This is a genomic window from Sphingopyxis sp. EU05-FHT14B03, assembly GCF_058790875.1.
This window is the reverse complement of sequence record NZ_JBYTDC010000002.1, coordinates 710,977-767,035: the sequence shown is the minus strand read 5'-3', so window position 1 is coordinate 767,035 and position 56,059 is coordinate 710,977. Positions and strand designations below refer to the sequence as shown.

55 protein-coding genes are annotated in these 56,059 nt (G+C 65.5%); 27 read left to right on the top strand and 28 right to left on the bottom strand.

Translation table 11 applies throughout. The annotated features are described in order from the left end of the window. Window positions 1-29: 29 nt before the first annotated feature. On the bottom strand, window positions 30-1,115 hold the full coding sequence (locus AC3WS4_RS12810; RefSeq protein WP_492738167.1) for a glycosyltransferase family 4 protein: 1,086 nt from the start codon (window positions 1,113-1,115) through the stop codon (window positions 30-32). A 46-nt stretch (window positions 1,116-1,161) separates the two neighbouring features. Between AC3WS4_RS12810 and AC3WS4_RS12805 the strand changes: the two genes are divergently transcribed. Next, complete coding sequence (locus tag AC3WS4_RS12805; RefSeq protein WP_056347418.1) at window positions 1,162-1,812, top strand: ABC transporter ATP-binding protein; 651 nt, start codon at window positions 1,162-1,164, stop codon at window positions 1,810-1,812. 12 nt (window positions 1,813-1,824) lie between these two features. Here AC3WS4_RS12805 and AC3WS4_RS12800 read toward each other — a convergent pair whose 3' ends face one another. The 7 genes from AC3WS4_RS12800 to AC3WS4_RS12770 form a co-directional block, all read right to left on the bottom strand. Next, window positions 1,825-2,997: a KpsE/RkpR family capsule polysaccharide export protein gene (locus AC3WS4_RS12800; RefSeq protein ID WP_492738170.1), complete on the bottom strand. Its 1,173-nt coding sequence runs from the start codon at window positions 2,995-2,997 to the stop codon at window positions 1,825-1,827. Further along, window positions 2,994-3,794 (bottom strand): ABC transporter permease, encoded by an 801-nt coding sequence (locus AC3WS4_RS12795; RefSeq protein ID WP_162248573.1) that lies wholly within the window; start codon window positions 3,792-3,794, stop codon window positions 2,994-2,996. The genes AC3WS4_RS12800 and AC3WS4_RS12795 overlap by 4 nt, the downstream gene beginning before the upstream one ends. Continuing rightward, window positions 3,791-4,963, bottom strand: coding sequence for a glycosyltransferase family 4 protein (locus AC3WS4_RS12790; RefSeq protein WP_492738172.1), 1,173 nt, complete (start codon window positions 4,961-4,963; stop codon window positions 3,791-3,793). The genes AC3WS4_RS12795 and AC3WS4_RS12790 overlap by 4 nt, the downstream gene beginning before the upstream one ends. A 7-nt stretch (window positions 4,964-4,970) precedes the next feature. Continuing rightward, window positions 4,971-6,236: a capsular polysaccharide export protein, LipB/KpsS family gene (locus AC3WS4_RS12785; RefSeq protein ID WP_492738174.1), complete on the bottom strand. Its 1,266-nt coding sequence runs from the start codon at window positions 6,234-6,236 to the stop codon at window positions 4,971-4,973. Window positions 6,237-6,305: 69 nt separating this feature from the next. Beyond that, window positions 6,306-7,169: a 3-deoxy-8-phosphooctulonate synthase gene (kdsA, locus tag AC3WS4_RS12780; RefSeq protein WP_492738176.1), complete on the bottom strand. Its 864-nt coding sequence runs from the start codon at window positions 7,167-7,169 to the stop codon at window positions 6,306-6,308. Window positions 7,170-7,191: 22 nt separating this feature from the next. Beyond that, window positions 7,192-7,596, bottom strand: a complete 405-nt coding sequence (locus AC3WS4_RS12775) for a hypothetical protein (protein ID WP_492738178.1) — start codon at window positions 7,594-7,596, stop codon at window positions 7,192-7,194. Window positions 7,597-7,666: 70 nt separating this feature from the next. Next, window positions 7,667-8,569 carry a hydroxymethylglutaryl-CoA lyase gene (locus tag AC3WS4_RS12770; protein WP_492738179.1) on the bottom strand — a complete coding sequence of 301 codons (903 nt, stop codon included), beginning with the start codon at window positions 8,567-8,569 and terminating at the stop codon, window positions 7,667-7,669. A 142-nt stretch (window positions 8,570-8,711) separates the two neighbouring features. On the opposite strand from AC3WS4_RS12770, the gene AC3WS4_RS12765 reads away from it, so the two are divergent. Both AC3WS4_RS12765 and AC3WS4_RS12760 read left to right on the top strand, forming a co-directional pair. After that, window positions 8,712-9,875, top strand: coding sequence for a CaiB/BaiF CoA transferase family protein (locus tag AC3WS4_RS12765; protein ID WP_492738181.1), 1,164 nt, complete (start codon window positions 8,712-8,714; stop codon window positions 9,873-9,875). A gap of 4 nt (window positions 9,876-9,879) precedes the next feature. After that, window positions 9,880-10,584, top strand: coding sequence for a glutathione S-transferase family protein (locus AC3WS4_RS12760; protein ID WP_492738183.1), 705 nt, complete (start codon window positions 9,880-9,882; stop codon window positions 10,582-10,584). Between the two features lie 88 nt (window positions 10,585-10,672). Here AC3WS4_RS12760 and AC3WS4_RS12755 read toward each other — a convergent pair whose 3' ends face one another. The 6 genes from AC3WS4_RS12755 to AC3WS4_RS12730 all read right to left on the bottom strand — a co-directional run bounded on the left by AC3WS4_RS12755 (window position 10,673) and on the right by AC3WS4_RS12730 (window position 15,294). Beyond that, entirely contained in the window at window positions 10,673-11,896 is a 1,224-nt protein-coding gene (locus tag AC3WS4_RS12755; protein ID WP_492742811.1) for a serine hydrolase domain-containing protein, read from the bottom strand. A gap of 111 nt (window positions 11,897-12,007) precedes the next feature. Next, on the bottom strand, window positions 12,008-12,367 hold the full coding sequence (locus AC3WS4_RS12750; protein WP_492738187.1) for a hypothetical protein: 360 nt from the start codon (window positions 12,365-12,367) through the stop codon (window positions 12,008-12,010). A gap of 94 nt (window positions 12,368-12,461) precedes the next feature. Beyond that, window positions 12,462-13,310, bottom strand: a complete 849-nt coding sequence (gene ygiD / locus AC3WS4_RS12745) for a 4,5-DOPA-extradiol-dioxygenase (protein WP_492738189.1) — start codon at window positions 13,308-13,310, stop codon at window positions 12,462-12,464. An 11-nt stretch (window positions 13,311-13,321) separates the two neighbouring features. Beyond that, on the bottom strand, window positions 13,322-13,879 hold the full coding sequence (locus AC3WS4_RS12740) for an ester cyclase (RefSeq protein ID WP_492738190.1): 558 nt from the start codon (window positions 13,877-13,879) through the stop codon (window positions 13,322-13,324). 183 nt (window positions 13,880-14,062) lie between these two features. After that, the gene (locus AC3WS4_RS12735; RefSeq protein WP_492742809.1) at window positions 14,063-14,788 is read right to left on the bottom strand and encodes a glutathione S-transferase N-terminal domain-containing protein; all 726 of its coding nucleotides are present in this window, start codon (window positions 14,786-14,788) and stop codon (window positions 14,063-14,065) included. Beyond that, window positions 14,788-15,294: a DUF3237 domain-containing protein gene (locus AC3WS4_RS12730; RefSeq protein ID WP_492742807.1), complete on the bottom strand. Its 507-nt coding sequence runs from the start codon at window positions 15,292-15,294 to the stop codon at window positions 14,788-14,790. The genes AC3WS4_RS12735 and AC3WS4_RS12730 overlap by 1 nt, the downstream gene beginning before the upstream one ends. 126 nt (window positions 15,295-15,420) lie before the next feature. On the opposite strand from AC3WS4_RS12730, the gene AC3WS4_RS12725 reads away from it, so the two are divergent. The 7 genes from AC3WS4_RS12725 to AC3WS4_RS12695 all read left to right on the top strand — a co-directional run bounded on the left by AC3WS4_RS12725 (window position 15,421) and on the right by AC3WS4_RS12695 (window position 22,009). Beyond that, window positions 15,421-17,790, top strand: coding sequence for a TonB-dependent receptor (locus AC3WS4_RS12725; protein WP_492738196.1), 2,370 nt, complete (start codon window positions 15,421-15,423; stop codon window positions 17,788-17,790). Between the two features lie 104 nt (window positions 17,791-17,894). Further along, window positions 17,895-19,187 carry a spinster family MFS transporter gene (locus AC3WS4_RS12720; protein WP_187139964.1) on the top strand — a complete coding sequence of 431 codons (1,293 nt, stop codon included), beginning with the start codon at window positions 17,895-17,897 and terminating at the stop codon, window positions 19,185-19,187. Between the two features lie 16 nt (window positions 19,188-19,203). Beyond that, the gene (locus tag AC3WS4_RS12715; protein ID WP_162248575.1) at window positions 19,204-19,599 is read left to right on the top strand and encodes a nuclear transport factor 2 family protein; all 396 of its coding nucleotides are present in this window, start codon (window positions 19,204-19,206) and stop codon (window positions 19,597-19,599) included. A gap of 139 nt (window positions 19,600-19,738) precedes the next feature. Next, complete coding sequence (locus tag AC3WS4_RS12710) at window positions 19,739-20,386, top strand: carboxymuconolactone decarboxylase family protein (protein ID WP_056347445.1); 648 nt, start codon at window positions 19,739-19,741, stop codon at window positions 20,384-20,386. A gap of 125 nt (window positions 20,387-20,511) precedes the next feature. Beyond that, entirely contained in the window at window positions 20,512-21,129 is a 618-nt protein-coding gene (locus AC3WS4_RS12705) for a glutathione S-transferase family protein (RefSeq protein ID WP_492738199.1), read from the top strand. A gap of 17 nt (window positions 21,130-21,146) precedes the next feature. Further along, on the top strand, window positions 21,147-21,740 hold the full coding sequence (locus tag AC3WS4_RS12700) for a VOC family protein (RefSeq protein WP_056347450.1): 594 nt from the start codon (window positions 21,147-21,149) through the stop codon (window positions 21,738-21,740). Between the two features lie 119 nt (window positions 21,741-21,859). Then, complete coding sequence (locus tag AC3WS4_RS12695) at window positions 21,860-22,009, top strand: hypothetical protein (RefSeq protein ID WP_187669037.1); 150 nt, start codon at window positions 21,860-21,862, stop codon at window positions 22,007-22,009. Window positions 22,010-22,058: 49 nt separating this feature from the next. On the opposite strand, the gene AC3WS4_RS12690 is transcribed toward AC3WS4_RS12695, so the two are convergent. Further along, entirely contained in the window at window positions 22,059-23,621 is a 1,563-nt protein-coding gene (locus AC3WS4_RS12690; protein ID WP_492738201.1) for a long-chain-fatty-acid--CoA ligase, read from the bottom strand. Between AC3WS4_RS12690 and AC3WS4_RS12685 the strand changes: the two genes are divergently transcribed. Further along, window positions 23,584-24,759, top strand: coding sequence for a 5-methyltetrahydropteroyltriglutamate--homocysteine methyltransferase (locus tag AC3WS4_RS12685; RefSeq protein WP_492742804.1), 1,176 nt, complete (start codon window positions 23,584-23,586; stop codon window positions 24,757-24,759). The genes AC3WS4_RS12690 and AC3WS4_RS12685 overlap by 38 nt on opposite strands. Window positions 24,760-24,847: 88 nt before the next feature. On the opposite strand, the gene AC3WS4_RS12680 is transcribed toward AC3WS4_RS12685, so the two are convergent. The 6 genes from AC3WS4_RS12680 to AC3WS4_RS12655 all read right to left on the bottom strand — a co-directional run bounded on the left by AC3WS4_RS12680 (window position 24,848) and on the right by AC3WS4_RS12655 (window position 31,623). Next, the gene (locus tag AC3WS4_RS12680; protein ID WP_492738204.1) at window positions 24,848-25,540 is read right to left on the bottom strand and encodes an alpha/beta fold hydrolase; all 693 of its coding nucleotides are present in this window, start codon (window positions 25,538-25,540) and stop codon (window positions 24,848-24,850) included. A 103-nt stretch (window positions 25,541-25,643) separates the two neighbouring features. Continuing rightward, complete coding sequence (locus AC3WS4_RS12675; protein ID WP_492738206.1) at window positions 25,644-26,564, bottom strand: NAD(P)-dependent oxidoreductase; 921 nt, start codon at window positions 26,562-26,564, stop codon at window positions 25,644-25,646. Next, a complete protein-coding gene (gene eno / locus AC3WS4_RS12670) occupies window positions 26,561-27,859 on the bottom strand; it encodes a phosphopyruvate hydratase (RefSeq protein WP_492738208.1) in 1,299 nt (432 codons plus the stop codon). Before eno ends, AC3WS4_RS12675 begins: the two co-directional genes overlap by 4 nt. A gap of 1 nt (window position 27,860) precedes the next feature. Then, window positions 27,861-28,832 carry a phosphotransferase family protein gene (locus AC3WS4_RS12665; protein ID WP_492738210.1) on the bottom strand — a complete coding sequence of 324 codons (972 nt, stop codon included), beginning with the start codon at window positions 28,830-28,832 and terminating at the stop codon, window positions 27,861-27,863. A gap of 1 nt (window position 28,833) precedes the next feature. Next, the gene (locus AC3WS4_RS12660; RefSeq protein WP_492738212.1) at window positions 28,834-29,961 is read right to left on the bottom strand and encodes an alpha/beta hydrolase; all 1,128 of its coding nucleotides are present in this window, start codon (window positions 29,959-29,961) and stop codon (window positions 28,834-28,836) included. Window positions 29,962-29,988: 27 nt separating this feature from the next. Next, window positions 29,989-31,623, bottom strand: coding sequence for a long-chain-fatty-acid--CoA ligase (locus AC3WS4_RS12655; protein ID WP_492738214.1), 1,635 nt, complete (start codon window positions 31,621-31,623; stop codon window positions 29,989-29,991). A 152-nt stretch (window positions 31,624-31,775) separates the two neighbouring features. Between AC3WS4_RS12655 and AC3WS4_RS12650 the strand changes: the two genes are divergently transcribed. Then, window positions 31,776-32,234: a MarR family winged helix-turn-helix transcriptional regulator gene (locus tag AC3WS4_RS12650; RefSeq protein WP_492738216.1), complete on the top strand. Its 459-nt coding sequence runs from the start codon at window positions 31,776-31,778 to the stop codon at window positions 32,232-32,234. Here AC3WS4_RS12650 and AC3WS4_RS12645 read toward each other — a convergent pair. Together AC3WS4_RS12645 and AC3WS4_RS12640 are read right to left on the bottom strand one after the other, a co-directional pair. Then, window positions 32,231-32,806: an NADPH-dependent FMN reductase gene (locus AC3WS4_RS12645; RefSeq protein WP_492738218.1), complete on the bottom strand. Its 576-nt coding sequence runs from the start codon at window positions 32,804-32,806 to the stop codon at window positions 32,231-32,233. The two genes, AC3WS4_RS12650 and AC3WS4_RS12645, sit on opposite strands and share 4 nt — an antisense overlap. Before the next feature lie 71 nt (window positions 32,807-32,877). Further along, the gene (locus tag AC3WS4_RS12640; protein WP_056347472.1) at window positions 32,878-33,384 is read right to left on the bottom strand and encodes a MarR family winged helix-turn-helix transcriptional regulator; all 507 of its coding nucleotides are present in this window, start codon (window positions 33,382-33,384) and stop codon (window positions 32,878-32,880) included. Between the two features lie 175 nt (window positions 33,385-33,559). Here AC3WS4_RS12640 and leuD point away from each other — a divergent pair, with 175 nt between their 5' ends. Continuing rightward, window positions 33,560-34,141, top strand: a complete 582-nt coding sequence (gene leuD / locus AC3WS4_RS12635; protein WP_492738220.1) for a 3-isopropylmalate dehydratase small subunit — start codon at window positions 33,560-33,562, stop codon at window positions 34,139-34,141. Here the strand turns inward: leuD and leuC are convergent. Next, entirely contained in the window at window positions 34,138-35,559 is a 1,422-nt protein-coding gene (gene leuC, locus AC3WS4_RS12630) for a 3-isopropylmalate dehydratase large subunit (protein ID WP_492738222.1), read from the bottom strand. The genes leuD and leuC overlap by 4 nt on opposite strands. A 347-nt stretch (window positions 35,560-35,906) precedes the next feature. Here leuC and AC3WS4_RS12625 point away from each other — a divergent pair, with 347 nt between their 5' ends. Beyond that, entirely contained in the window at window positions 35,907-38,171 is a 2,265-nt protein-coding gene (locus AC3WS4_RS12625; RefSeq protein WP_187139949.1) for a TonB-dependent receptor, read from the top strand. A 59-nt stretch (window positions 38,172-38,230) separates the two neighbouring features. Continuing rightward, a complete protein-coding gene (locus AC3WS4_RS12620; RefSeq protein ID WP_492738225.1) occupies window positions 38,231-39,946 on the top strand; it encodes a sulfatase family protein in 1,716 nt (571 codons plus the stop codon). 95 nt (window positions 39,947-40,041) lie between these two features. Here the strand turns inward: AC3WS4_RS12620 and AC3WS4_RS12615 are convergent, their stop codons facing one another. Continuing rightward, window positions 40,042-40,959 (bottom strand): cation diffusion facilitator family transporter, encoded by a 918-nt coding sequence (locus AC3WS4_RS12615; RefSeq protein WP_492738227.1) that lies wholly within the window; start codon window positions 40,957-40,959, stop codon window positions 40,042-40,044. A 12-nt stretch (window positions 40,960-40,971) separates the two neighbouring features. After that, window positions 40,972-41,607, bottom strand: a complete 636-nt coding sequence (locus AC3WS4_RS12610) for a cation efflux transmembrane domain-containing protein (protein ID WP_492738229.1) — start codon at window positions 41,605-41,607, stop codon at window positions 40,972-40,974. Between the two features lie 69 nt (window positions 41,608-41,676). Here AC3WS4_RS12610 and AC3WS4_RS12605 point away from each other — a divergent pair, with 69 nt between their 5' ends. From AC3WS4_RS12605 to AC3WS4_RS12575, 7 genes are all read left to right on the top strand, one after another. Next, window positions 41,677-42,090 (top strand): MerR family transcriptional regulator, encoded by a 414-nt coding sequence (locus AC3WS4_RS12605; protein ID WP_056347484.1) that lies wholly within the window; start codon window positions 41,677-41,679, stop codon window positions 42,088-42,090. After that, complete coding sequence (locus AC3WS4_RS12600; protein WP_492738231.1) at window positions 42,087-42,425, top strand: YnfA family protein; 339 nt, start codon at window positions 42,087-42,089, stop codon at window positions 42,423-42,425. The genes AC3WS4_RS12605 and AC3WS4_RS12600 overlap by 4 nt, the downstream gene beginning before the upstream one ends. Window positions 42,426-42,555: 130 nt before the next feature. After that, window positions 42,556-42,864 (top strand): hypothetical protein, encoded by a 309-nt coding sequence (locus AC3WS4_RS12595; RefSeq protein ID WP_492738234.1) that lies wholly within the window; start codon window positions 42,556-42,558, stop codon window positions 42,862-42,864. A 5-nt stretch (window positions 42,865-42,869) separates the two neighbouring features. Then, window positions 42,870-44,375, top strand: a complete 1,506-nt coding sequence (locus AC3WS4_RS12590; RefSeq protein WP_492738236.1) for a class I adenylate-forming enzyme family protein — start codon at window positions 42,870-42,872, stop codon at window positions 44,373-44,375. A 9-nt stretch (window positions 44,376-44,384) separates the two neighbouring features. Further along, window positions 44,385-45,404 carry an enoyl-CoA hydratase/isomerase family protein gene (locus AC3WS4_RS12585; RefSeq protein WP_492738239.1) on the top strand — a complete coding sequence of 340 codons (1,020 nt, stop codon included), beginning with the start codon at window positions 44,385-44,387 and terminating at the stop codon, window positions 45,402-45,404. Continuing rightward, window positions 45,401-46,366 carry a CoA transferase gene (locus AC3WS4_RS12580; protein ID WP_492738241.1) on the top strand — a complete coding sequence of 322 codons (966 nt, stop codon included), beginning with the start codon at window positions 45,401-45,403 and terminating at the stop codon, window positions 46,364-46,366. Before AC3WS4_RS12585 ends, AC3WS4_RS12580 begins: the two co-directional genes overlap by 4 nt. Continuing rightward, window positions 46,363-47,697, top strand: a complete 1,335-nt coding sequence (locus tag AC3WS4_RS12575; protein WP_492738243.1) for an amidohydrolase family protein — start codon at window positions 46,363-46,365, stop codon at window positions 47,695-47,697. Before AC3WS4_RS12580 ends, AC3WS4_RS12575 begins: the two co-directional genes overlap by 4 nt. Window positions 47,698-47,826: 129 nt before the next feature. Here AC3WS4_RS12575 and AC3WS4_RS12570 read toward each other — a convergent pair whose 3' ends face one another. Further along, window positions 47,827-49,011, bottom strand: a complete 1,185-nt coding sequence (locus AC3WS4_RS12570; protein ID WP_492738245.1) for a thiolase family protein — start codon at window positions 49,009-49,011, stop codon at window positions 47,827-47,829. Beyond that, entirely contained in the window at window positions 49,008-49,412 is a 405-nt protein-coding gene (locus AC3WS4_RS12565) for a Zn-ribbon domain-containing OB-fold protein (RefSeq protein ID WP_492738247.1), read from the bottom strand. The genes AC3WS4_RS12570 and AC3WS4_RS12565 overlap by 4 nt, the downstream gene beginning before the upstream one ends. 106 nt (window positions 49,413-49,518) lie before the next feature. Here AC3WS4_RS12565 and AC3WS4_RS12560 point away from each other — a divergent pair, with 106 nt between their 5' ends. The 5 genes from AC3WS4_RS12560 to AC3WS4_RS12540 are packed head-to-tail and all read left to right on the top strand — an operon-like array spanning window position 49,519 to window position 55,991. Then, window positions 49,519-50,832, top strand: a complete 1,314-nt coding sequence (locus AC3WS4_RS12560; RefSeq protein WP_492738249.1) for an amidohydrolase family protein — start codon at window positions 49,519-49,521, stop codon at window positions 50,830-50,832. Window positions 50,833-50,844: 12 nt separating this feature from the next. Further along, a complete protein-coding gene (locus AC3WS4_RS12555; protein WP_492738251.1) occupies window positions 50,845-52,122 on the top strand; it encodes a cytochrome P450 in 1,278 nt (425 codons plus the stop codon). 13 nt (window positions 52,123-52,135) lie between these two features. Then, the gene (locus tag AC3WS4_RS12550) at window positions 52,136-53,611 is read left to right on the top strand and encodes an aldehyde dehydrogenase family protein (protein WP_492738253.1); all 1,476 of its coding nucleotides are present in this window, start codon (window positions 52,136-52,138) and stop codon (window positions 53,609-53,611) included. An 11-nt stretch (window positions 53,612-53,622) separates the two neighbouring features. Beyond that, window positions 53,623-54,855 (top strand): CaiB/BaiF CoA transferase family protein, encoded by a 1,233-nt coding sequence (locus AC3WS4_RS12545; protein WP_492738255.1) that lies wholly within the window; start codon window positions 53,623-53,625, stop codon window positions 54,853-54,855. A 14-nt stretch (window positions 54,856-54,869) separates the two neighbouring features. Beyond that, window positions 54,870-55,991: a Gfo/Idh/MocA family protein gene (locus tag AC3WS4_RS12540; protein WP_492738257.1), complete on the top strand. Its 1,122-nt coding sequence runs from the start codon at window positions 54,870-54,872 to the stop codon at window positions 55,989-55,991. The last annotated feature ends 68 nt before the right edge of the window (window positions 55,992-56,059 follow it).

Below are 56,059 nucleotides of genomic sequence, written 5' to 3'. Positions count from 1 at the left end.
GGAGTGGATCGTCGATTCGAAATTCCGCTTTAATTGCGTTCACCTAGCTGGAGAAACCGGTCATAGGCAAGGCGCAAGCGCGCGGCGAAGGCGGCTTCGCCATACCGTTCGAACTTCGCCGGCAGCGGCGTTCGCATCCCTTGTGCGGCCGCGTTCACCCGAACAATCGCGCCGGTGATCGACGCGGCGTCGCGCGGATCGACGAGCGCCGCAGCCGCGCCCAGAACCTCACGCGAGACGGGGCTATCCGACGCGATCACCGGAACCCCCGCCATCAGCGCCTCGACCGGCGGCAAACCGAAGCCTTCGGCGAGCGACGGCATCAGCAACGCACGGCAATCGACGGTCAGGCGTTCGACGACCGCATCGCCAAGCCAAGGCAACCGGACAATGTCGGGCGAAGCGATGTCGCGTTCGAAGGCGGCCCGGTCGCGGCGATCGGTCCAATGCCCGTCGGGCCCGGCAATCACCAGTTTCACGCCGGTTTTCGCCGCGCGCCACGCTTCCACTGCGCGACGGACATTTTTGCGGGGTTCGACGCTGCCGAGCAGGAGGAAATAGCGTCCGCGCTCAAGCCCGGCGGGCAAGGACGCCACGGCGCGCGGCGCCTCCACGGGCTGCCAGGTGCATATCGCGCGCCGCGCATCAATGCCGGTGAAGGCGAGCAGTTCATCGCGCACTCCTTCCGACACGCAGGTGAAACAGGCGCCCCGTTCGGCCAATGCCGTCAAAAGGCGGCGGAAACGGCCCGATGGGATGGCCGAATATTCGGGCTGACGGATCGGGATCAGGTCGTGGACCGTCACCACGTTCAGCGCCCCTTTCGCCCACATCGGCATCGGATGCGACCAATGGAAAAGATCGACCGGCCGATCCAGCCTGACGCCGCGCAGCCGGCCGGTCAGCGTGAACCATTTCTGGGCATCGGCAAAATAGCGCGCGTTTACCCGCATCGTTTCGCCGTCGGACCCGATTTCGTCGGTCAGCGATTGCGGCGGCGCGAACAAATCATCGTGACGTTCGATGCACTGCCGCAGCCGGTCGCGATAGCGGCGGACCCCCGTCCCCTGCCCCCAACCGACGCTCCGCTTGTCAAGTGCGACCCGAACCGTCATCTAGAGGGCCACGCAGCCCGCCGGCTTGCGACGCGAGCCTTTATCGATGATCGTCTTCAATCGGGTTTCCAAATCCTATGCGACCCGCAACGGGCGCCATTACGTCCTCGATAACGTCAGTTTCGCGATCGAAAAAGGCCAATCGGTCGGCGTATGCGGGCACAATGGCGCGGGCAAGTCGACCTTGCTGCGCCTGATCGCCGGCGTCGAACAGCCGAGCAGCGGCACGATCCGACGCGGCATGTCGGTGTCCTGGCCGCTCGGCCTGTCGAGCAGTTTCCAGAGCAGCCTGAGCGGGGCCGACAATGCGCGCTTCATCGCCCGCATCTATGGCCGTCCGGTCGACGACACGCTCGCTTTCGTCGAGGATTTCGCCGAGCTGGGCAATTATCTGCGCATGCCACTGCGCACCTATTCGGCCGGTATGATGGCGCGCCTCGCTTTCGCGGTGTCGCTCGCCGTCTCGTTCGACTGTTATCTGATCGACGAGATCACGGCGGTCGGCGACGAGCGGTTCCAGGATCGCTGCCGCGAAGCGCTGCTGCAACGCAGGCAGGAACGCAGCCTGATCATGGTGTCGCACGACCCCGCCACGCTCCGCGAATATTGCGATCGGGGCATGGCCGTGCGAGCCAGCGAAGTGCTGCAGTTCGACAGCATCGACGAGGCGATCGCGAGCCATTTCGCGCACGCCTGAACCCGCGGCCGTTTACGCGCGGTGTTCGCGAATGCCGGCGGTGACGATCATGAAAAAGGCATAGACCAACAGCGCACCGAGCAGGATGGTCGCCAGCGCGCGAAGCGGTTTGGGATAGACCGGCTTTTCCGGCGCGGTGGGCCGGACCACGGGGATCACGAACAATTGTTCCTTTTCGACGCGGTCGTTGGCGGACTGCAGCCCGAGCCGCGAAGCTTCGTAACGCTTGGCCGCAAGCTCCTGTTTCAGGCTGAGTTCTTCATATTCACCGAGCCGCTGCGATACCGCGCCGGGGGAGCCGGTCAGTCGGCCGCGATTGCGCGATGCCGCCGCTTCGAGGCTGCTGACATAGCCCTGCATAGCCACGACCTGCGGGCTGGCGGGGCTGAGATAGCGGCGCATGTCGGCGAGCCGGGCCCGCTGACGATCGATTTCGGCCTGTTGGGTGAGCGCCTGTTCCTGCTCGCCCTTGCCGCTGCTTTGCGGGTCGATGTCGCCGCTGCGGTTGCGGAACAGCGACATCGCCTTCTGTGCCCCCGACAGTTCGTCAGCCGCCTGCTGGAATTCGTCGCGCGCGATCTTGACCGTATTGTCGAACAGCCGGCGGTTGAGCGCGTTGATCCGGGCTTCTCCGAGCCTGATCACCGCCTCACCGATCGTGCGGGCATCGTCGGGGCGAAAGGCGGTGACCGTCACACGGGTGATCCCGGTGTCGCTGTCGAGACTGATCTGGACCTTGTCGCGATAATATTTGAGCAGATCTTCCATCGCCGGGTCGGATTCCGACAGCCGCGCGACGAAATCGGCTTCGGGCCGACGAAAGACGGCGGCGAGGTCGATCTTTTCGGATTTGAGCGCCCGGATCGCTTCAGGCGAACGGAGATATTCGATCAGGATGTAGCTGGCCTTGGCGCTCGGATCGAGGACCGGCGACACACCGAGAAGCTGCCCGAAACCATTCGCTTCGCTGCGCGGCGCGTCGAGACCGCGAATGACGAATTGCGCCTCCGAGCGATATTGCGGCGCGGCGATGAGAAACAGGTAGATGGCCGCCACCAACGTGGGAACCACGACGATCCAGAACAGCGCGCTGCGAACCAGCCGTCGCGGCCAGTGGCGTGGTGTCGCCGTGGCGTTTTCCGCCGTGTCGCCGGCCGTTTCGGTGATGTTGGTGTGGCGGTTCATTGCAACTCGATCCTGGGCCGGACGAACCTGATGGCGGCATAGCCAACCAACATCAATAGCGCCGAACAGACAATGGGATAGACGAGGTCCAGGCGGTCCGACGCGAAGTCGCGGAACTGCCCTTCGCGCAGCAATTCGAAGATATGCACGGTCGGGACCCACATAGCGACGCGCTGAACATTCTCGGGTAGCCAGGCCAGAAGATAGAAAGCCCCGGATATCGGAAGCGAGAGGTAAAGCAGCGGATGGATGATCCGCCCGAAAAACGAACTCTCGTGCGATGCGACCATGATGATCATCGCCAGCCCGAAGCAGAACCAGCTCATCAACACGAGTGCGAGGATGACCAGCAACGGATCGTGGATCGGCTCGGCAAGACCCAGATACTGGGCCACGAACAGCAGGAAAAAGAGCACCGCGCCGGTACTCACCATTTCGAGCAAAGACCGCGCGAGCAGCATGTCGAACAGGGTGACCGGGCGATGATAGAGCAAGGGCCGATTGGCCTCGAGCAGGGTTTCCGCGCGCGACAGTACCGAGCGGAACATGATGAAGAGGATGTAGCCGCCAAGCGCGAAAGGGACCGGCTGCACATTGCCGCTGATCGGCAATTTGTAATTGCCATGCAGCGCCGCGACGGCGACCGCGAGCAGCACCGGTTCCATGAAGATCCAAAGAAACCCAAGGTTTTCGCGGCCAAAACGCGTGTGCAGTTCCCGAATGACGAGCGCACCGATGACCCGCCTCCGGGTGTCGAGGCGCTGGAACAAGGCGTCGGTGTCGGCGGCTCGGGTCAAAGCGGTTCCAGAAATTCGGTCAGCTGCGAAAAATGATCGTCCCAGCTCGCCGGGCGCCAGGCGCGCGCCGCCTGGAGATGATGCTTCCTTAGCGGCGAATCGGCCGCCGCAAAATCCCGAACCGCCGCCATCCATCCCGTGGCGTCGAGCGGATGCAGAAACAATGGCGCATCGCCGCCCACTTCGCGGTGCGCCGCGATATCGCTGGCGATCACGGGGCAACCCATGTTCAAGGCTTCTGCCACGGGCAAGTCGAAACCCTCGGCGAAGGAGGGGGCGAGGAGCGCCCTCGCCCCGCGCATCAGGCCCTGCAGCGCGTCGTCGCCGGGAGTCCGCATCTCGACCAACACGTCGCGGAGCGCGGGCGAGCGTTCGATCATCGCGAGAATCTGGCCATTCTCCCAGCCCCGGCGGCCCGCGATCACCAGATGCGCCGCAGCCGCGCCGTCCTGCCGCGCCATCTCGCGCCACAATTTGAGCAGCAGCAGATGGTTCTTGCGCGGTTCGATCGTCCCGACGACGAGGAAATAGGGATGATCGCCGTTAGCTCCGGTCGACGCAGCGCGGGCCTCGGCAACCTCGGGCAAGGTGATCCCGAAGGGGAGCTTAGCGATCGGAGCGACGGGCAGGTCGCCGTAGAAGCGCGCGATCGAACGCGCCGTGTAATCCGAATTGACGAGCAGACCGTCGGCCAAACTCGTCGCCGCCGCGATCCGCGCCTGATTGGCCTTGGCATGTTTGGCCAGCGCATATTCGGGATATTCGATCGGAATCAGGTCGTGGACGAAATAGCAGATCTTGCCGCCGCACCGGTCGGCCCGGCGGCGCCATTGCCCCATCGCGCGGGCGCCGGGATGCGACACGGTGAGGAAGCGCGTACCGGCGTGAAGCTGCGAACGGACCGGGCGGAAGTGCCGCACCACCGACAATGGCGAGGTCCTGCCCACGGCGCCGCTCCAGCGGAGACGCTGCGCCTGGAGCAGCCTGGCCACGGCGGCGCGCGAAAGTGCGACCCAATGCCCCGGCGGGACAAAGGCTTCGAAGCTCGGTTCGATCGCGTCCGCCGCCATCAGGAAGGACAGATAGGCCTGTTCGACGCGATCGATTCCCGTCGGCGCCGCCAGATGGCCGCGTCGAACGAGCCGCGTCACATCGAAAATCAGATGCATGTGGGCTTCAAGCGGTCGGCGACGCGAAGGCTTGGCCGGTCAGACGTCGGGCGGCGCCCGCGACGAGCATGTCAAGCGCCCTCGGGTCATGGAAGCCACCGTTCACCAAGGCCGTCGCCCGCATCGCGCGGCACATCAGTTCAAAATTGTCGGCGTCGACCGGCGGTGGCTCGTCCCAGAAGCGCTCGAGGCCGCACTGCGCGGTGACGCCCGGAATGTCATAGGCCGCGCGGCCGAGACAAAAGACCGGGCACGCCTGTTCGAGCGCCAGTGGCCCGACCGTGCTGTTGATCGTGACGACGCCGGCCGCCTTTTGCAGCAACGGCGCGAGGTCGAAGCGTTCGATGAAATATACCCGGTCGGCGATCCCGTAACGCGACGCCCGATCCATCACATCGGCGCGCCAGCCGTCGAGGTCGGGATCGAAGGGATGCATCTTGACGAGCAGCTTCGTGGCGCGCGGCGCGTGGACGGCAAAGCTGTGAAAGACGCAGTCGATCGCGCTCGCCATGTCGGGGAAGTCCGAGTGGGAATCGATCTGGTGATCGCCGTCGAGTTGCATGGGAAAAAGAAAAAAACGCGAGTCGATGACCGCCGAAACCGCCGCAGAGCTGGCGGCATCCTCGCGACCCCGCCCCGCACGGCGACGAATCCATGCCCACATCTCCCCGACCGGCCCATTGCGGCGGTGCGAACGATAATGAGGAAAGAAGGGGATCGTCAGCGTCTGGACGACATAATAGCCAACCGCTTCGACGATCCGACGGCGAACATTGCTGGTGACGGGGTCGACGGGTTCGTCTTCATGATCGTCGGCAATCCGGCGCAGTTGATCGAGGTCGCGCGGCAGGGACGACCAATAATTGGTGCCGCCTTGTTCGAACGAGACGAAATTGGGGCGGAGCATCCCTTCTTCGACGACGAACACGCGAATTGCGCGCTGCCGGCAAATGGCGATCGCCTGAAGATGGAGCGGCCGATTGTCCCCGAACAACACGACATCGCTGATGTCGCTGCCCGACAGATAGTCGTCAAACCAGGCCGGGAATGCCGCGATATCGCCGCGAAAACCGGTGGCGCCCGATCCGCGCCAGTCCCACATATCGCCGCCGTTGAAATTGATCCGCGAGGTCCGATGGCCGCCCGCACGTAAAGCGTCGGCCAGCTTACGGAAAAACGGGCCCGGAAGCCCCTGGAGAAACAAGAAATGCCGCACAGGATAGGGCTGCGCGGCGGCCAGAGAGGTATCGGCATATTGGCTCATCTGGAGCATCGGAGACCCGTAACACCCTGAAACACAATAGCTGTCGACACCCAGCCAGTAAAAACCCCTTGTTCGGCGCTAGATTAGGCTGTCATCGAGGTCAAGCATTTGCCCGTCGCGAACCAGCCGGTGAAGCGCGACGCATTGTCCGACCAATGCGAGCAAATGGCGAAGCGGCAACGAGGTCGCCGGATCGGACGATGCCGACGCCGGGTCGGGGTGGACCTCGATAAACAGGCCGTCGCAGCCCGCAGCGACCGCAGCGCGCGCCAGCAACGGCGAAAATTGCGGCTGCCCGCCCGACATCGCCCCCTGCGACGACGGCAGTTGCACGGTGTGCGCGGCATCGAAAGCGACGGCGACGCCCGGCGCCCGCATGATCGCGAGGTTTCGCATGTCGGCGACGATATTCTGGTAGCCGAAGATGTTGCCGCGTTCGCAGACGATCGTCGGAAGCGACGGCACCCCGGCCTGCATCCTCGCGCGATCGATCTTCGCCAGCACCTGCGCCATGTCGGAACCGGCCATGAACTGGCCCTTTTTGACAAGCATCCGCTTGCCGGTCAGCGCGGCCGCTTCGACGAGCGCGGTCTGGCGCGAAAGCAGCGCGGGAATCTGGACGATATCGATGACCGCCGCGGCTTCGGCGGCCTCGGCGGTTTCGTGAATGTCGGTGAGGACCGGGAGTCCGGTGCGTTCGCGTATCGCGGCGAGCTGCGCGAGTCCGTTTGTCCAGCCCGGTCCGCGATAGGATTCGGACGAACTGCGATTGGCCTTGAGCGCCGACGCCTTGAAGACGACGGGAATCCCGAACCGATCACGGATCGCGACCAGCATATCGGCGATCTCGTCCATGATCGCTGGCGTTTCGACGACGCAGGGTCCGGCGACCAGGAAAAACCCGTCGGCCATAGCGGCGAGCGATTCTTCGGGGCGGGTCATGTCCTGCTTTCCAGCGAGCGTATCAGTCACGGCAAACCCATGGTGCCGCGACGCGGCCATTTTCTACGGTGGCACGGCAGCCGAAGGGGCTGGCGGTGGCCTGGCAACGGCCCACGGCCTTTTGTCCCGGCTGCAGGATGCGCGAAGCGCGGTCGCTCGGGACGAGGCAATCGCCGGCGCACTCGCTGCCGCTCGTGCAGGCCTTGCCGGCGTCGGCATAACAGGCAAAGCGCGCACCGGGTTCCGCCTTGCCGCCCGCTGCCCGCTTGCCGTCGGGCGGGCAAGCCGCAGCGGCAGCCGAATTCGGGGTTTCGGCCGCAGCGGCGACGGTCTGGCTTTTGTCGAGCCCCTGACAGCCCGCCATTCCCAGCAGGAGCAGCGGCGCCGTCAGGCGCAGAAAGCGGGGGATATCGAAGATTTGACCCATGCCCCCTGTTAGACCGGAAGACCCGGACAGACAACGGCGCCGCGCTGGCCGCTGCCCGCCGACGACAGGATCAACCCGGGAAAGCGGGCGCCTTGCTGACCATTGCCGGCAACGCGCGGCCCATGACGCCGGTAAACCAGGTCGCAGCGTCGACGATGGCGGGCAGGTCCAGTCCCGTGGCCACGCCGCCGCGTTCGAGCATGTAGACGACGTCCTCGGTCGGAACATTGCCCGCCGCGCCCGGCGCGAAGGGGCAGCCGCCGAGGCCGCCGAGCGCGGCGTCGACCGTCGCCGCGCCCTCAGCGACGGCCGCCCAGACATTGGCGAGACCGCTGCCCCGGGTGTTGTGGAAATGGACGCGAACGGGCAGCCCGCCTACCGCTTCGCGCACGCGGCCGACCATGTCGGCGACCTGCGACGGCACCCCGACGCCGATCGTGTCGGCGAGCGCGATCTCGCGCGGCGCCGCATCGGCGGCGCGCTTGGCCATTTCGACGACGCGGTCGATCGCGATCTCGCCCTCGAACGGGCAGCCGAAGGCGGTGGCGATGGTGATCTGAGCGCTGCGGCCCGCCGATTTCGCCAGCGCGACGATCTCGATCGCGGCGGCGAGCGATTCGTCGGACGTCTGCCCCTGGTTGCGGATGCCGAAACTGTCGCTGGTCACGCACACCGCACCGAGTTCGTCGATCCGGCCGGTCGCGATGGCGCGCTCGGCACCGCGGCGGTTGAGGACGAGGCCGATGTAGGTGACATCGTCACGGTCGGGGAGCTGCGCCACCAATTCCTCCGCATCGGCCAGTTGCGGCACCTTCTTGGGATTGACGAAGCTCGTCACTTCGATGCGGCGCGCGCCGTAACCGATCGCGCGGTAGATCAGCGCGAGCTTGTCGGCGGTGGCGACGGCAAGTGCTTCATTTTGCAGGCCGTCGCGGGGGCCGACTTCGACGATTTCGATGCTGGTTTGCTTCACGATTTTGCCTATCTTCGCGCATATCCGAGATTGCAGTTGATAATTGCATAGCATTCTAAGTATATCATGGCCACAGGGATTGAGGATGTCGGGCCGCGCGCGGTCCCCTTCCTAGGCTAAAGAGACGCCCGAAGGGAATGATATGACGGAAGCGAACAGCGGGGGAGCGCTGGAAGGGTTGAAGGTCGTCGAGATGGGCCAGCTGATCGCCGGCCCCTTTTGCGGCCAGTTGCTCGGCGACATGGGCGCCGAGATCGTCAAGCTCGAGCCGCCGGGCGGCGGCGACCAGATGCGCAACTGGGGCCAGGGTGACAAACCGAGCTGGTGGCGCGTCATCGCGCGCAACAAATATTCGGTCGCGGTCGACCTGCGCAGCGAAGAAGGCCAGGCCCTCGCCCGCGACCTGATCGCCAAGGCCGACATCCTCATCGAGAATTTCCGCCCCGGTACGCTCGAGAAATGGAACCTCGATCCCGCCGAGCTGCGCAAGACCAACCCCGGGCTGATCGTCGTGCGCGTGTCGGGTTATGGCCAGACCGGCCCCTATTCGTCGCGCGCCGGCTTCGGCGGCATCGGCGAGGCGATGGGCGGGTGGCGCGGCATCGTCGGCTATCCCGACCTGCCCCCCGCGCGCATGGGGGTGTCGATCGGCGACACCCTCGCCGCCACTTACGGTTGCATGGGCGCGCTCGCCGCGCTGCATCATCGCAGCAAGACCGGCGAAGGCCAGATCGTCGATTCCGCGCTGTATGAGGCGGTGCTGCAGGTGATGGAATCGACGGTATCGGACTATTCGGCGAGCGGCACCAAGCGCCGCCGCACCGGTTCGACGCTGCCCGGGATCGCGCCATCGAACGTCTATCCGTGCAGCGATGGCGAATATCTGATCGGCGCCAATCAGGACGGCGTCTTCGCGCGGCTCGCCGCGGCGATGGGCCGCCCCGAACTCGCTGCCGACGAACGCTATGCGACGCACCGCGCGCGCGGGGTGCGGCAGGAGGAGCTCGACGCGCTGATCGGCGAATGGACGGCCACGCTGACGATCGAGCAGCTCGAGGCGAAGATGGTCGAGGCGAGCGTTCCCGCCGGACGCGTATTCGATGCCGAGGACATGCTGGCCGACCCGCATTTCGCCGCGCGCGACGCGCTGGTCACGGTGCCCGACGCCGAGCTCGGCGAAATCCGCATGCAGGGAGTCTTCCCCAAGCTGTCGGACACGCCGGGCAGCGTCCGCAGGCCTGCCCCGCTGGTCGTCGGACAGGATACGGACGATGTGCTGAAGCGCTGGCTCGGACGCGAGGGTTGAGACGATGATCACCCTCTATGGCGGCGCCACCCCCAATGCGCGCAAGATCGCGATCGCACTGCTGGAGATGGAGCTGCCCTGGCGGCTCGAATATATCGATATCCTCGCGGGCGACCAGCTGACCCCCGAATTCCTCGCGCTCAACCCGAACAACAAGACGCCGGTGATCGTCGACGAGGACAGCCCCGGCGGCGAGCGCTTCGTGCTGTGGGAGACCGGCGCGATCCTGCTCTATCTCGCCGAAAAGACTGGCCGCTTCGTGCCGACCGATCCGGTCAAGCGCGCGACCTGCTGGCAGTGGCTGATGTTCCAGGTCTCCGGCGTCGGGCCGATGTTCGGGCAGGAAGTGCATTTCACCCACTATGCCAAGGACCGGCACGATTATGCCATCGCGCGCTACAGCCGCGAGGTCGACCGGTTGATGATGGTGCTCGACAAAAGGCTGGGCGAAGCGACCTGGCTGGCCGGCGAGGATTATACGATCGCCGACATGGCCACCCTGCCCTATCTGCGTCGTCAGCTGATCGACAAGGCGGGGCGTTTCCCTCATGTCGAGCGCTGGAGCGCGGCGATGCTCGAACGGGCCGCGGTCGCCGAGGGCATGACCGTCGGTGTCGCCCGCGCCGAAACGATCGAGGGCGGGCTGACCGGATTTACCGACGAGCACCGCGCGATCCTGTGGGGCGACCGGCAGCATCAGGCGCGGTAGCGCCGCCGCCGGCGGATGGATCGCGATGCCGGACGGAGCGCGGAAGACGACCTGGTCGCTCACGCTCTCGATCCGGTCGCCGCACCGATCAGATCAGCGACTTCAACCGGTCGATTCCCGTCGCCTGCCGAAGGATTCGGGCCGCGAGCGCATTTCCGTTCACGGCATTGGTGAAGACGACGATCGCGCGTCCGCTACGGGGATCGCCGACGCCCATGGTTTTGAAGATCCCGTAGTTGCTGCCACTGTGCTGGAACAGCAGGCCCGCCGGGGATTGTTCGAGTTCCCAGCCCAGCCCCCGCGAAATGTCGCGCCCGCGCACGTCGAGCCGGGGGGTGAGCATCGCCCGCCGCGTCGTGTCGCGGATCTCCCACGCCGCCCGCGTCGGCCGGTCCATCATGAGCGCCATGAACGTCGCATAGTCGGACGCGGTCATCAGCAGCCCGCCCGCCGAATTGACCAGCAGGTCGTGGGTCGATGGCGGCGTCTTGGGATCGCTCTCTCGCATCGCGGCGACCGAATCCTCATAGGTCCAGGTTGCGATCGGCTTGCCGCGCTTTTTCGCGACCCGTAGCAGCCGGTCGCCCAGTTCGCGGGTGGGCTGGGGCGGAAGCACCTGCTCGCCTTCCGGCGGTTCGGAATGGCCGAAGACCGCCGACTTTGCGATGCCTTCGTCCCAGCCGAAGCTGCTGTGGGACATCCCGGCCGGGTCGAACAGTTTCGCCCGCATCACGCTGCCGAGACCCATTCCCATGATGGTCTCGACAACCAGCTGGAGCCAGATGAAGGCTTCGCCGGAATAGGTGTAAATCGATCCGGGCGCGCTGCTCGTGACCAGCGGCTCGGAGGCCCAGTTGGGCAAGCCCGTCGAATGTTCCAGCACATGCCGGGCCGTGATGCGCTCGAGATTCGGGTCATCGCCCAAATTCTCCGGCCGGCGATAGGCGACGAGCGGCGTATCGAGATCGAGGCGCTTTTCATCGACCAGCCGCATCACGACATAGGCGAAGACAGGCTTGGTCATCGACGCGGCTTCGAACAGCGTATCCTCGCGCACCGGGTCGCGGGTGAGGATGTTTTTGACGCCGAAGCTGTGGCTCCAAGCGAGCGTACCGCGGTCTACGACCGCGATGGCGGCGCCGGGCACCCCGGCGATCCGCATGAGACGCGGAAGGTCCGCGACCAGTTCCTCGGGCGGGATCCAGGCGGCGTTGCCGTCCGGGCATTGCCCGCGCGTTCCGGCGCGGGCGGGCGTCGCGCCGCCGGCGATCAGCGCCGCCGATCCGACCAGCACCGCCCGCCGTCCGGGCATCGTTCCGCCACTCATCTTTGTTCGCCGCCCAGCCAGCGCATCAGGTGAGCGCCACGGCGAAGAGACAGGACAAGAGCTTCATCGGTTTCCACTTCCAATCGATCATCTCGCTTATTGATAGCGCAGCGTCTTTTCGAACCCCTCATTCGCCTTGGTCATCTTTGCCAGTTTCCTGAGTTGACCGCGAACATGGCGCTGGAACCGCGCGTCGTCATAGATGCCCGTCGCCCGATAGTCTTCCTGCCCGACCAGTTTCTTGATCTGCGCAGCGAAGGCGCTCTGCTCATCGGTGCAATGCGCGGCGATCAGGGCACGGCAGACCCATTCCTCGGCGGCCGCCTTGTCATAGTCGTCCTGTGCCTCATACCCGCGCCGGTCCGCTGCCGCCTGATCGAGCCTCGAAGCCTCAAACCGCCGGTCCAGCCATTTCCGGACCTGCTCGCCATTCCACGCTTTTGACGGATCGTTCATCGCTTACTCCAAGCCTTGTCGGCGCCAATCTCCGTGCTTTGGCGACGCACGAGCCTTTGCCCGCGGTCCAAATCGACAGCAGCATGGCGCCTGCCTAAATATTGGTCTGGTCGGCCGGAACCCCTTCGGGCATCGTCGCGCTCCCCGCGGCCTCTTCGCACGGCAGGCTCTCCGTGCCAACGCCGTAACAGGTCATGGATAGCGATCCCATCGCATAGCCGCGCAGGAGCGGCGCGGCCCCGCCCCCCGCTGCGGCGAGGCCGGCGATATGGAGGAGCGGAATGAAATGATCGGGCGTGGGGACCGCAAGGTCGTAATCCGGATGCTGGAGGACATTCAAGATGCCGCCCGGATCGCGCAACATCTGGTCGACGACGGCATCGTCGAACCGCTGCGCCCAATCGGTTCCGCCATCCGGATTGTGCCGATCGATCTTGCGGAGGTTGTGAACGACATTGCCGCTCGAAACGATCAGGACGCCCTGCCCGCGCAACGCCGATAGCCGGCTGCCCAATTCCAGATGATAGTCCATCGGCTGGAGCGCGTTGATCGACAGTTGCACGACCGGAACGTCGGCATCCGGGAAAAGATGCGCGAGGACGCTCCATGTCCCGTGGTCGAGCCCCCATTGATCCTGATCGGCGCCGACCCAATGGGGTTTGACGACCTCCGCAATCTCGCCCGCCAGTTCGGGCAGGCCGGGCGCCGGATATTGAAACGCGAACAGTTCGTCGGGGAAGCCGTAAAAATCATGGATGGTGCGAGGGCGTGCCATCGCGGTGACGGCAGTCGCCCCGATGAACCAATGCGCCGAGACGACCAATAGCGCGCGCGGTCGCGGCAAGGCCTTCCCCAGCCGGCGCCAGGCGCGCGTATAGCCGTTCAATTCGATTGTGTTCATCGGGCTGCCATGGCCGATGAACAGGGCGGGCATCATATCCATCGGGCGGCCCGTCAGGTCGCGCCGATCTGCGTCATGAACGAGGCATTGTCCCAAAACAGCCATTCCTCCTTCATCAGGTCCTTTTCCCACCGCCCGACGGTCATCATCGGCAGCACGAATTTCTTGCCGGTGGGCTGAAGCGCCTTGCCGCCCCCGAGGTCCATGGGTTTCGTGAAGGTCCCGGTCATGATGCCCTGCACTGCGGTGTATTCCCCGTCCGCGAGCTTGATCGGATGCTCCGCAATCCTGGTGTCGGGGGCAAAGGCGAACTGCGGTTTCAGTTTGACGAGGTGGTCGGCGATGCCGGTCGTCGTCGATCCGTCCGGATAATGAACCAGAATGTCCTCGGCATGGCTCTTGTTGAACTCATCCCATTTCTGCCCGCTGTACACGCGGAAATCGAGATCATCGAAATTGGCGAGATTGCGCTGCTGCTCTTCGGTGTGGCCGGTCGCATCGGCGGTCGCCGAGCTGCCGGCCTTGTCGGACGTTTTAGGGGCCGAACATGCCGCGATCGACAGCGACGCAGCAAGCACCAGCAGGTCACGGTTTTTTTGAGATAGGCGCATGTTCGACTCCCTCGATTCAGACCGCCGGGAACGGGCTGTTCGGGATAGGAAGCCTGAATGATCGCCCAGTCAAGACGATCGTCCCAATCACCGCTTCAGGCGCCCCGCGATGGCTGGAAATCGAAAGGCCCGGCCCCCGAGCATGACATCCGACTGGTGGAGCGGACCCCGCTCGCTCGCTTCTCAATCGCCCCGCACCGCCGCGCGGTTGGCGTCGCCGAACATGTTCGACCATTCGGTCTCGTCAAGCTTCTGGTGGCGGCCGAGATATTTCGCGGGTGGCTTCAGATCCTCGCGCGCCATGGCGCGGGCGACGGCGGGGCGCTGGCCGATGCGTTCGAACCAGCCGCGCGTCGCGGGCCAGTCGTCGAGGCCCATGCCCATGACGAAGGCCGAGGCGCGGCCGGGCCAGATCGCCATGTCGGCGATGCCGTAATCCTCGCCGGCGACATAGGGAGACTTTTCCAACCGCTTTTCGAGGACGGTGAGCAGGCGGGCCACTTCCTTCGTATAGCGCTCGATCGCATAATCCTGTCCGGCGGGGGCATAGCGCAGGAAATGGCTCGCCTGCCCGCCCATCGGCCCCAACCCCGCCATTTGCCAGGTCAGCCAGGACAGGGCCGAAGCGCGCGCGGCGCCCGACGTGGGCAAAAAGCGCCCGCTCTTTTCGGCGAGATATTGCAGGATCGCGCCCGATTCGAAGGCCGCGACCGGATCGCCGCCGTCCACCGGCGCCCGGTCGACGATCGCCGGCAACTTGTGGTTGGGGTTGATGCGGCCGAATTCGGCGGTGAGCTGGTCGCCGTTGAAGATGTCATAGGGGATGACCCGATAATCGGCGCCGATCTCCTCGAGCATGATCGCGACCTTTTGCCCGTTCGGGGTCGCCGAATAATGAAGGTCGATCATCATAGCACCTCGTAGATCTGGTGGCGGACGCCGAAGTCGGTGCGCTCGCCGACACCGACGGCGAGGAGGCCGTTGATCCAGTCGTATTTCGCGCTCGCGGTTTCGAACACCGGGGCGATTCGCAGATAATAGCGCGCCGAATCGACCGGCGGCGCGGCGGGATCGGCGAATTCGGCGCGGACGTCCTCGGGGACGACGCTGCGGCCGCTGTAGCCGAGCTGGATGAGGTCGCCGTCATCGGTCCGCCACACCGCGCGGGCATCGAAAGTACCGACCGCGGCGCCCGAGGCGAGCCGGCCGCCGCGCGACCAATTGCCGCCGCCGGGCAGGACGATACCGTTGATTCGTGGGCCGAAAAAACGGCCACCGCTGATATATCCGATGCGCTGATCACCGAACGGCGACGCGCCGATGCCGAAGATTCCGCCACCGACCTCAAACTCCACGGTGCACAAAAACCGGCTCGAAAGGCCCGTGGGAACACCCGCTGAAAAATCCTGCTCCATCATTCGACTCCTGCTTGTGAGGCTCTGGACAAGCATAAGACCATTAGTATACTAAGGGTCAATGAGATTGACGGATCGGACCCGCATGTCCGGTATCGCCAGCAACCGTTCAATGGGAGGGTAAAGATGAATTTTCGTAACCAGATTCTGCTGGCGGGCGTCGCATCGATCGCGACGCTGACCTATGCCGCACCGGCGATGGCACAGGATGCCGCCGCCCCTGCCGACACGACCGAGACCGAGGCCGATAGCGGCACCGACGAGATCATCGTCACCGCCCGTTTCCGCAATGAATCGTTGCAGGACGTGCCGCAGGCGATTTCGGCCTTCGGCGAACAGACGCTCGCCAAAATCGCCGCACGCGACATCACCGACCTCGCGCCCTCGACGCCGAACGTCAGCATCCAGCCCGTCGCGACCTTTTCCAACTCGGCGGCGATCTTCATTCGCGGGCTCGGCGCGCAGGGCATCGAATCGACCGAGGAAAGCCCGGTCGGCGTGTCGATCGACGGCGTCTATGTGACGCGCCCGGTCGCCACGATGCTCGACACCTTCGACCTCGACCGCATCGAAGTGCTGCGCGGGCCGCAGGGCACCTCGTTCGGCAAGAACTCGCTCGCCGGCGGTATCGCCGCCTATACCAAGAATCCCGGCCGCGACTGGGGTGTCCAGACCGAGGTCACCGTCGGCAACTATGGCCGGATGGATGCCCGCGCGGCGGTCAATATGCCGCTCATTCGCGACACGCTCGCGGTCCGGCTGGTGCTGAACAAGGAAACGTATGACGGCTATTTCACCAACCGCCTGAACGGGAAGAAGATCGGCGGGCAGGACCGGCTGACCTTGCGCGGCACGGTGGTGTTCACCCCGACCGACAATCTCGACATCAACCTCAAGGCCTTCCTCGTCCGCGACCGTTCGAGCGCGCCGGGCGGCGACACCGCGCCGAACCGGAACCAGTTGCTGTGGCAGGTTTTCCGCTTCGAAGAGCCGAACGACGGCGCCTATACGATCGGACGCGATTTCCCCGCCGATCACGACACCGACCAGCTTGGGCTGATCAGCAACATCGGCCTCGACATGGGGTCGTGGCAGGCCAAGTCGATCACGGGCTATATCGAGACCGACGATTTCAACGACAGCGACTTCGACCAGTCCGAAGTCTTCTTCTTCCCCACCTTCCGCCTGCAGTCGCATCGCCAGTTCAGTCAGGAACTGCGCCTGCAGTCCGATTTTTCGGACCGCACCGACGCGCTGTCGCGCCTGAGCCTGGTGTTCGGCGGCTATTTCCTGAAGCAGAGCTTTGAACTGGCGCAGGCCTTCCCGACGCTTCCGGTGCTGCTCGCCCCGACGGTGCGTTTCGGCAGCGAGGACTTCGTCGCGCAGGACAACACCGCCAAGGCGCTGTTCGCGCAGGCGATCTATGGCATCACCGACCGCCTGAACATCACGCTCGGCGTGCGCCAGAGCTGGGAATCGAAGGATTATTTCCGCGACCCCACCGGCGTCCTGTTGTCGCCCGCCTTTTTCTCGACGCGCGCGACGGTCAAGTCGCTCGCCGAAATGGAGGCGATCGCGAACACCAACCTGGCGGCGGGCAAGGCCTTCAAGCTGGGTTACAACCGCGATCGCATGACCTTCAAGGCCGGGCTCGACTATCGCCTGACCGACGATGTGATGCTCTATGCGGGCTTCAGCCAGGGGTATAAGGGCGGCGGCTTCGGCGCGCGCTCGGCGACCACCTCCACCGCGGGGCCGACGGAAGACAACACCGCCAACCTGTTCGAGGCCGGGGTCAAGGGCGATTTCTTCGATCGCGTGCTTCGCCTCAACCTCACGGGTTTCGTCACCAAGTTCAAGCAGCTGGAATTCGGCGTCTTCTTCCCCAACCCCAATGTCGCATCGGGGCAGGAAACGGCGCAGTTGAACATCGGTTCGGCGACGACGAAGGGGCTCGAACTCGAAGCCACGCTGAAGCCGACGCAGAATTTCCGCCTGTCGGCGAATGTCGGCTATCTCGACGCGAAATATACCAGCTTCTGCGCCGATATCGACGGCCCCTCGGCTTTCCCGACGCCGCCGACGTCGACCTGCGGCGACGTCACCGCGCTGCCCAACGGCACCTATCTGGTCGACATCGATCACACCGGCAAAAAGCTGGTCCGCGCGCCGAAGTGGCAGACGCAGTTGTCGGCGGAATATACGATCCCGCTCGGCAGCGCCGGCAATATCAACCTGCGCGGGGCGATGTCGTATCGCAGCACCTACTATTCGACCGTCGCCAACGATTTGGCGGGCAAGACCGGCGACTTCACGCTGGTCGACGGCTCGATCGGCTGGGAAAGCGAAGACGGACGGTTCCGCGCGATGCTGTGGGGCAAGAACTTGACCAACAAGACCTATGTCGCGGCGCTGACGCCGACGGCGCAGTTCTTCACCCAGCGTTTCTACAACGCCCCGCGGACCTTTGGCCTGACCCTCGGCGCGAGCTTCTGATGGCGTGCCGCCGGGCCTTACGGTCCGGCGGCATCGCGATGCGGATGGGCCGCGAGCTTTGAATATTTTCAGCCGTCCGGAATCGGCGGCCTTCGGGGAGTGTTATGACTGAGGCCACCACCCTCGCCGGAGGTCCCGCGGGCGCCGATCACGGACTTGCCGGGCGGCGCAACATCGCCCTCGCCATGCTGTTCCTCATCGGCACGATCAACTTCGTCGACCGCCAGTTGCTCGCGATGCTGATCGAACCGATCCGCGTCGACATCCCGCTCAGCGATACCCAGTTCGGGCTGCTCACCGGGCTGGCCTTCGCGCTCTTTTACGCCGGCATGGGCGTACCGGTCGCCATCCTCGCCGACCGCTGGAACCGCGTCAAACTGGTCGGCATCGCCTGCCTGGTGTGGAGCGTCTTCACCGCGGCGTGCGGGATGGTCTCCAATTTCTGGCAACTCGCCCTGATGCGGTTCGGCGTCGGCGCGGGCGAGGCGGGCGGCACCGCCCCCTCGGTTTCGGTCCTCGCCGACTATTATCCGCCGCACCAGCGGCCGATCGCGATGGCGCTGTTCACCTGCAATGGCCCCTTCGGCGTCTTCGTCGGCGCCGCGTTCGGTGCCTGGGCCGCGTCGACGATCGGCTGGCGCAACGCCTTTCTGCTGATCGGCGCGGTCGGCATCCTCGTCGCGCCGCTTCTGATCTGGCTGGTGCGCGAGCCGGCGCGCGGCCAGATGGACAAGGGCGCGGGCGACGAGCCGATCCCCTTTGCCAAGGCGATGGCGCTGTTCCGCGCCTATGGTTCGCTGATGCTGCTGTTGCCGGCGACGGCGCTCGCCGCTTTCGTGAGCTATGGCATGCTCAACTGGATTCCGGCCTATCTGATGCGGGTGCAGGACATGCCGCTGTCGGCGATGGGGACCTGGTTCGCCCCCGCCGCCGGGATTACTTTTGCCGCCGGCACGCTCGGCGGCGGCTGGTTGGTAGCCCGGCGCGCGCGCACCTCGCCGCGCGCCTATGGCCAGGTCCCGGCGATCGCGACGCTGATCCTCATCCCGTCGCTGATCGCCTCGCTGATGGTCGACAGCTGGCCGCTCGCGCTGGCGCTGATGCTCGTCCCGCTGACCGCCTGTACCTTCTACATCGCCCCCGCCCTGGCGCTGGTGCAGAATCTGATGCCGCCGCGCGCGCGGGCGACGGGCACGTCGATCCTGATGCTGATGTTCAACATCATCGGGCTGGGGTTCGGCCCGCTGTTCGTCGGGTTCGTCAGCGACACGCTGAAACCCGACTATGGCGTCGAAAGCCTGCGTTGGGGCATCATGGCGCTGATTCCGTTCGCCGCCGCCGCCTGCGCCGTGCAATTCGCGATGACGCGGCATCTGGATAAGGATTTCGCGGAATGAACAGGGAGACGCGATGATGGCCGAACTGGACGACATCCGCACGATGGCGACGCGCTTCTTCGACGCGATCGAGGAAGGCGACATCGCCGCGATGAAGAACAGCTTCGCCGCCGATGCCGAGATCTGGCACAACACCGACGAGCTGGTCGGCACGCCCGAGCAGACCGCCGCAGTGCTGACCGGCATGGTCGCGCGGATCAAGGACCGCGAATATGCCGAGCGCCGGCTCACGGTCTTTCCCGGCGGTTTCGTCCAGCAGCATGTGCTGAAGGGCCGCCGCACCCACGACGACGGCGCCGTACGCCTGCCCTGCGCGATCATCTGCAAGGTCGAGAACGGCAAGATCACGCGGCTCGACGAATATTTCGACAGCGCGCATGTCGCCGAATTCCGCAAGTTCGCCAATGCTTGATGCACGCCCTCGTCATGGCTCGTCATTGCGAGGAGCGAAGCGACGCGGCAATCCAGAGTCTGCGTAAACCGCTCTGGATTGCTTCGCTTCGCTCGCAATGACGAAGTTTTGAGTTTCAAGTTTTATTCAGGAGTATAGCATGCCCGTCCTGCGCCAGGTTCCCCGCTCGGAAGTCACCGACGAGACCGTTCTCGCCTATTACAACCGCCTGTTCGGCGACCGCGACCCCGTGGCCGAGCCCGGCACCGCGACCGGCACGCCGGGCGACTGGTGGACGGTGTTCGCGCTGTCGCCCGACATCTTCGAACATGCGGTCAAGGGTTTCGCCGTGTACCGCAACCCCGCGCGCACGATCGATCCGGTGCTGCGCGAACTCGGCCAGACGCGCGCGGGCTGGGTCAAGGGCAGCCAGTTCGTCTTTTCGCAGCATTGCAAGTCGCTGCGCGGTCTCGGCGTCAGCGACGAGAAGATCGCGGCGATCGCGCACTGGCAGGTTGCCGATTGCTACAACGAACAGGAACGCACCGTGCTCGCCTATGCCGACTGTCTGGCCCAGGCCAGCGGGCGCGTACCGCTCGAGGTGTTCGACAAGCTCAAGACCTTCTGGAACGACGAGCAGATCTTCGAATTCACCTACATCACCTGCCTTTACGACATGCACGCGGTGATCACCCGCGCGCTGCGCATGGAATATGACGCGCGCGAGGATCCGATCGTCGAGGTCGCCGCGCCCGAAGGCTTCAGCGCCGCCGACTTCCTGAGCGCGCCGCGGCCCGCGGGCCAGTGAGACCATCACGGGTCCGGTGACACCGGGCCCGTCCATTTCCGGCGGCGCAGCGTCGACACGAAACAACCGTCAATTTAATTGACGATTATCAGCGCAGATGATAAAAGACTCGGTGAGAGGACAAAATGAAATATTATAACAGCGTCGGCCCCAACCCACGCGTCGTGACATTGTTCATGGCCGAAAAGGGTATCGAGATCCCCGAGGTCACCGTCGACCTGCGCGGCGGCGAGAACCGGCGGGCGCCGTATAATGTCGAGGTCAATCCGGCGGGGCAGACCCCCGCGCTCGCACTCGACGACGGATCGGTGCTGACCGAGATCGTCCCCATCTGCGAATATCTGGACGAGAAATTTCCCGAACCGACGCTGATCGGATCGACGGCGGAGGAGCGCGCGATCACGCGCATGTGGGTGCGCCGCATCGACCTCAAGATCTGCGAACCGCTGACCAACGGCTTCCGTTTCGCCGAAGGGCTGCCGCTGTTCGAGCCGCGCATGCGCTGCCTGCCCGAAGCGGCGGCGGGGCTGAAAGCGATCGCGCAGGACGGTATCCAATGGGTCGATGCCCAGATCGCGGGCCGCAGCTTCGTCACCGGCGAGCGGTTGACGCTCGCCGACCTGATGCTGTTCGCCTTCCTCGATTTCGGCGCCGGGGTCGGCCAGCCGATCGACCCGGCCTTTACCAACATCACAAGCTGGTACGAGCGGATGAAAAGCCGCCCCGGCATCAATCCCAACTAAGCGCAAGGAGACGGACAATGGCTGCAGCAAACCCCGAATTCGAGTTCCGCGGCGTCAACCACCTGGCACTGGTGTGCAAGGACATGGCCAAGACGGTGGAATTCTACCGCGACATCCTCGGCATGCCGCTGATCAAGACGCTCGACCTCGCCGGCGGGCGCGGCCAGCATTTCTTCTTCGACGTCGGCAATGGCGACGCCCTCGCCTTCTTCTGGTTCAAGGACGCACCCGAAGCGGTCCCCGGCATTTCGGCGCCCGAGGCGCTGCCCGGCGAGGGCAATTTCATGTCGGCGCACGGGTCGATGAACCATATCGCGATCAACGTCGCCGCCGACAAGTTCGATGCCTATTGCAACCGGCTGGTCGAAAAGGGCGTCAAGGTTTCGGGCGTTCTGAACCACGATGATTCAGAGACAAATATCGCCGCCGAAGTGCATCCGGGCGTGTTCGTGCGCTCGGTCTATTTCTTCGATCCAGACGGCGTGTGCCTCGAGTTCGCGGCGTGGACCAAGGAATTCGACGACAGCGACGTCGCGCACGACCCGATGCAGGCCGACGGCACCCGCCGCGATGGCTTCATCACCGGCCGCACCCCGGTGCCGGCCGAATAAACCTCTTCCCCAGGAGCACTCCTTGGCCCGGCGCGCGAGCGTCGGGCCTTCTTTTTTGGGGGGCAGATGGAGTTGAAACGGTCAATTGCGGGCCGCAATGCAACTGCTATTGTTGCGGCATGGAATCATCGATCGTTGACCTGGTTCGAGCCATCGTGGAGCACGTCGATGACCGATACGGTCGGACGGCAGCCTGGATCATGGCCGTATTGGGCGGCGCAGTATTGATCGGCACGCCGGTAGCCTTAATTTCCTATTTGCTCCGCTAGCGCCCGCTCGAGAAATCATAGATTCCTGCCCCGGGATGGCAACTAGGCGTCACCCCACCGCGCGGCCCTTGCCCTCCCAATAGGGTGCGCGCAGTTCGCGACGGAGCACCTTGCCCGACGGGTTGCGCGGCAGCGCTTCGATGAACTCGACGCTCTTGGGCAGCTTGTACGCGGCGATGCGCTTGCGCGCCCAGGCGATGACGGCGGCGGGGTCGGGGGCCGCGCCCGCGACGGGGACGATCAGCGCCTTCACCGACTCCCCCCATTTGGCGTCGGGGACGCCGATCACCGCGACGTCGGCGACGCCGGGGCAGCCCATGATCGCGCTTTCGACCTCGGCCGGATAGATATTCTCGCCGCCCGACACGATCATGTCCTTGATGCGGTCGTGGACGAAGTAGAAGCCGTCGGCGTCGCGGTAGCCGACGTCGCCGGTGTGGAGCCAGCCGCCCGCAAGCGTCTCTGCGGTCGCGGGGCCGCGGTTCCAATATTGCTTCATCACGATGCCGCCGCGGATCGCGATCTCGCCGATCTCACCGTCACCGAGTTCCTTCCCCTCGCCGTCGAGGATCGCCATCGCGACCCCCGGCCAGGGCTTTCCGCACGAGGTGAGCTTGCCGGGCAGGTCGTGTGCCGAGGGCGAGAGATAGGAGCCGCCGCCGGCGGATTCGGTCATGCCATAGAATTGCACGAAGTCGCAGCCGAAGGTCGCGCGCGCGCGGCGCAGCACATCTTCGGCGATCGGCGAGGCCCCATAAGCGATCGACCGGAGCGCGGGATAGCGACCGGCGGCGGCCGAGGGCTGCATCAGCATCATCTGGATCATCGCGGGAGCGAGGAAGGCGTGGGCGACGCGCTCGTGCCGGAGCATCTGGATCGCGTCGTTGGGGGTGAAGTCCTTGACGAGCAGCAGGCGGCCGCCTTGCGCCAACCCCGAGAAGCTGACGTTGGTGCCCGCGACGTGGAAGAGCGGCATGACGATCATCACCGTCTCGTCCTCGCCATAAGCGAAGCCGTCGACCTCGGTCGCGGCCTCGAGGAAGGTACGGTAATTGCGGTGGGTCAGCACGACACCCTTGGGCAGCCCGGTGGTGCCGCTGGTGTAGAGTTGCAGGACATCGTCGGCGAGATCGGGGCCGGGCAGCGCGCTGTCGGATGCGTCACCGAGCCATTGGTCGAATGGCTCGAACGCCGGATGCTCGCCGTAGAGCGCGACGAGGCGCGGCGGGTTGGCGAGACCGGCGACGGCGGCGAGCGCGCAGTCGAAGAAATCCTCGCCGACAAACAACAGCTTCGGCGCTGCATCGCCGACGATGAAGCCGACTTCGGCGGGCACCAGCCGGTTGTTGATCGGGGCGAAACAGGCGCGTGCGAGCGCAGTGCCGAAGAAAAGCGGATACCAGGCATCATGGTTCTTGGTCAGCGCGGAGATGCGGTCGCCGGGCTGGATGCCGGCGGCGATTAGCGCGTTGGCGACTCGGTTCGAGCGCTTGTCGAGGTCGGCGAAGCTGGTTTCGCGGTCGCCATATTTCACCGCGACCGCCTCGCCGCGCACGCGTGCCTGCGCGCCCGGGATGTGGGCCAAGGTCCGGATGGCATCCAGATCGATCATTTCGCTCTCCCCAAGGTCAATTTTTCTTGAATTAGATAGAATACTAAGCAAATGCTTGGCCAGCAAAAAATCGAGAGGACAAGCCTTGGCTCCACTTCCCTTATTGCCGACAACAATCGTCGGAAGCTACCCCCAGCCCGACTGGCTGATCGACCGCGAGCGGTTGAAGGCGAGCCTGCCTCCGCGCGTACGCGCCGAGACGCTGTGGCGCATCCCCGAACCATGGCTGGCCGACGCGCAGGAGGCCGCGACGCTGATGGCGATCCGCGACCAGGAAGAGATCGGCATCGACATCGTCGGCGACGGCGAGATGCGGCGCGAGAGTTATTCGAACCGGCTCGCGACCGCGCTGTCGGGAATCGACCGGGAAAAACATGGCACCGCGATCGACCGCACGGGCAACGCCAATCCGGTGCCGCTCGTCTCGGGTCCGATCCGCCGCGTGGCGCCGATCGAGGCGCAGGATGCGGCGTTCCTGCGGCGGCATTCGACGCGGCCGGTGAAGCTCACCCTGCCCGGCCCGTTCACGATGACGCAGCAGGCCGAAAACGGTTATTATCCCGACGCGCGCGCGCTCGCGATGGACTATGCCGACGCGGTCAATGCCGAGGTGAAGGATCTGTTCGCGGCGGGGGTCGACGTCGTCCAGCTCGACGAGCCCTATCTGCAGGCGCGCGCCGCCGAGGCCAATGCCTATGCGATCGAGTCGATCAACCGCGCGCTCGACGGGGTCGGTGGGACGACCGCGCTGCATATCTGTTTCGGCTATGCGATGGTGCATCACGGCGCGGGCGCGACGGGACCAAAGCCCAAGGCCTATGACTTCCTTGCCGAGCTCGAAGCGTCGAACGTCGACGTGATCTCGATCGAGGCGGCGCAGCCGGGGCTCGACCCCGCGATCCTCGCCGAACTGCCGACCAAGACGATCATGTATGGCGTGCTCGACCTGTCGATCCCCGAGGTGGAGACGCCCGAGGTGGTTGCGGGGCGCATCCGCGAGGCTTTGCGCTATGTCGACGCCGAGAGGCTGTGGATCGCGCCCGATTGCGGGATGAAATATCACAGCCGGGAGCATAGCCAGGCCAAGCTGAAGGCGATGGTCGATGGGACGGCGCTGGTGCGGGGGGAGCTCAAATAATATTGTCATCCCCGCGAAAGCGGGGACCCAGGGGCTAGCTAAGTCGATGCACGCACTGGGTCCCCGCTTTCGCGGGGATGACAGAAAGTCAGGCGTCGATGAAATCGGCCAGCAACGGCACCACAACCTCGGGCGCCTCGACGGTCGGCAGATGACCGGCCCCCGCGATCACCTCGAGCCGTGCGCCGGGGATCTCGTCCAGTATTTCGTCATGATGCGCGCGGCTGGTGATGCCGTCCTTTTCGCCCCAGACCAGCAAGGTCGGCACCGCGATCTCGCCAAGGCGCGGGCGGCTGTCGATGCGCGCCATGATCGCGCGCTGCTGGGCGAGGAAGGTGTCGGCGCCGGTGTCGGCCGCCATTTGCCGCGCGATGCCGAGCAGGTGGGCGTCGTTTCGTTTGTCCTCGGGGAAGAGGATCGGGATGCGTTCCTCGACCACTTGCTCGAACTGGCCGCTCTCGACGAGGTCGATATAGCCCTGCCGCCGCGCGGTCTGCGCGGGCCCGTCGGCGGAAGCGAGCGTCGAGATCAGCACAAGCTTGGCGACGCGGTCGGGCGCACGGCGCATGACTTCGAAGGCGATGAAGCCGCCCATGGCGTGGGCGACGAGCGCGAATTTGGGCGGGGCATTGTCGAGGAGGCGCTGAGCGAAGCCTTCGATCGTGTCGTCGCTGCGGTTGTCGGCGACGATGATGTCGCGGTCGGGCCAGGCGCTGAGTAGAGGTTGCCAGACGGCATCGGTGAGGAGTTGGCCGGTGATGAGGACGATGGGGAGGGTCATGGTTGGCGATCCAATAGCTCGTCATTGCGAGCGAAGCGAAGCAATCCAGAGTAGGCGGTAACCGCTCTGGATTGCTTCGCTTCGCTCGCAATGACGAGGTGTTTCATATGACTTGGTGCAGCAATGCCTCACCCGCTTCGAGGCGACGGCAGTTTTCGTGGGCGACCGTCAGGCTTCGCACGAGCGTTTCGGGAGTGAGCCAGGCGATGTGCGGGGCGAGCACCACATTCGGCAGATCGAGCAACGGGTTGCCGCGCGGCAGCGGTTCTTCGGCGAAGACGTCGAGGCCGGCGCCGCGAAGATGGCCCGAGGTGAGCGCTTCGACCAGCCGCGTCTGATCGACGAGTTCGCCGCGCGCGGTGTTCACGAGGACCGCGCCCTTCTTCATCGCGAACGGGTCGATGCGGCCGCGTGTTTCGTCGGTGAGCGGGATGTGGAGCGAGACGATGTCGGCCTCGGCTATGACCCGGTCGAGCGGCCAATGGTCATAGGCGACATCGCGGGCGCTCCGCGTCGCGTAGACGACGTCGGCGCCGAGCGCTTCCAATACCGGCGCGAGGCGCTGCGCCGAGTTTCCGAAGCCGACGATGCCAACCGTCCGCCCGCCGATCTCGCCTACCTGATCGAGTTCGGAGGGGTCGGCGGTCCAGCCTTCGCCGGCGCGGGTGCGGGCGTCGAAGAAGCAGGTGCGGCGCAGCACCGCCATCATCAGCGACAACGCCATTTCGGCGACCGCCTGGCTGTTGGTGCCGGGCATGTTGCACACCGCGGCGCCGTGATCGCGGGCGGCATCAAGCGCGATGGTGTTCACCCCGACGCCGAGTTTCTGGATCAACTGGAGCTTTGGCGCCGAAGCGATGAAGTCGGCGGTGACCGGGGTCAGCACATGGAGCAGCGCGGTGATGTCGGGCGCGACGGCGTCGAGCGGTTCGGCCTCGTCGACGTGGGTGACGACGCCCGGACCGAAGATGGCATCGACCGCGTCGCGGAAACCGGGGCTGGGACGCGCGTGGAGGACGATCATGCCGCGACCGCGCCGATGCTGCCCGCGAAGGCCGAGAAGCCCGCGAAGACCGCGTCGGCGCCCATCGCCTCCTCGATGCGCAGCATCTCGTTCCACTTCGCCATGCGCTCGGACCGGGTGAAGCTGCCGACCTTGAGTTGCCCGGCGTTCCAGCCGGTCGCGAGATGCGCGATGGTGACGTCCTCGCTCTCGCCCGAACGCGCCGAGACGATCGCGCCCCAGCCGCGCGCGACGGCGGCGTCGAGCGCGGCCTTCGCCTCGGTGACGGTGCCGACCTGGTTGACCTTGATCAGCGCGGCGTTGCACACGCCTGCGTCGCCAGCGCGGACGACGCGTTCGGCATTGGTGACGAGGACATCGTCGCCGATGACCTGGACGCGGTCGCCGATCGCGGCGGTGACGGCGGCCATCGCGGTCCAGTCATCCTGCCCGGCGGGGTCCTCGATCGACAGGATCGGGTAGCGCCCCGCCCATTCGATAATGCGCGCGGCCATCGCTTCACTCGTCAGGCGGCCGTCGTCGAGCGCGAGGCTGTAGCCCGAGGCGTCGCCGAGTTCGTTGGCCGCGATGTCGAGCGAGATGAAGACATCCTCGCCCGCGCGGTGGCCGCTCGCCTCGATCGCCTTGGTCAGCGTGTCGAGCGCATCCTCGTTCGAGGCAAAATTGGGCCACCAGCCGCCCTCGTCGGCGACGCCGCTGAGCGGGCCCTTGGCCTCCATCAGCCTGCCTGCTGCGCGATAGACATCGTCGGTGATCTCGAGGGCGCGGCGGAAGCTGCCTGCCGTCGGGCACATGATCATGAAGTCCTGCACGTCGGTGCGCCGCCCGGCATGCGCGCCGCCGCCGAAAATCTGGATTTCGGGGAGCGGGATGCGGACCTTCGCGTCGCCCGCAAGGTAGCGCCACAAAGGCAGCCGCGCATCGGCGGCGGCGGCGTGGAGCACCGCCATCGACACCGCGACGACGGCATTGGCGCCGAGGCGCGCCTTGTTCGCGGTGCCGTCGAGCGCGCAGAGCGCCGCGTCGACCGCGGCCTGATCGTGCGCGTCCATGCCGGTGATTGCTTGCGCGATTTCGGACCCGATCCCCGCCACGGCACGGTTGACGCCATAGCCGCCGAAAGCCTCTCCACCATCGCGCAGGTCGATCGCCTCATGCGCGCCGCGCGAGGCGCCTGCGGGGGCGATGGCGCGGCCGACGGCGCCCGAGGCGAGGATGACTTCAGCCTCGACCGTGGGGCGGCCGCGCGAATCCCAGAGCTGGCGGCCGGTGACGGAAGCTATAGGCGATGGCATTCTAGGTCCTTTTCCAGTGGGCGACGAGCGCGTCGATCGGTTGCGGCGCGCGGATCAGCGCACGCGCCTGATCGCGCACGATATGCTTGTGAGCGGGGTCGGTGAGATAGGGGGCGGGCGACTTGCCCTCGACGCGCGCGAGGAGCAGCGCCGCGGTGAGCTTGCCCGCACGGAGCAGCAGATCGTCCGCATCCTCCCAGTCGATGCCCGCGCGATAGGCGGCGACGAGCGCGGCCGCCGCTTCACTCAGCCGCGCGTCGCCCGACCACACCGCCTTGAGCAGCAGGTGCGTAGCGCAGAAAGCGAGGTCGAAGGCGGGGTCGCCATAGACCGCACATTCGGCGTCGAGGAAGACGGGGCCGTCGGCGCTGACGAGGATATTCTTCGGGCTGACGTCGCCATGGACGAGCGCGATCTTGCGGCCCGACAGGTCGGCGGCAAGCGTCGTGAGCGCCGGCGCAAGTTCGGCGTCATGCTGCGCAACATAGAGCAGGAAGGGATCGACGCGCAGCGCGCGAAACATGTCGTCGTTGGGGAAGTCGGCGCGGTCGCCGTCGTTGTACGCGGTGGCGGCGTGGACCGCAGCGATCCCCTTCCCCACCTGCGCCGCGAAATCGGCATCGACGCGGCCCGCCATCAGCTCGTCCTTCCACACCGGACAGCCGGGGAGGAAGCGCATCGCAAAGGCGTGGCCGGGCAGTTCGGCGAGCACTTCGGGCACGATATGCGGATCGACGCCGCGCGCGCGGCGCAGCCAGCGCACCTCGCTGGTCCCGCGCTCGACGGGGGCGAGCCATTCGGCGGCGACGCGGAGTTGCGGCAGCGGGCGCTTGACGACGATCGGACCGACCGAGCTGTCGACCTTCCACACGTCGCACGACACGCCGCCGGTCAGCGGCTGGAGGACGACCTCGCCCTCCCCCGCCAGCCCGGCGCCGCGCAGCGCTTCGATGATGTCGGCGTCCGCGGTCACGTCACAGCTTCTCCCGGATCCATGCGCCGACGAGGTCGGCGGCGTCCTGCCGTTCCTTGATCGAATCCTCGAAATAATGCGCGCCGGGGATGAGTTCGATCTTTTTGTCGGTCGAGCCGAGGAAATCGAAGATCTTGCGCGCGTCGCTGGGGAAGACGCCGGTGTCGGCGAGCCCCTGCACGACCAGCGCGGGGGTGTCGTGCTTCGCAAGGTGCGGCTGGCCCTGGCACGGCGAGGTTTCGAGGCTCCACATGTTGAGCCAGGTCTTGAGCGTGTTGGCGCGGCCGATGCTCGGCGTGCGGTTGGCGAGCGCGGGATCACCGCGATAGCACCAGTTGGGCTTACGGTCCGACGGGTCGATCGCGGGGTCGACGCAGCGGATATCGCCCCAGCAGCGGAACATCGGGAAGATGCGGTCGGGGATGCCCGCAGCGTTGAGCCGCGCGAGTTCGGCCTTCGCCCAGTCGGTGATGCGCTGGTTGCGGGCGCGCTGACCGGCGCGGTATTTGGCGATGAAGGCGTCCGAATAGGGCGGGCCATTGTCGGGGTTGAACGGGTCGAGTTCGGGGTCGGTCAGGGTCGGGTCATTCTCGTCGATGACCGATGCATCCATCCAGTCGGTGAGGACTTCGGGGCGGCCCTGGTGCGCGTTGAAGCTGATGTAGAGGTCGCCCTTGATGAGCTGCGCGAGCGCATCCTGCCCGACCGACGGCAGGCGATCGGTGAGCGTCGGGGCGATCGCCTCGGCCTGATAGGCGCCCATCAGCGAGCCGCCGCCCGAATTGCCGAGGATGACGACCTGTTCGACCCCGGCCTCTTCCTTCAGCCACCGCACGCCGACGCCGATGTCGAGTACCGCATGTTCGAGCAGGAACTGGTCCTCGAAACCGCGATAGCGGGTGTTCCAGCCGAGGAAGCCGAAGCCCTGCCGCGCAAAGTATGGCGCGATATAATGTTCGGAGAAATCGACGTTATAATGGGTGGCGATGATCGCGACCTTGGGGCGCTTGCCCGCCTCGGTCCAATAGATGCCCTGGCACGGGTGGCCGCCCGCCTGGATACGCGGCGCGGTCGGCGGCGCGCGGCCGATGAATGTCGCGTCGAGTCCCTCGATGCCATTGGGGTCCATAAGTCTCTCTCCTGTTTTCGGGTTGTTCTAGCGGGTGACGTCGAAGGGCAATTTATAGCCCTCCAGCCCGGCGCGGATCGCCTTCTTGTCGATCTTGCCCGTCGGGCCGAGCGGGATGTCATCGACGAAGATCACGTCGTCGGGCATCCACCATTTGGCGATCTTGCCGTCGAGATAGGCGGTCAGGTCGGCGGCCGTCGCGCTGGCGCCGGGCTTCAATTGACAGAGCAGGATCGGGCGTTCGTCCCATTTCGGATGCGACACACCGACGACTGCGGCGTTGGCGACCGCGTGATGTCCCATGGCGATATTCTCGATCTCGATCGAGCTGATCCATTCGCCGCCCGACTTGACGACATCCTTGGCGCGGTCGGTGATCTGCATATAGCCTTCGCGGTCGATCGTGCTGACGTCGCCGGTGTCGAAGAAACCTTCGGCGTCGAGCACGTCGCCGCCTTCGCCGCCGAAATAGGCGCCGGCGATCGTCGGACCCTTGACCATCAGCCGGCCGGGGGTCTTGCCGTCGTGCGGCAGGCGATTTCCGGCATCGTCGACGAGCTTCATGTCGAGCCCGCAAAGCAGGCGGCCCTGCTTGAGCTTATAGGCCATTTGTTCGGCATCGGACTTGGCGGCGACCGCGGCATTGGGCACCGACACGGTGCCGAGCGGCGAGGTCTCGGTCATGCCCCAGCCCTGGATGACGTCGACACCATAATCGTCGCGGAAGGTACGGATGATCGATTCGGGGCACGCCGAACCGCCGATGGTGACGCGTTCGAGCGTGGTGAAGCGTTTGCCGTTCTCCTGCATATATTGGAGCAACATCTGCCACACGGTCGGGACGGCGGCGGAGTAGGTCACACCCTCCCGCTCGATCAGATTGTAGATCGATTCGCCGTCCATCCGCTGACCCGGCAGGACGAGCTTGGCGCCGACCGCAGGCGCCGAATAGACGACGCCCCAGGCATTGGCGTGGTACATCGGGACGACAAGCAGCACCGTATCGCGCGCCGACAGGCCGAGCGCGTCGCGCTGGAGCGTCATCAGCGCGTGGATATAGTTCGAGCGGTGCGAATAGAGCACGCCCTTGGGATTGCCCGTGGTGCCGCTGGTGTAACAGAGGCCGCAGGCGGCATTTTCGTCAAAGCCGCCCCATGCATAGTCGGCGGGTTGACCGGCGATCCAGTCGTCGAAGGCGATAGCGGGAAAGCTGGTTTTCGGCAGAGAAGCAGCGTCGCAGAAGAAGATCACCTTCTCGATGCTCGGCACCTGCGGCAGCAATTCTTCGACCAGATCGGCGGTCGCGGGGTCGGCGATGAGCAGCCGGTCGCCGGCATGGTTCGCGATATAGGCGATCTGTTCAAGGAAGAGCCGCGGATTGAGCGTGTGGAGGACGGCGCCCATGCCCGCCGCACCGTACCAGGCCGCGAGGTGGCGCGCGCTGTTCCAGCCCATCGTCGCGACGCGGTCGCCCGCGACGATTCCTTCGGCGGCGAGCGCATTCGAGACGCGCTTCGCATCGGCGTGGATCGCGGCATAGGTCGAGCGGGCGACGCGGCCCTCGGCATCGCGCGACACGACTTCGCGCCCGCCATGCCAATTGGCGGCATGATCGAGGATGCGGTCGACCGTCAGCGGCACATCCTGCATCAATCCCATCATCGCTCGTGTCGCTCCCATGCCGACGGCGTCTGGCGCCTGTTAAAAGGATAGTATACTAAGTATTATGGCTTTGCAACGCCGCGCTGCCTTGCGCGCCCCCTGCCCTTCTTCTAGCACGGACCAAAGGCAAAGGGGGCCGACCGCAGCATCTTATGCGCACCAACCAATTGATCATCGCACTGTTCCAGCGTTTCTGCTGGCTCGACGAGGGGCTGCAGGCGCGTCTGCACGACCGCGGCTGGCCAGACGTCAACCGCCCGCAATCGATGGTGATGACCAACATCGTCAGCGGCGTCGTCCGCCCGTCGGACATCGCGCGCAACCTGGGGGTATCGCGGCAGGCGATTCACAGCACGATCAACCAGATGGTCGCGCTCGGCATGGTCCAGCTCGACACCGATCCCGGCGACCGACGGCACATGATCGTGTCGCTGACCGAGACCGGCGCGCGGATGCGCCGGGATGCGCAGCGCGCGATGGACGCGCTGACCGCCCAGATCGCCGAGGTGCTGGGACAGGAGCGCTTCGACGCGCTGCTCGCGGCGCTCGAGGACGACTGGGGCGACAATATCGAACGGGCAACGGCGCCGACGAAGAAGAAGCGCGCCTAGGCCGCAAGCGCCTTCGCCACCGCGACCAGCCGCGCCGCGGTCATGTCGACGAGCGAGGCGGGGAGCGGCTCCCGAAGCTGCCCGGCCTCGTCGAACGCGGCGTGCGCGTTCGGGACCAGAACCTGGTCTGGAATCACGAGCATCTGGATCGTGCCGAGGATTTGGCGCAGATGCGTGAGGCCGCGAATGCCGCCGAACGGGCTGATCGACGCGCCCATGATCGCCGCAGCCTTGCCGCGAAAGGCAGTGAGCGCGACGGGTCCTTCGTCGCCGGTCGGACGCGACGCCCAGTCGATCGCGTTTTTGAGCAGCGCCGGGATCGAGCCATTATATTCGGGCGACACGACGAGCAGCCCGTCCTGCGCGGCCAGCAGGTCTTTCAGTTTCAGCGCGTCGGCAGGAAAGGCATCCGCTTCGAGCGCGGCGGTGTAGATCGGCAGGTCGAGCGCGGCGAGGTCGACGACGGTCACGTCGGCCCCATGCGCCGCCAGCCGCGCCGCCGCGAGCGCACCAAGCGCCCGGTTGAACGATCCGTCGCGCGTGCTGCCGACGATCACCGCAATTCTGGTCATAATGCCTCCCGCTGCATTTGGTTAGAATACTAACCGATTCGCGGCGGGCATCGCAACTTAGCGCGGCCGGATCAAGCCTTGACGTCCGACAGCACCGACAGCTTTTGCGTTTCGTCGGCGAGGTTGCCGATCACGCGGCGCATCAGCGACTGCAGCACCTCGACCTCCTCATCGCTCATCCCGCGCGTCGCGATCTCGTGGATCTCGGCGTTCATCGGCGCGAGCACCAGCTCGAGTTTGCGCGCATGGGGAGTGAGGAAGATGAAGGTTTTGCGGCGGTCGTCCTCGGTCTTCTTGCGGGTGATGAAACCCGCCTTTTCCAGACCTTTGAGCGCGACGACCGTCGTCGGCTCGCGCATGCCGACGCGTTCGCTGAGTTCGCGCTGGGTGATGCCGTCCTCGCGCCACAACTGGCGCAGGAAGCGCCACTGGCCGGCGGACACATCATGGGTCAGCGTGCGGCGTTCGAGCAACCGCGAAAAGGATCGGAAGACGACGCGCGCGAGATAGCCGATGCTGTTTTCGGGATCGGTGTAAAATTCGGCGGGATGCCGAAAGCTCTGGTTGGTTTTGGCCAATGCACTGCTCCCCTGTGGCCGCTCGCGCGGCCTTGTGCCTGTCCCGATTCTTAGAGGCCGAAGAATCGGGCGGCAACCTCTATCGTCGCCGCACCGGTTCAAACCGTCGATATGATTGGACAAAGCGGCGAAAGCAATTTACTTAGACTACTAAGTTATTTGTTGGGAGATGATCGTGCAACAATTCGTCCGGGTGCGCGGCGTCGCGGCGCCGCTACCGCTGGCCAATGTCGATACGGACATGATCATTCCGGCGCGATTCATGAAGGCACTGACGCGGAACGGGCTCGGCGCGCATCTGTTCGAGGAACTTCGTTTCGCGCCCGACGGCAGCGAACGCCCCGATTTCATCCTCAACAACCCGACCTGTCGGCGCGCGGAGGTCCTGATCGCCGACCGCAATTTCGGCTGCGGGTCGTCGCGCGAACATGCGGTGTGGGCGCTCGACGATTTCGGCATCCGCTGCGTGATCGCGCCGAGCTTCGGCGACATTTTCGCCAGCAATGCCCGCAAGAACGGGTTGTTGCTGGTCCGCCTGCCCGAAGCGATCTGCGCGCGGCTGTGCGCCGAGGTGGCGCTGTCGCAATATGCGCCGGTCGAGGTGGACCTGACGGCACAGGAAATCCGGCTCGCGTCGGGCGAGGTCGTCGGTTTCACGATCGATGCCGACGACCGGCGGGTGCTGATCGAAGGACTCGACGACATCGGACGGACGCTGCGGCACGAAGCGGCGATCACGCGGTACGAGGCCGCCTAGCCCAGCATATCGGGCGACGCGATCGCGCCCGCTATCGCACTTGCCGCCGCGAGCGCCGGGCTCATCAGATGGGTGCGCCCGCCGCGCCCCTGGCGGTTCTCGAAATTGCGGTTCGAGGTCGCAGCGCAGCGTTCGCCGGGAGCGAGACGGTCGGGGTTCATGCCGACGCACAGCGAACAGCCGGGTTCGCGCCATTCGAAGCCTGCGGCGCGGAACACGCGGTCGAGCCCCTCGGCCTCGGCCTGCCGCTTGACGAGCCCCGAGCCCGGCACGACCATCGCGCGGATATGCGGCGCGACGTGCCGGCCGCGGGCGATGGCCGCCGCAGCACGCAAATCCTCGATCCGGCTGTTGGTGCAACTGCCGATGAAAATCCGGTCGAGCCGCTGGCCAGCGATCGGCCGACCGGGCGTCAGGTCCATATAGGCGAGCGCCCGTTCGGCCGTCGCGCGCGCATCGAGGTCGGGCAGCTCGGACGGATCGGGCACAAGCTCGCCGATGCCGACGACCTGCGACGGATTGGTGCCCCAACTGACCATCGGGCGAACGGCGGCGGCGTCGATGCGCAGTTCGCGATCGAAGGTCGCATCGGCATCGCTCGTGAGGCCCCGCCAGCGGGCGACCGCCCCGCCCCATGCGTCCCCGGTCGGCGCCGCCGGACGCCCGGCAAGATAAGCAAAGCTCGTCTCGTCGGGCGCGACCAGCCCGGCGCGCGCACCCATTTCGATGCTGAGGTTGCACAAGGTCATGCGCGCCTCCATCGACAGCGCGCGGACGGCCGCGCCGACATATTCGACGACATGGCCGGTGGCACCATCGACGCCGACGGTACGGAGCAGGTGAAGCGCCAGGTCCTTGGCCGAAACATCGGCCGGAAGCGCGCCATCGACCGTAATCCGCATTCCCCGCGACTTGCGCTGGCGGATCGTCTGGGTCGCAAGCACATGTTCGACCTCGCTGGTGCCGATGCCGAAGGCGAGCGCGCCGAAGGCGCCGTGGGTCGATGTGTGACTGTCGCCGCAGACAATCGTCATGCCGGGCTGCGACCGCCCCTGTTCGGGTCCGACGACATGGACGATGCCGTTGCGCGGATCGCCCATTGCAAAACGCTCGACGCCCGCACGGTCAGCGTTGACCTCCAGCGCCAAGAGCTGCGCGCGCGCCGCTTCGTCGGCGACCCCCGATGCCCCGGCCGCCTGCCCTTCGGTCGGAACATTGTGATCGGAGAGGGCCAGCGCGCGTTCAGGCCTGCGTACGATGCGGCTTGAGGCCGCAAGCGCCGCGAAGGCCTGCGGAGAGGTCACCTCGTGGAGCAGGTGCAGGTCGATGTAGAGGATCGATTCGCCATCGTCCTGCGCCACGACATGCGCGTCCCATATCTTGTCATATAATGTGCGCGCTCGCGCCGGATTGGTCATGCCGCATCACCCCCGCCGGCACGACTTCGGGGCGCGCCATAATACTTAGATATCTAACTTATATGGCATGTTCGCGGCTCGTATCAAGCGCTTTTCCGCCAATCCCGATTTTCACAATCATGCAATACTTAGTAGTTGAAGTATTATTTCGGCATGATATGAGAGCCTCGGGAACGAGGATAGAACCGACGGTACGAACCGAGGATGGATAATCCCGACCGGCGACAACACGGCACAAGCCGACACACCCGTTCCTTGGACAGACGAGCCGGATGCGTGCGCCGCACTTCCGAACGCGATTATGCGTGCGGAAACGGATTCCGCGCGCCGGCGAACGGGAGGACGACATGAAGACCGCTTTGCTATTGCTTTCGACCGCCGCAATCGCGCTTTCAGCCGCGCCGGCGCACGCTCAGGATATGGCCGCCCAGGCCGCGACCGACGAAGGCACAACCGCCGACGACACCTATGGCGAAATCCTCGTCACGGCGCAGCGCCGTTCCGAAAGCGTGCAGGACGTGCCGATCGCCATCTCCGCCTTCAACAGCGAGATGGTCGAGGCGAGTGGCAGCACCAACATCACCAGCCTCAACGGCCTCGCGCCCAATGTCGTGCTGCAGACGCAGGGCCTGGTCGCCAACGTGCCGATGATCTCGATCCGCGGCATGAGCACCGCCGACCCCGATCCGAACGCCGACCCCAAGGTGAGCACGATCATCGACGGCGTCTATATACCCTTCGTGTCGAGCACGATGCTCGACCTGTTCGATGTCGAGCGGATCGAAATCCTGAAAGGCCCGCAGGGGGTTCTGTTCGGCAAGAACAACCTTGCCGGCACGATCAACGTCATCAGCGCGCGCCCGACCGACGATTTCGGCGGCGAAGCGCGCGTCTCGCTCGGCTCCTACGGGCTCAAGCAGTTCCGCGGCAAGATCAACTCTGGCCGCTTCGCGAACGACGCGCTGGCGGCCAAGATCGCGGTCAATTTCCGCGACTATAATGGCTATGCGCGCAACGTGATCACCGGCAATCGCCTGAACGGCGCCAATGTGAAGTCGGTGCGCGGCGCGCTCGAATATGATCAGGGCGGCGCGTTCGATTCGACGCTGATCGTCGACTGGCTGAAGCAGAAGACGATCGGCCCGGCGCCGCATGTGCTCGACAATGGCGATCCCAATTGGGACCTGCTGCCCGACGCGGTGAAGACCGACGTCTATAAGGCGGCCGTTCTTTTCGATCCCTATGCCAAGACCGAAAGCTATGGTGGGTCGTGGAATTCGAACCTCGATGTGGGTTGGGGCACGATCAGTTCGGTGCTCGGCTATCGCCACCTGACCTATGTCACGCGCGGCGACTTCGACGGCCTGATCACCCCCGCCCCGCAGCTCGACGTCACCCGCGACTTCTCGGGCGAATCGAAGAGCGCCGAACTGCGCTATGTCTCGCCCGCCGGCGAGCCGGTCGATTTCGTCGTCGGCCTCTATTATCAGGCGGATAAATGGCGTCAGTTCAACACCGTACTCGCCAACCCGACAACCACGACGCTGGCCCAGCTCCATCAGGACACCGAAAGCTATGCGGCGTTCGCGCTCGTCAATGCGCATCCCGCCGACGGGCTGACACTGTCGATCGGCGGCAGGTACAGTCATGATCGCAAGAAGTACGACATCGCATCGCAGGCGTTCGTCAACGGTAACCGAATCTCGTCCTTCGCGAGCAGCCTGGAGGCCTCGTGGGCCGAGTTCACGCCGCGCCTGACGGTGAATTATGAAGTCACCCCCGACGTCATGGTCTACGCCAATTATTCGCAGGGCTATAAGGCCGGCGGCTATAACTCGCGCGGCACCATCCCCGAGAATGTCGGCCCCTATGATCCCGAGCGGGTTACCGCATTCGAGCTTGGGGCCAAGACCGACCTGTTCGACCGGCTGCTGCGCCTGAACGTCGCGGGCTTCCTCAACAATTACCGCGACCTGCAAAGTTCGGTAACCAAGATGGGATCGGTCCGCGCTGAGAATGTCACGACAAATATCGCCGCAGCGAAGATTTATGGCTTCGAGGTCGAAAGCGTGCTGCGCCCTGCAACCGGCTTCTCGATCGGCGCCAATGTGGCCTATCTGCATGCGCGCTACACCGACTTCTGCGCGGACACCAACGGCGTGTTCACCAATGGCGCGCCAGAGCCGGGCCAGTGCGGGCCGGCGGTACCGGTCCTGCTCAACGGCGTTCCCAACGGCACCTTCGCGGTCCCGGTCGATTCGTCGGGGTTGGACCTCGCCAATGCGCCCAAGTGGAGCGGCAGCCTGTCGCTCGACTATGCGATCCCGACCTCGTTCGGCGAGGTGAAGCTGCACAGCGACGCGCGCTATTCGGCGCGCTTCAATACCTGGGGCCGCAGCAACAATCCGGGCTATTACCGCAACGAGGTGGTGCTGGTGAATGCGAGCATCGCGGTCGCCGGCGATGACGAGCGGTGGAAGGTCACGCTTTATGGCACCAATCTGACCGACAAGAAGGTGATGTCGGGCGCGACCAATGCGGGCGCAACGCCGATCAGCCAATTCTATCAGGCGCCGCGCGAGTTCGGGGTCGACTTTGCGGTGAAGTTCTAAAATCCTGCGCCCGCGGTGCGTGAGGCGCGCCGCGGGCCGGCAACGATCGGGAGAGAGACATGGGCTGGGATGTGAATCGGCGAACCTTCGTCGGCGGCATGGGCGCGCTCGCCGCGGCGGGGCTGGCGCTGCCGACCTATGCGAAGAACGGCAAGAAGCTCAACGTGCTGATGATCGTCACCGATCAGGAACAGAGCGTCGCGAGCTACCCTGCCGGGCTGCTCGAAAAACTGCCGCATCACCGCGAGTTGATGGAACGCGGGATGCTGGTCGAAAACTACCATGTTCACACCACCCCCTGCACCCCGTCGCGCTCGACGATCTTCCAGGGCCACCACACCCAGCAGACCGGGCTGTTCCTCAACAGCGACAATGCGCCGAACCCGGTCGCGGCGGAGGACATGCCGACGCTGGGCCATATGATGCAGGCCGCGGGCTATTACACGAGCTACAAGGGCAAGTGGCACCTCAGCCGGATGAATTTCGAGCGCAACTGGAACCGCGTGCCGGGCGGCATCTACCCGAGCACCGAGCGTGCGATGGAGAAATACGGCTTCCACGACTATGGCTTCGACGGCGAGGAGCTGGGGCTGACTTGGGACGGCTATCGCGCCGACATGTTCGTCGCGGGCGACGCGGCGCGCAGCATCTTCGACTTCGTGCGCCGCGACAAGGCGGGCGGGAAGCCGTGGTTCATGGTCGTCGGGCTGATCAACCCGCATGACATCATGTTCTATGACGCCACCGGCGAGCAGGCGAAGCATCGCGTCCATCCCGACATCCTCGCGCCGCTGCGCCGCGAACCGGGCGACCCGATCTATGAAGTCGACAACAAGTTCGACCTGCCCGAAAGCTTCTACAAGGACGATCTTTCCACCAAGCCCGAGGCGCATAAGGGCATCCAGCGGCTCAACGATCTTTTCTATGGGCCGATGCCGCTAAGCGATCTCGACAGCTGGCACCGCTTCAACAATTATTATTACAATTGCCTGCGCGACGTCGACCGGCGGCTGGGGCAATTGCTGTGGGCGCTCAAGGAGAGCGGCCAGATCGACAACACGATCATCCTATACACCAGCGACCATGGCGAGCGCGCCGGGGCGCACGGGCTGCGCCAGAAGGCCGGCACGATGTACCGCGAGGAAACCAACATTCCGATGATCATCGCGCACCCCGATGTGAAGGGCGGCCAGACCACCAAGGGGCTGATGGGCGCGATCGACATCGCGCCGACGCTGATGACGATCGCCGGGCTGTCGGCGGACGAAGGCAGGAACCGCTTTCCCGATCTGCCGGGGGTCGACGTGTCAGGACTGCTGTCGTCGCCGACCGTCCCGACCGAGCGCGACAAGCGCGGGCATTTCTTCAACTATGCGGTCGCGCATATGTGGGAACCCAATTCGACCAAGGTCGTCGGCCCGCGTCCGCCGGGCGAAAGCATCCCCGACTATTCGAAAATCTATGACCTCGAGAAACGCCGCCTGCATCGCGGGGTGCACGACGGGCGCTGGAAATTCGCGCGCTATTTCGCGCCGGCGCACCACCACCAGCCGAAGGACTGGAAGACGCTCAATGCCCGCAACGACCTCGAACTCTACGACACCCACGCCGACCCCAGGGAAATGGTCAACCTCGCGAATGATCCGAAGCACCGCAAGGAGGTGATGCGGCTCAACGCGATGGTGAACGCGCTCGCGGACCGCGAGATCGGCGTCGGGCTCGACGACGGCCGCGAATATCCGGGGCCGACCGAGATGTACAACCAGCCCGGCTAGAGTGCCGGTTTCGGTTGAAACAAAACCGGCACTCTAGATTGTTGTTTTACCGTGATTTCCGAGTCGTGAAATGATCCATTTCACTTGAAATCACTCTAGTCGTGCAGCGACGCCGCGTCGGCGCAGGGCGCGGTTTCGGGCTGGATCGTGGCGTGATGGATTTCGAACCGCGCCTCCAGCATCGCGGCCAACGCGACGCGGACCACGTCCACATCGCCGCCATCGGAGACGACGACATGCGCCGTCAGGCTCGCATCGTCGCCCGCGACCGACCAGATATGCAAATCGTGCACATCGGCGACCCCCGGCTGCGCGCGCATCGCCGCGCGCACCGCGTCGAGATCGATGCCGCGCGGTACGCCCTGCAACAGGATATGCGTCGTGTCGCGGAGCAATATCCACGTCCGCGGCAGCACCCACAGACCGATCGCGATCGCTACGACGGGATCGACCCAGTTCCATCCGGTCCCCCAGATCAGCAACGCCGCGCCGATCACGCCGACCGACCCCAGCATGTCGGCCCACACCTCAAGATAGGCGCCCTTGACGTTGAGGCTGTCGTCCTTGCCGCCCGCGAGGATACGCATCGCGAAGAGGTTGACGAGCAGCCCCGCGCTCGCGACCAGCAGCATGCCGAGCGACTGGACCTCGGGCGGCGCGAAGAAACGCTGAACGCCTTCATAAAGGACGAAGCCCGCGACGAGGAACAACAGCACCGCATTGAAGGCCGCGGCGAGGATTTCAAAGCGGCGATAGCCATAGGTGCGTCGCTTGTCGGCGGGACGCTGGCCGATGCGGATCGCGGCGAGCGCGATCGCCAGCGCCGCCGCGTCGGTGAACATATGCGCCGCGTCGGACAGCAAGGCGAGGCTGTTGAACAGCCATGCACCGACGAGTTCGGCGACGAGGAAGGTCGAGGTCAGCCCGAGCGCGATCGACAGGCTGCGCGCATTGGCACCCGCGCCGTGATTGTGCGCGTGCCCCGCCTCGCCATGATCATGTCCTGCACCCATATCGCTTCTCCGTCAGGATGCCGCCAGCGCGGCGGCCTGCCGCAATTCGCCGCGCGCCTGGCGGAAGACTTCAAGGCTGCCCCAGATCGCAAGACCCGCCATGATCGCGGCGACCGCGAGGTCGGGCCAGCCGCGGCCGGTGCCGAACACCCCGAGCGCGGCGGCGAGCACCGCGAGGTTGCCGATCGCGTCGTTGCGCGAGCATATCCACACCGAGCGCATGTTCGCGTCGCCGGTGCGATAACGATAGAGCATCAGCGCGACGACGACATTGGCGACGAGCGCCGCGCCACCGACGAGGCCCATGGTTTCGGCGTGCGGCGTCGTGCCGCTGACGAAACCCCAGACGGTCGCGCCGAGTACGCCGAGCCCGAAGAGCAGCATCGTCGCGGCCTTGAACAGCGCGGCGCGGGCGCGCCAGGCGAGCGCCATGCCGGCGACGCCGAGGCTGATCGCATAGTTGGCGGCATCGCCAAGGAAATCGAGCGCGTCGGCCTGAAGCGCGCGCGAGTCCGCCGCGACGCCCGCGACGATCTCGACCGCGAACATCGCGGCATTGATCAGCAGCGCGATCCACAACACGCGCCGCCACTTGGGATCATTGAGCGCGGTCGTGCCGCTTTTGCCGGCACAGCATTGGTCGGCCATCTGCCGAATCTCCTTGGGATTTCGAGTCGACATCGACTATGCACCCTGTAGCAACTACAGGGTCAAGGCATGAAAATCGGCGAACTCGCGCGCACCACCGGCGCCAATATCGAGACGATCCGCTATTATGAGCGGATCGGCCTGCTTCCCGAGCCCGACCGCACCGCGGCCAATTATCGCAGCTATGGCGACAAGCACCGCTCGCGGCTGGCGTTCGTGCGCCATTCGCGCGAGCTGGGGTTCACGATCGAGGAAATCCGCTCGCTGCTCGACCTGTCGGACCATCCCGAGCGCGACTGTTCGGAAGCCGACCGGATCGCCACGGGGCATCTGGAGCAGGTCGAGGCAAAAATCGCGCAACTGGCTACGCTGCGCGACGAACTGGCGCGGATCGTCGGGCGGTGCCGCGGCGGGCTGGCGGGCGATTGCCGGGTGATCGAGGCGCTGGGCGATCATCAGCTGTGCGAAGCCACGCACGCATGAGCGCGCCGCTGGCGACGATCGGCTGGTATGTGCTGGCGGCGCTCGGCGAGGTCGGCGGCTGCTTTGCGGTGTGGGCGGTGTTGCGGCTGGACAAGCCGTCCTGGTGGCTGGCGCCGGGCGCGATCGCCCTCGCCTTTTTCGCTTATGCGCTCACGCGGGTGGAGGCCGAGGCAGCAGGGCGCGCGTTCGCGGCCTATGGTGGCATCTATATCATCGCCTCGCTCGTCTGGCTCAAGCTGGTCGAAGGGGTGTCGCCCGACCGGTGGGATTTGCTCGGCGGTCTCATCTGCCTCGGCGGCGCGGCGCTGATCCTGTGGGGTCCGGGGCGCAGCTAGAGCCGATGGGCAGAGCGAAGCGTCATTTTGAGTTATATAACTACGTTTACTTTCTATCGCGATTGACATATTGGCGGGGGAAAGAGGACAGACGGCCCATGGTCGCCGGTCACGGGAAAGGACGAATGGCATGGATTTGAAGCCGGGTTCGCGCTGGAAAAGCGCGGTGTGCGACGCGCAACTGGTGGTCGTGCGGCCACCGAGCGCGGCGGGCGAACTGCAGTGTGGCGGCGTTCCGGTGCTGCCGATCGACGATGCGAGCGCGCCAAGCGGCGATGTCAACGCCGATTTCGCCGAGGGCGTGATGATCGGCAAGCGCTACACCGATGAGGCGAGCGGGATCGAAGTGCTCGGCGCCAAGGCGGGCAAGGGATCGCTGGCGTTCAATGGTGTCGCGATGTCGATCAAGGGCGCGAAGCCGCTTCCCGCCTCGGACTGACAGATATGCGCACGCCGCTGCTCCTCGACATTGCCGCTGATGCGTGTAGCGACCGCCTGGCGATCGGCGGGCGCGACGGCGGACTCGATTTCACCGCCTACCGCGCGCGGGCGAGCCGGGTTGCCGCGTGGCTGGCCGACAAGGGCAAGGCGAACACCGCGTTCCTCGGCATGAACGGCGACGCTTTGCCCGTGCTGCTGTTCGCGAGCGGGATGGCGGGGACGCCGTTCGTGCCGCTCAACTACCGCCTCGCCGATGGCGATTTGAACAAGCTGGTCGCGCGCACCGCGCCCGCGATGCTGATCGCCGACGATGAGATGCTGCCGCGGATCGCGCCGGTCGAGGGCGTCGAACTGATCGCGCGGAGTGATTTCGAGGCCGCGTTTTTGCGGGGCGACGTGCCCGAGCCCGTGCTGCTGGACGAAGCCGAAAACGACATTGCAGTGCTGCTGTTCACCAGCGGCACGACCGGCGATCCGAAGGCGGCGGTGCTGCGCCATGGCAACCTCACCTCCTATGTGTTGTCGACCGTGGAGTTTCTCGGCGCCGAGGAGGATGAGGCGGCGCTGGTCAGCGTGCCATCCTATCACATCGCGGGCATTTCGGCGATTTTGACCGCGGCCTATGGCGGGCGGCGGATCGTCTATTTGCCTGCCTTTACCGCCGAGGATTGGGTCGCGACGGTTGCTCGCGAAGCCATCACCCACGCGATGGTCGTGCCGACGATGCTGGGCCGCATCCTCGACGTGATGGTGGAAACCGGCGAGACGCTTCCGACGCTGCGCGCGCTGTCCTACGGTGGTGGCAAGATGCCCGAGCCGGTGATCGCGCGCGCGCTTTCAGCGTTGCCGCACGTCGCCTTTGTCAACGCCTATGGGCTAACCGAGACCAGTTCGACGATCGCGTTGCTCGGCGCCGAGGATCATCGCGCGGCCTTCGCCTCGAACGATCCGGCGGTGCACCGGCGCATCGCCTCGGTCGGCCAGCCGCTGCCGAGCCTCGAACTCGAAATCCGGCGCGAGGACGGCAGTTGCTGCGGTGTCGGCGAGCATGGTGAAATCCATGTGCGCGGCGAGCAGGTGTCGGGCGAATATCTGCACAAGAAGGCGATCGCCGACGACGGCTGGTTCGCGACCAACGACGCCGGCTGGCTCGACGAGGGCGGCTATCTGTTCGTCGAGGGACGGCTCGATGATGTCATCGTGCGCGGCGGCGAGAATATCTCGCCCGGCGAGATCGAGGATGTATTGCGCGGGTTCGACGATATCGCCGACTGCGCGGTACTCGGCATTCCATGCGTCCAGTGGGGCGAGAAGGTGGTGGCGGTGATCGTGTCGCGATCGGGCGCGCCCGACATCGATGCGATGGCGGCAACGGTCCGTGCCAGGCTGCGGTCGACCAAGACCCCCGAACAATGGTTTGTGCGCGATGAGCTGCCCTATAACGAGACCGGAAAGCTGCTGCGCCGAATCCTCAAGGCCGAACTGGCCGAAGAGGTTTGCGCCGGGTAGGACGGCGCGATGACCGCACCCGATTACCACCCCTATCATCTTGGGGCCGATCATCTCGGGGCCGACCGTCTGTCGGCGCCGGGCGGCGAGCCGGTCCTGGTCGTCGATGCGGCGCGGTGGCCGCGGCCGAAGGCACCGATCCAGGCGGTGGTGATCGGCGTCGATCGCGACGGCAATTTGCCCGCGGTGGTCGCCGACGATTTCGACCTGTTGCTGACTTTGACGAACGACGCGCCGCGGCCGTGGGTGTCGCTCGACGGGCGCGATGTCGAGGGCCAGGTCGAACGGCTGGCAAGCGCGGTGCGTAGCAATCCGTTGGCGGCAACGATCGCGGCACAGTTGTTGCGGCTCACGGCGAGAATGCCGCTGGGCGATGCGCTGACGGCCGAATCCCTTGCCTATTCGGCGTTGCTCGGCGGGGCGGAATTCGCCGCCTGGCGCGAAACCGCGCTCATCGACGACGGTCCGCCGACGCCCGCCGAACCGGTGATGATTGAGCGCGACGGCGACCGGCTGACTCTGACGCTGAACGACCCCGCCAACCATAATGCGATGACCGCAGCGATGCGCGACGCACTGTACGAAGCGCTGGCCAACGCGCTCGACGATCCGAGCGAGCCCGACGTGCTGCTGCGCGGCGCTGGCAAATGTTTCTCGACCGGGGGCGATCTGTCCGAATTCGGCAGTGCGCGCGATCTGGCGGAGGCGCATCTGGTGCGAACGCTGCACAGCTGCGCGCGCGCGCTCGATGCGCTGGGCGATCGGGGGACGGTGCGGCTGCACGGCGCCTGTGTCGGGTCGGGGATCGAGGTCGCGGCGGCGGCGCATCACCGCATCGCGGCGCCCGACGCATGGTTCCAGCTGCCCGAGCTTGGCATGGGGTTGATCCCCGGCGCGGGGGGCACCGCGACGGTTGCCCGTGCGATCGGCCGGCATCGGACGATGTGGATGCTGCTGTCGGGCAAGCGCGTCGGCGCGGCGCAGGCGCTCGACTGGGGCCTGGTTCACAAGATCGAGCGTGGACCTTGACCGCCTTGCTCGACGCGGTCGCAGTGGCGGGCGACCGGCTGGTGGCAGCATCTGGCGGGCGCATCGTTTTCGACCCACGCCGCGCACTGTCGCGGCATGACGATCTGACGCTCGCGGAGCCCGGCGAGTGGTCGCCGAACCGGCATTGCCGGCTGGTGCGGTGCCGCGACGGGTGGATCGCGGTATCGCTGGCGCGCGGCGAGGACCGCGAACTGGTTCCGGCATGGACCGGCGCGACGTTCGAGGACGAGCCGTGGGATGCGATCACGGGCTTTGCGGCGGAGCGCGCGGCGGGCGGGGTGGTTACCGGGGCCGCCGACCTGCATATGCCGGTGGCGCGGGTCGGCGAAGCGGAGCCGCTGGCGATTTCCGGCCTCGAGTCCGGCAAGCCCAGCGACGGCATCATCGTCGACCTGTCGGCGCTGTGGGCGGGTCCCTATTGCGGGGCGCTTCTCGCCGAGGCGGGCTATGCGGTGGTAAAGGTCGAAGCGGCCGAGCGCCCCGACCCGACCCGGCTGCATACGCCGCACCTCGACAAGCGGCTGAACGGCGGCAAGCGACATCTGGTCATGGCGCTCGACGGCCCCGACCTGCTCGCGATGATCGGCGAGGCGCGGGTGTTGATCACCTCGGCGCGGCCGCATGCGCTGGCGCGACTGGGACTCGATGAGGCGCGGCTGTTTGCGATCAATCCCGACCTGTTGTGGATCGCGATCACCGCGCATGGCTGGTCGGGCGATGCCGCGATGCGGGTCGGTTTCGGCGACGATTGCGCGGCGGCGGGCGGGCTGGTGCGGTGGGAGGATGGCCGGCCGCGGTTCATCGGCGACGCGCTGGCCGATCCGTTGACCGGGCTGACCGCGGCGACGCTGGCGCTGGAGGCGTTGGCGGCGGATGAGTGCGGGTTGCTCGATGTTTCGCTCGCCCGCACCGCCGCGACTTTCGCCAAGGCGATGGCATGAGCGAGCGGTTCGACCTGATTATCCGCAATGCGCGCGCCGCCGATGGGAAGCCGTGCGCTGTCGCCGTTCGGGATGGATGCATCGCGGCCCTCGGCCCGGCGGTAGACGGCGATGGGCCCGAGATCGACGCCAAGGGGCTGACTTTGGGGTCGGGCCTGCACGATCATCATCTGCACTTGCTGGCGACCGCGGCGCGGATGGAGTCGGTCGATCTCGCCGATTGCCGAACGGTCGGGGCGGTGGTCGCCAAGCTGCGCGCCCGCCCCGGGGCACCCGGAACCTGGGTGCGCGCGATCGGCTATGACGAGCGGGTGGCGGGGTTGCCCGACCGGGTCTTGCTCGACGCCTGGCTGCCCGATCATCCGTTGCGGGTGCAGGATCGGACGGGGGGCTATTGGCTGCTGAACAGCGCGGGCGTCGCGAAGCTCGACGGACCGCCCTTCCCCGATTGCGTCGAGCGCGATGCTGATGGGCGAGCGAACGGACGGATCTGGCGCGGCGATGGCTGGCTGCGCGGGCGGATCGGCGGGGCACCGCCGTCGCTTGCGGCGTTGGGTATGAAGCTGGCCGAGTGGGGCGTGACGGGCGTGACCGACGCGGGCGCGTTGAATGGTCCGGCGGAGGCCGCGCTGCTCGCGGGGGCGATGCCGCAGCGGCTGGTGATGATGGGGAGCGAGGACCTGCCTGCCGGTGAAGGCTATGCACTCGGCCCGGTGAAGCTGCTGCTCGACGAGAACGACCTGCCGCCGGTCGAGGCCGTCGCGCGGCGGATTGCGGCGGCACGCGTGCTGGGGCGCAACGTCGCGGCGCATTGCGTGACGCTGGGCGAACTGGTCTTCTATCTGGAAGCACTGGCTGTTGCGGGGGGGGCGAAGCCCGGCGACCGGATCGAGCATGGCGGGGTGATCGCCGACAGCCTGATCGGCGATATCGCGGCGGCAGGATTGACGGTGGTGACGCAGCCGAATTTCATCCACGACCGCGGCGATCGCTATCGGGCGCAGATGGAGGCGGACGATCTTGGCGATCTCTATCGGCTGGGTTCGCTGACGCGCGGCGGGGTGCGAGTGTTTGGGGGTTCGGACGCGCCTTATGGCGATGCCAATCCTTGGGTGGCTTTGCGGGCGGCGACCGATCGGCGGACGCGTGGGGCCGAGGTGATCGGAGCGAGCGAAGCGATCGGTCAGTCGGCGGCTCTGGCGCTGTATCAGGGCGCGCTTGCGATCGGGGCTCCAGCGGACCTGATATTGTATGACTGGTCCCAGGATATGGGTGCGTTGGGGACCGTTGGTTTGTCCATGATCGGCGGCGAGATCGTCTGGCAACAGTGAAACCGACCTCTGTCTGGATCGTCATTGCGAGGAGCGAAGCGACGCGGCAATCCAGAGTAGGCGTAAACCGCCCTGGATTGCTTCGCTGCGCTCGCAATGACGACGTTTATATGTCCGGGACGCGCTGCTTCAATCCCGCACCAGCAGCATTGCCCCCGCGAGCGGGCCGCCTGAGGTCGAGGTGGCGCAGACCTGCGGGTCGCCCTTCACCTGCCGCGCCCCGGCGCGGCCCCAGAGCTGGGTGCAGGCTTCGTGGACCGCACCATAGGCGTGGAGGCGGCCGCCCGACATCGCGCCGCCGCCGGTGTTGACCGGCAGTTCGCCGCCCAGCGCGATACGGTGGCCGCCGTCGATGAAATCCTTGGCGCCATAACGTTCGCAAAAGCCGAAATTTTCGAGCCAGTTGATCGTGTGGAAGCTGAACCCGTCATAAAGCTGCGCGATGTCGACGTCGGCGGGTTTGAGGTCGGTGCGGCCCCACATCATCTCGGCAACCTTGGGCTGCGCCTGCGTGTCGAGTTCGGCCAGTTGGGTCCAACTGTTGCGGTAGCGCATCGACGAGCCGATCGACTCGATGCGGATCGGCGGATTCTTCAGGTCGCGCGCGACGTCCATGCGCGAGACGATGATCGCGGCGGCGCCGTCGATCGGCACGTCGCAGTCGTATATGCGCAGCGGGGTCGCGATCAGCGGCGACGCGAGATAATCGTCGATGGTGATCGGGGTCTTGTAGATCGCGTTCGGATTGAGCGCGGCGTTGCGGCGCTGGTTGACCGCGATCTGGCCGACCTGCTCGGGCTTGATGCCGCTTTTGTGGACATAGAGATTGAAGAACAGCGCCTGCTGGAGTGCGGCCGCGTAAGTGTAATAGGGCGCGTACCAGGCGAAGGGGCCCGCCTGTCGCTGGCCCTCGCGGAGCAGCGAATTGGCGTAGGCGGTCTTGCGCGCGGTTGCCTCGTACATGGTGCGGAAGATCAGGACGTTGCGGCAGAGGCCCGCGGCGATCGCACCGATCGCGTTGAACACCGCGCCATATTGGCCGGGTGCCTCGCCGCCGCCGCCGTACCAGCCGACTTCGAGCCGCAGCGCATCCTGCAGCGCCGCGCAGCCGACCGGCGAGAAGCCCGAGCCGTCGGCTTTCTCGCCGGGCCAGGTCGCGATGCCGTCGATGTCGGCGCGAGTCAGCCCGGCGTCGGCGATCGCTTCGAGCGCGGCATCGACGGTGAGTCCGAGCGCGGACTTGGTCGCGCCGCGCGAGACTTCGGACATACCGACGCCGGTGATCGCGGTGTTTTTCTCGGCGAAACGGGTCATGATTGCACCGGACGGAAGAGGGGTATCCACAAATCCTCGGCGGGTTCGAAGACGACCTCGACCTCCATGTCGAAATCGACTGCGTCGGGCGGACATTCAACGATGTTGCAGGGAATGCGGACATCGTCCTGCTCCGCGATCGCGACCAGCGCGAGGACATAGGGTTCGGTCAGGTCGGGCACCCAGGCCTTGTGATTGACGGTGAAGGTAACCACCCTGCCCCGTCCCGACACCGCGTGCGGCGCGACGTTGCGGCTTTCGCAGCGCGGACAAAAGGGCACCGGCGGATGAACATAATATTCGCAGTCGGCGCAGCGGTGGATCGCGAGCTTGCCGTCGCGGCCCCATGTCCAATAGGCCTGATTGTCCCGGTCGATCACCGGCAACGTTCGCGCAATCATGTCTCTCTCCCAGTTATTACACTAGGTCATAAACCAAGAGTTGACACATCGTCAATTTTTGCGATGATGCGCCCAACGATAAATCAACTGGAAGAGGAGAGTCGCCATGCAGATGGACGATATGGTGATCATCAGCGTCGACGATCATGCGGTCGAACCCCCCGAGGCTTTTATCCGCCACTATCCCGAGGGCAAGAAGGACCGCGCGCCGCGGATCGTCCAAGACAATGGCAAGGATATCTGGTCGTGGAACGGTCAGCGTTTCCCGACCATCGGCCTCAACGCCGTCGTCGGCCGTCCGCGCAGCGAATATGGCATGGAGCCGAGCGCCTTCGCGCAGCTCCGCCCCGGCACCTATGACCCGAAACTCCGCGTCGACGACATGAACGCCAATGGCGTGCTCGCCTCGCTGAATTTTCCGACGATGCCGAGCTTTGCCGGCGGCACCTTCGTGTCGATGGCGCAAAAGGACCCCGAGGAGGCGCTGCTCGCCTGCCGCGCGTGGAACGACTGGCATGTGCAGGAATGGTGCGCGACCGCGCCCGGCCGCTTCATCCCGATGTGCCTGATCCCGATGTGGAACATGGACGACACGCTCGCCGAACTGAAGCGGATGAGCGACCTTGGCGTCCATGCCGTCAGCTTCTCCGACAATCCGTCGAACATCGGCCTGCCGAGCATCCACAATGAATATTGGGAGCCGTTCTGGAAGGCGTGCAGCGACTATAAGATGGTGATCAACTGCCATATCGGCACCGGCGCGCGCGCGATGCATCCCTCGCCCGAAAGCCCGATCGACGCATGGATCACCGCGATGCCGATCTCGATCGCCAATTCGGCGGCCGACTGGACCTTCGCGAAATTCTGGCAGCGTTATCCCGATCTGCGCATGGCGCTGAGCGAGGGCGGCATCGGCTGGATCCCCTATTTCCTCGAGCGCGCCGATTTCACGCACGAACATCATCATGAATGGACCTACACCGACTTCAACGGCGAACGGCCGTCGGACCTGTTCAAGCGCCACATTATCTGCTGCTTCATCGACGACCAATTCGGGGTGAAGAATCTGGAATATATGAACACCGACATGATCGCCTACGAATGCGATTATCCGCATTCGGACACGGTGTGGCCCAATGTCCCCGAATATCTGTGGGCATCGGTCAATGGGCTGGAGAAGAATGTGGTCGACAAGATCACCCACCTCAACGCGATGCGCGAATACAGCTTCGACGCCTTTGCGCTGAACGGCGGGCGCGAGAATTGCACCGTCGCGCACCTGCGCGAGCTGGGCAAGGACGTCGACGTCAGCCCGCGGCACAACCTCGGCGGGCTCAAGACCGACAGCATGGACGCGATCGGTCAGGCGCGGCGTCCGGTGACGTCGGGCGACATCGAACGCATGTTCGCTTCGGCCTGAGCGGAGGATATCATGACCGAGACGACGCTCTCTCGCTGTCCGATCGCGCATGCCCCGGCGGATGCGCCGCCGGTGCCGGCGCATGTCCCGCCCGAACGGGTGCTCGACACGCGCTTCGCGCAGGGCCAGATCGCCTATGATCTGCCCGACCCGTATCTGCCCGCCGATGTGATGCGCGACCCCGACGTGCCGCGCATCCTCTATTACCCCTGGCCGACGAGCGGACGGCAGCATGGCGCGTGGACGGTGTCGCATTATGACGACATCCGCCGCGTCTACGAGGACAATGAGATTTTCTCGACCGAGGGTGCGGCGCAGTTCCAGGCGCTGGCGGGCGAGACGTTCCCGTCGATCCCGCTCGGCATCGATCCGCCCGACCATGGTCGTTATCGCAAGTTCCTGAACCCCTGGTTCACCCCGGTCGCGATGAACGACATGGAGCCAAAGATCCGCGCGATCGTCACCGAGATGATCGATGCGGTGGTCAAGGACGGCGAGGTCGACATCGCCTATGATTTCGGGCGCATCTATCCGGTCCGCGTGTTCCTGAACCTGATGGGTTTCCCCTTCGGTATGTTCGACCAGTTCCTCAAATGGGAATATGCGATCCTGCACAACCCCGACATCGGCGCCAAGGCCGAGGCGGTGAAGGGCATCCTCGCCTATCTCCGCGGTTTCATCGCCGAGAAACAGGCGAACCCTGACGAGACGCTGGGCAGCTATATCGCCAACGGCCAGATGGACGGCCAGCCGCTGACCCCCGACGAGACGATCGGCATGACCTGGTTCCTGTGGCTCGGCGGGCTCGACACCGTCGCGTCGACGATCAGCCAGATGTTCCGCCGCATGGCACTCGACACCGAGCTTCAGGCGCGCATCCGTGCCAATCCGGAGATCATCAACAGCGCGGTCGAGGAGTTCCTGCGGGTCCAGCCGCTCGTCAACAGCGGGCGGCGGATCAAGAAGGATTTCACCTGGCACGGCGTCGACCTCAAGGAAGGCGACTGGATCGCGTGCATCAACAGTTCGGGCAATTTCGATGAAAATCAGTTCGCCTGCCCGCGCGATTTCGACCCCGAGCGCAAGAACAACCGCCATTTCACGCTGATCGGCGGGGTGCATATCTGCCTCGGCGCACATCTGGCGCGGCGCGAATTGCGCGTGCTGCTGAACGAATGGCTGTCGCGCGTGCCGCCCTTCCGCCTCAAGCCCGGCGCCGACACCACGGTGATCCCGGGGCTGCTGTCGATCCGCAACCTGCCGATCGTCTGGGACAGTGAAACCGCCTGACAGGAACAAGACCATGGCCTTTTTGAAATACGACGACGCCATCTATGTCGGCGGCGAATGGCATAAGACCGACCAGCGCGAGGCGGTGATCAACCCCGCCGACGAAAGCCTGCTCATCGAGGCGCCGGTCGGCAGCGCGGCGCAGGTCGATGCCGCGATCGGCGCGGCGCGTGTGGCGTTCGACCAGGGCGACTGGGCCTATATGCCGGTTGCCCAGCGGCAGGCCATCCTGACGCGCTTCCTCGACGCGCTCGACGCGCGCAAAGCGGCGATCGTCGACATGATCGTCGCCGAGGCCGGCGCGACGCGGATGCTCGCCGAGTTTCTGCAATATGGCATTCCGATGAAACATGCGCGGCGGACGATCGAAGTCGCCGCGCGACCCGCTGTCTCGTCGCTGCCGGTCGAACTGACCCCCAACGCGCAGGGCCGCACGACGCTGGGCACCGGGGTGGTCAGCCGCGAGCCGGTCGGCGTCGTCGCCGCCATCTCGCCGTATAATTTCCCCTTCTTCCTCAACATCGGCAAGGTCATCCCGGCGCTCGCGGTCGGCTGTACCGTTGTGCTCAAGCCCTCGCCCTACACCCCGATGGAAGCGTTGATCCTCGGCGAGATCGCCGACGAGGTCGGACTGCCCAAGGGTGTGCTGAGCATCGTCACCGGCGATATCGAGACCGGAAAATTGCTGACCACCGACCCGCGCGTCGACCTCGTCCACTTCACCGGATCGGACAAGGTCGGGGCGATGATCCAGGCGCAGGCGGCGCCGACGCTGAAACGTATCGTGATGGAGCTTGGCGGCAAGTCGGCGCTGATCGTGCGTGCCGACGCCGATGTCGCGAAGGCCGCGGCGGCGGGGATCATGGGGTTCACGACGCATGGCGGCCAAGGCTGCGCACTGACCACCCGCCACATCGTCCACAACAGCATCCGCCCGCAGTTCGTCGCGGCGATGCAGGCGATGCTCAGGCATCTCAAGATCGGCAATCCGGTTGATCCGAGCGTCAATTACGGCCCGCTGATCCGCGAAGTCGCGCGCAAACGCACTGAGGATTATGTCGCGATCGCACAGGATGAAGGCGCGACGCTGGTCGCGGGCGGCAAGCGGCCCGAGGGGCTCGACAAGGGCTATTATTACGAGCCGACTTTGTTCGACAATGTGAAGAACGACAGCCGTCTCGCGCAGGAAGAGGTGTTCGGGCCGATCGGCGCGGTGATCGGATATGACGATGACGACGACGCGATCGCGATGGCCAACCACAGCGATTTCGGGCTGTCGGGCGCGATCTACTCGGCCGATGCGGGACAGGCGTATCGCATGGCGCTGAAGCTGCGTACCGGCGGGGTCGGGATCAACGGCGGTGCCGGGACGATGCAGTCCGACGCGCCGTTCGGCGGCATCAAGCGCTCGGGCTACGGCCGCGAATATGGCGAAGAGGGCCTGAACGAATTCACCTACCAGAAGGTCATCGGCTTCCACGCCGAATAAGGGGACGAGCCATGACCAAAGTGATGTCCGGCATTCGCGTCCTCGAGGTCGCGCAATTCACCTTCGTTCCGGCGGCGGGCGGGGTGATGACCGACTGGGGCGCCGATGTGATCAAGATCGAGCATCCGGTACGCGGCGACGCGCAGCGCGGCATCCAGATGCTGCAGCGGCTCGCGGTCAATCCGCAGCGATCGTCGCTGATGCAGCACCCCAATCGCGGCAAGCGCAGCGTCGGGATCGATATCTCGACCGAGGAAGGCCGCGAACTGCTCTATGAGATCGCGAAGACCTCCGACGTCTTCCTGACCAACTACCTGCCCTCGGCTCGGCAAAAGCTGGGGATCGATATCGAGCATATCCGCGCCGCGAACCCCGACATCATCTATGTCCGCGGCAGCGCGTTCGGCGACAAGGGGCCCGAGCGCGACAAGGGCGGCTTCGACAGTACGGCCTATTGGGCACGCGGCGGGTCGGCGGTGCTGGTGACGCCGAAAGAACTCGACGGGCCGCTGACCCAGCCGGGGCCGGCCTATGGCGACACGATCGGCGGCATGAACATCGCGGGCGGCATCGCCGCGGCCTTGTTCCACCGCGAGCGCACCGGCGAGGCGACCGAGGTCGATGTGTCCTTGCTGTCATCGGGGATATGGGCGACCGCCTGTTCGGTCGACGTCGCGATGGAATTGGGCAAGGACCCGTTCGAGAATCTGATGCCCGGCGGCGGGCAGTCGGTCGGCACCAACCCCTTCATGGGGGTGTTCAAGACGGCGGACGGCAAGTTCATCAATCTCACCGTGCTGTCGCCCGGACCTTATATCGAGGATGTGTTCGGCCATCTCGGCATCCCCGAAGCGGCGCAGGACGAGCGTTTCTCGACCGCCGAGACGATCATGGCGAATGCGGCGGAGGCCTATCCGCTGGTCAAGGCGGCGATCGCGGCGCAGCCTTACGCCTATTGGATCCAGCATCTCAAGACGATGCGCGGGCAATGGGCCGCCTATCAGTCGGTCCATGATGTCGCGAGCGACGAGCAGGTGCTGGCGAACGACCTGATCTTCGAGGTCGAAAGCGCCGACGGCGGCGCGCCGATCCGGCTGGTCGCGAACCCGGTGCAGTTCAACCACGCGGGCGTCGAAAACACGCGGGCGCCCGAGGCGTCGGAGCATACCGAATTGTTCCTGATGGAACTCGGGCTCGAATGGGACCGGATCGAGGACCTGAAAAACAAGAAGGCGATCGCCTGACCGGCGGGCGCGGCATGGCCTCCCCTCCCCTTCGCGTCGGCATCATCAGCGCCGCCTGGGGCGCCAAGGCGCACCTCCCGGCTTGGCGCAACCTCGACGGCATCGAGGTGACCGCGATCTGCACCTCGCGGCCCGAGACGGCGGCGAAGGCGGCGGCGGATTATGGCGTGGCGCGGGCGTTCCACGATTTCCGCGAGATGGCCGCCGACCCAGACATCGACATCGTCGATTGCGGCACCCGCCCGCCGCTGCGTTACGATATGGTGATGGCCGCGCTCGGCGCGGGCAAGCATGTCTATAATGGCATTCCCTTCGCCAAGGATCTCGCCGATGCGCGCGCGATGACCGATGCCTGGCGAGCGGCCGGGACGGTCGCGGTCGTCGATGCCTTCATGCAGGCGGTGCCGGCGATGGTGCAGATGAAGGCGATGGTCGAGGCCGGCTGGCTCGGCGAGGTCTTCGGTGCCGATATCGCGTTCGAGGTGCCGTTGTTCAGCGCGGCGCAGACCAATGTTCCCGCCTATGTCTGGTTCGCCGATCGCGCGAACGGTGCGAGCGCGGGGCGCAATCTGGGCAGCCATATGCTGCATCTGCTGGTGCATTTTTTCGGGCCGGTGGCGTCGGTGACGTCCGATATGTCGCTAGCGTTAAAAGAGTGGCCGCTGGAGGGCGAAGTCATCCGCCCCGAAGTGCCCGACCGCGCCTCGCTGCTGCTGCGCCACGCATCGGGGTTGCCAACGCGGCTGGAGGCGAACTGGTGCAAGATCGGCGGCGACGGGTTCCGCTTTTCGGTCTGGGGATCGAAGGGGCGGATCGAAGCGCGCGCGCCGGTGTTTCCGATGGCGCATGATACGCGGTTGTTCGGAACGCGCGATGCGGCGCTGGGGAGTGCGGCGATGGAAGCGATTGCGATCGCGCCGGAGTATCTGGCGGTGCCGGGATGCCGTGCGGTCGCCGATCGGCCCGAAACCGGACTGCTCGCGCTGGCGTCGATCTTTGCGAAGATGCGCGATGCGATCGGCGGCGCGGGAGCGGCGGCGCCCGACTTTGCGCAGGCGCTGCATGTGCAGGAGGTGGTCGAGGCGGCAGCACTGGCGAGCGACAAGCGGCGCTGGGTCGATATTTCCCCTCCCTGAAAGGGAGGGGTTAGGGGTGGGTGCGAGCGAAGCGAGCCTCGGCGCTATCCCGCATACCCACCCCTAGC

Bases quoted from the DNA above. Each gene is read 5' to 3' on its own strand.
- AC3WS4_RS12575 (WP_492738243.1), top strand. From the start codon at position 46,363: ATGAGCGAGCGGTTCGACCTGATTATCCGCAATGCGCGCGCCGCCGAT.
- AC3WS4_RS12660 (WP_492738212.1), bottom strand. From the start codon at position 29,961: ATGGACCCCAATGGCATCGAGGGACTCGACGCGACATTCATCGGCCGC.
- AC3WS4_RS12625 (WP_187139949.1), top strand. From the start codon at position 35,907: ATGAAGACCGCTTTGCTATTGCTTTCGACCGCCGCAATCGCGCTTTCA.
- AC3WS4_RS12685 (WP_492742804.1), top strand. From the start codon at position 23,584: ATGTGGGCCAAGGTCCGGATGGCATCCAGATCGATCATTTCGCTCTCC.
- AC3WS4_RS12715 (WP_162248575.1), top strand. From the start codon at position 19,204: ATGGCCGAACTGGACGACATCCGCACGATGGCGACGCGCTTCTTCGAC.
- AC3WS4_RS12680 (WP_492738204.1), bottom strand. From the start codon at position 25,540: ATGACCCTCCCCATCGTCCTCATCACCGGCCAACTCCTCACCGATGCC.
- AC3WS4_RS12655 (WP_492738214.1), bottom strand. From the start codon at position 31,623: ATGATGGGATTGATGCAGGATGTGCCGCTGACGGTCGACCGCATCCTC.
- AC3WS4_RS12540 (WP_492738257.1), top strand. From the start codon at position 54,870: ATGGCCTCCCCTCCCCTTCGCGTCGGCATCATCAGCGCCGCCTGGGGC.
- eno (WP_492738208.1), bottom strand. From the start codon at position 27,859: ATGCCATCGCCTATAGCTTCCGTCACCGGCCGCCAGCTCTGGGATTCG.
- AC3WS4_RS12725 (WP_492738196.1), top strand. From the start codon at position 15,421: ATGAATTTTCGTAACCAGATTCTGCTGGCGGGCGTCGCATCGATCGCG.
- AC3WS4_RS12570 (WP_492738245.1), bottom strand. From the start codon at position 49,011: ATGACCCGTTTCGCCGAGAAAAACACCGCGATCACCGGCGTCGGTATG.
- AC3WS4_RS12560 (WP_492738249.1), top strand. From the start codon at position 49,519: ATGCAGATGGACGATATGGTGATCATCAGCGTCGACGATCATGCGGTC.
- AC3WS4_RS12740 (WP_492738190.1), bottom strand. From the start codon at position 13,879: ATGCGCCTATCTCAAAAAAACCGTGACCTGCTGGTGCTTGCTGCGTCG.
- AC3WS4_RS12810 (WP_492738167.1), bottom strand. From the start codon at position 1,115: ATGACGGTTCGGGTCGCACTTGACAAGCGGAGCGTCGGTTGGGGGCAG.
- AC3WS4_RS12705 (WP_492738199.1), top strand. From the start codon at position 20,512: ATGAAATATTATAACAGCGTCGGCCCCAACCCACGCGTCGTGACATTG.
- AC3WS4_RS12565 (WP_492738247.1), bottom strand. From the start codon at position 49,412: ATGATTGCGCGAACGTTGCCGGTGATCGACCGGGACAATCAGGCCTAT.
- AC3WS4_RS12620 (WP_492738225.1), top strand. From the start codon at position 38,231: ATGGGCTGGGATGTGAATCGGCGAACCTTCGTCGGCGGCATGGGCGCG.
- AC3WS4_RS12550 (WP_492738253.1), top strand. From the start codon at position 52,136: ATGGCCTTTTTGAAATACGACGACGCCATCTATGTCGGCGGCGAATGG.
- AC3WS4_RS12595 (WP_492738234.1), top strand. From the start codon at position 42,556: ATGGATTTGAAGCCGGGTTCGCGCTGGAAAAGCGCGGTGTGCGACGCG.
- AC3WS4_RS12590 (WP_492738236.1), top strand. From the start codon at position 42,870: ATGCGCACGCCGCTGCTCCTCGACATTGCCGCTGATGCGTGTAGCGAC.
- AC3WS4_RS12650 (WP_492738216.1), top strand. From the start codon at position 31,776: ATGCGCACCAACCAATTGATCATCGCACTGTTCCAGCGTTTCTGCTGG.
- AC3WS4_RS12805 (WP_056347418.1), top strand. From the start codon at position 1,162: ATGATCGTCTTCAATCGGGTTTCCAAATCCTATGCGACCCGCAACGGG.
- AC3WS4_RS12800 (WP_492738170.1), bottom strand. From the start codon at position 2,997: ATGAACCGCCACACCAACATCACCGAAACGGCCGGCGACACGGCGGAA.
- AC3WS4_RS12720 (WP_187139964.1), top strand. From the start codon at position 17,895: ATGACTGAGGCCACCACCCTCGCCGGAGGTCCCGCGGGCGCCGATCAC.
- kdsA (WP_492738176.1), bottom strand. From the start codon at position 7,169: ATGACCCGCCCCGAAGAATCGCTCGCCGCTATGGCCGACGGGTTTTTC.
- AC3WS4_RS12755 (WP_492742811.1), bottom strand. From the start codon at position 11,896: ATGCCCGGACGGCGGGCGGTGCTGGTCGGATCGGCGGCGCTGATCGCC.
- AC3WS4_RS12645 (WP_492738218.1), bottom strand. From the start codon at position 32,806: ATGACCAGAATTGCGGTGATCGTCGGCAGCACGCGCGACGGATCGTTC.
- AC3WS4_RS12775 (WP_492738178.1), bottom strand. From the start codon at position 7,596: ATGGGTCAAATCTTCGATATCCCCCGCTTTCTGCGCCTGACGGCGCCG.
- AC3WS4_RS12760 (WP_492738183.1), top strand. From the start codon at position 9,880: ATGATCACCCTCTATGGCGGCGCCACCCCCAATGCGCGCAAGATCGCG.
- AC3WS4_RS12750 (WP_492738187.1), bottom strand. From the start codon at position 12,367: ATGAACGATCCGTCAAAAGCGTGGAATGGCGAGCAGGTCCGGAAATGG.
- AC3WS4_RS12600 (WP_492738231.1), top strand. From the start codon at position 42,087: ATGAGCGCGCCGCTGGCGACGATCGGCTGGTATGTGCTGGCGGCGCTC.
- AC3WS4_RS12545 (WP_492738255.1), top strand. From the start codon at position 53,623: ATGACCAAAGTGATGTCCGGCATTCGCGTCCTCGAGGTCGCGCAATTC.
- AC3WS4_RS12790 (WP_492738172.1), bottom strand. From the start codon at position 4,963: ATGCATCTGATTTTCGATGTGACGCGGCTCGTTCGACGCGGCCATCTG.
- AC3WS4_RS12610 (WP_492738229.1), bottom strand. From the start codon at position 41,607: ATGGCCGACCAATGCTGTGCCGGCAAAAGCGGCACGACCGCGCTCAAT.
- AC3WS4_RS12785 (WP_492738174.1), bottom strand. From the start codon at position 6,236: ATGCTCCAGATGAGCCAATATGCCGATACCTCTCTGGCCGCCGCGCAG.
- AC3WS4_RS12695 (WP_187669037.1), top strand. From the start codon at position 21,860: ATGGAATCATCGATCGTTGACCTGGTTCGAGCCATCGTGGAGCACGTC.
- AC3WS4_RS12710 (WP_056347445.1), top strand. From the start codon at position 19,739: ATGCCCGTCCTGCGCCAGGTTCCCCGCTCGGAAGTCACCGACGAGACC.
- AC3WS4_RS12585 (WP_492738239.1), top strand. From the start codon at position 44,385: ATGACCGCACCCGATTACCACCCCTATCATCTTGGGGCCGATCATCTC.
- ygiD (WP_492738189.1), bottom strand. From the start codon at position 13,310: ATGGATATGATGCCCGCCCTGTTCATCGGCCATGGCAGCCCGATGAAC.
- AC3WS4_RS12690 (WP_492738201.1), bottom strand. From the start codon at position 23,621: ATGATCGATCTGGATGCCATCCGGACCTTGGCCCACATCCCGGGCGCG.
- AC3WS4_RS12555 (WP_492738251.1), top strand. From the start codon at position 50,845: ATGACCGAGACGACGCTCTCTCGCTGTCCGATCGCGCATGCCCCGGCG.
- AC3WS4_RS12615 (WP_492738227.1), bottom strand. From the start codon at position 40,959: ATGGGTGCAGGACATGATCATGGCGAGGCGGGGCACGCGCACAATCAC.
- AC3WS4_RS12700 (WP_056347450.1), top strand. From the start codon at position 21,147: ATGGCTGCAGCAAACCCCGAATTCGAGTTCCGCGGCGTCAACCACCTG.
- AC3WS4_RS12765 (WP_492738181.1), top strand. From the start codon at position 8,712: ATGACGGAAGCGAACAGCGGGGGAGCGCTGGAAGGGTTGAAGGTCGTC.
- AC3WS4_RS12730 (WP_492742807.1), bottom strand. From the start codon at position 15,294: ATGGAGCAGGATTTTTCAGCGGGTGTTCCCACGGGCCTTTCGAGCCGG.
- leuC (WP_492738222.1), bottom strand. From the start codon at position 35,559: ATGACCAATCCGGCGCGAGCGCGCACATTATATGACAAGATATGGGAC.
- AC3WS4_RS12735 (WP_492742809.1), bottom strand. From the start codon at position 14,788: ATGATCGACCTTCATTATTCGGCGACCCCGAACGGGCAAAAGGTCGCG.
- AC3WS4_RS12605 (WP_056347484.1), top strand. From the start codon at position 41,677: ATGAAAATCGGCGAACTCGCGCGCACCACCGGCGCCAATATCGAGACG.
- AC3WS4_RS12675 (WP_492738206.1), bottom strand. From the start codon at position 26,564: ATGATCGTCCTCCACGCGCGTCCCAGCCCCGGTTTCCGCGACGCGGTC.